46 protein-coding genes and 1 tRNA gene (2 of these 47 running past the window's edge) are annotated in these 57671 nt (G+C 59.4%); 18 read left to right on the plus strand and 29 right to left on the minus strand.

The window, feature by feature from the left end:
* A protein-coding gene (locus tag AC19YQ_RS01910) for a putative nucleotidyltransferase substrate binding domain-containing protein (RefSeq protein ID WP_500594462.1) crosses the window boundary here: on the minus strand, nucleotides 1-1894 show its 5' portion. The gene continues 41 nt to the left of window position 1, outside the view; only the first 1894 of its 1935 coding nucleotides appear in the window; its start codon is at nucleotides 1892-1894; its stop codon lies beyond the left edge, outside the window.
* Nucleotides 1895-2188: 294 nt separating this feature from the next.
* Between AC19YQ_RS01910 and AC19YQ_RS01915 the strand changes: the two genes are divergently transcribed.
* Nucleotides 2189-2629 carry a response regulator gene (locus tag AC19YQ_RS01915; RefSeq protein WP_133075267.1) on the plus strand — a complete coding sequence of 147 codons (441 nt, stop codon included), beginning with the start codon at nucleotides 2189-2191 and terminating at the stop codon, nucleotides 2627-2629.
* A 73-nt stretch (nucleotides 2630-2702) separates the two neighbouring features.
* Here AC19YQ_RS01915 and AC19YQ_RS01920 read toward each other — a convergent pair whose 3' ends face one another.
* Nucleotides 2703-4880, minus strand: a complete 2178-nt coding sequence (locus AC19YQ_RS01920; RefSeq protein ID WP_500594463.1) for a malate synthase G — start codon at nucleotides 4878-4880, stop codon at nucleotides 2703-2705.
* Between the two features lie 351 nt (nucleotides 4881-5231).
* Between AC19YQ_RS01920 and AC19YQ_RS01925 the strand changes: the two genes are divergently transcribed.
* A complete protein-coding gene (locus AC19YQ_RS01925; RefSeq protein WP_019823006.1) occupies nucleotides 5232-5750 on the plus strand; it encodes a glycine cleavage system transcriptional repressor in 519 nt (172 codons plus the stop codon).
* Nucleotides 5751-5760: 10 nt separating this feature from the next.
* Here AC19YQ_RS01925 and rarD read toward each other — a convergent pair whose 3' ends face one another.
* From rarD to AC19YQ_RS01950, 5 genes are all read right to left on the minus strand, one after another.
* Nucleotides 5761-6648, minus strand: coding sequence for an EamA family transporter RarD (rarD, locus tag AC19YQ_RS01930; protein ID WP_133075269.1), 888 nt, complete (start codon nucleotides 6646-6648; stop codon nucleotides 5761-5763).
* 203 nt (nucleotides 6649-6851) lie between these two features.
* Nucleotides 6852-7826 (minus strand): serine/threonine protein kinase, encoded by a 975-nt coding sequence (locus AC19YQ_RS01935; RefSeq protein WP_048352320.1) that lies wholly within the window; start codon nucleotides 7824-7826, stop codon nucleotides 6852-6854.
* A 192-nt stretch (nucleotides 7827-8018) separates the two neighbouring features.
* Nucleotides 8019-9920, minus strand: a complete 1902-nt coding sequence (locus tag AC19YQ_RS01940) for a PhoX family protein (protein WP_500594464.1) — start codon at nucleotides 9918-9920, stop codon at nucleotides 8019-8021.
* A gap of 95 nt (nucleotides 9921-10015) precedes the next feature.
* A complete protein-coding gene (locus AC19YQ_RS01945) occupies nucleotides 10016-10780 on the minus strand; it encodes a TOBE domain-containing protein (protein WP_500594465.1) in 765 nt (254 codons plus the stop codon).
* A gap of 57 nt (nucleotides 10781-10837) precedes the next feature.
* Nucleotides 10838-11578 carry a ComFC family protein gene (locus tag AC19YQ_RS01950; protein WP_500594466.1) on the minus strand — a complete coding sequence of 247 codons (741 nt, stop codon included), beginning with the start codon at nucleotides 11576-11578 and terminating at the stop codon, nucleotides 10838-10840.
* A gap of 88 nt (nucleotides 11579-11666) precedes the next feature.
* Here AC19YQ_RS01950 and bioB point away from each other — a divergent pair, with 88 nt between their 5' ends.
* From bioB to AC19YQ_RS01985, 7 genes are all read left to right on the plus strand, one after another.
* Entirely contained in the window at nucleotides 11667-12722 is a 1056-nt protein-coding gene (bioB, locus tag AC19YQ_RS01955; RefSeq protein WP_500594467.1) for a biotin synthase BioB, read from the plus strand.
* A gap of 113 nt (nucleotides 12723-12835) precedes the next feature.
* On the plus strand, nucleotides 12836-14008 hold the full coding sequence (gene bioF, locus AC19YQ_RS01960; protein WP_500594468.1) for an 8-amino-7-oxononanoate synthase: 1173 nt from the start codon (nucleotides 12836-12838) through the stop codon (nucleotides 14006-14008).
* On the plus strand, nucleotides 14001-14732 hold the full coding sequence (locus tag AC19YQ_RS01965) for an alpha/beta fold hydrolase (protein WP_339477943.1): 732 nt from the start codon (nucleotides 14001-14003) through the stop codon (nucleotides 14730-14732). Before bioF ends, AC19YQ_RS01965 begins: the two co-directional genes overlap by 8 nt.
* Nucleotides 14725-15537, plus strand: coding sequence for a malonyl-ACP O-methyltransferase BioC (gene bioC / locus AC19YQ_RS01970; protein WP_500594469.1), 813 nt, complete (start codon nucleotides 14725-14727; stop codon nucleotides 15535-15537). Before AC19YQ_RS01965 ends, bioC begins: the two co-directional genes overlap by 8 nt.
* The gene (gene bioD / locus AC19YQ_RS01975; protein ID WP_500594470.1) at nucleotides 15534-16214 is read left to right on the plus strand and encodes a dethiobiotin synthase; all 681 of its coding nucleotides are present in this window, start codon (nucleotides 15534-15536) and stop codon (nucleotides 16212-16214) included. The genes bioC and bioD overlap by 4 nt, the downstream gene beginning before the upstream one ends.
* A 175-nt stretch (nucleotides 16215-16389) precedes the next feature.
* Entirely contained in the window at nucleotides 16390-18195 is a 1806-nt protein-coding gene (locus tag AC19YQ_RS01980; RefSeq protein WP_500594471.1) for a phenylacyl-CoA dehydrogenase, read from the plus strand.
* Between the two features lie 273 nt (nucleotides 18196-18468).
* Nucleotides 18469-20247, plus strand: coding sequence for an acyl-CoA dehydrogenase C-terminal domain-containing protein (locus tag AC19YQ_RS01985; protein WP_133075280.1), 1779 nt, complete (start codon nucleotides 18469-18471; stop codon nucleotides 20245-20247).
* 269 nt (nucleotides 20248-20516) lie between these two features.
* Here the strand turns inward: AC19YQ_RS01985 and AC19YQ_RS01990 are convergent, their stop codons facing one another.
* Complete coding sequence (locus AC19YQ_RS01990) at nucleotides 20517-21416, minus strand: LysR family transcriptional regulator (protein ID WP_133075281.1); 900 nt, start codon at nucleotides 21414-21416, stop codon at nucleotides 20517-20519.
* A 217-nt stretch (nucleotides 21417-21633) separates the two neighbouring features.
* Here AC19YQ_RS01990 and AC19YQ_RS01995 point away from each other — a divergent pair, with 217 nt between their 5' ends.
* Together AC19YQ_RS01995 and AC19YQ_RS02000 are read left to right on the plus strand one after the other, a co-directional pair.
* The gene (locus AC19YQ_RS01995) at nucleotides 21634-22917 is read left to right on the plus strand and encodes an aspartate aminotransferase family protein (RefSeq protein ID WP_339477951.1); all 1284 of its coding nucleotides are present in this window, start codon (nucleotides 21634-21636) and stop codon (nucleotides 22915-22917) included.
* 184 nt (nucleotides 22918-23101) lie between these two features.
* The gene (locus AC19YQ_RS02000) at nucleotides 23102-23260 is read left to right on the plus strand and encodes a YqaE/Pmp3 family membrane protein (RefSeq protein WP_004419451.1); all 159 of its coding nucleotides are present in this window, start codon (nucleotides 23102-23104) and stop codon (nucleotides 23258-23260) included.
* 106 nt (nucleotides 23261-23366) lie between these two features.
* Here the strand turns inward: AC19YQ_RS02000 and AC19YQ_RS02005 are convergent, their stop codons facing one another.
* From AC19YQ_RS02005 to AC19YQ_RS02050, 10 genes are all read right to left on the minus strand, one after another.
* The gene (locus AC19YQ_RS02005) at nucleotides 23367-25193 is read right to left on the minus strand and encodes a S9 family peptidase (protein ID WP_500594472.1); all 1827 of its coding nucleotides are present in this window, start codon (nucleotides 25191-25193) and stop codon (nucleotides 23367-23369) included.
* The gene (gene pqqE, locus AC19YQ_RS02010; protein ID WP_019823034.1) at nucleotides 25159-26295 is read right to left on the minus strand and encodes a pyrroloquinoline quinone biosynthesis protein PqqE; all 1137 of its coding nucleotides are present in this window, start codon (nucleotides 26293-26295) and stop codon (nucleotides 25159-25161) included. Before pqqE ends, AC19YQ_RS02005 begins: the two co-directional genes overlap by 35 nt.
* Before the next feature lie 7 nt (nucleotides 26296-26302).
* Nucleotides 26303-26578 carry a pyrroloquinoline quinone biosynthesis peptide chaperone PqqD gene (gene pqqD / locus AC19YQ_RS02015; RefSeq protein WP_133075285.1) on the minus strand — a complete coding sequence of 92 codons (276 nt, stop codon included), beginning with the start codon at nucleotides 26576-26578 and terminating at the stop codon, nucleotides 26303-26305.
* Entirely contained in the window at nucleotides 26575-27327 is a 753-nt protein-coding gene (gene pqqC / locus AC19YQ_RS02020) for a pyrroloquinoline-quinone synthase PqqC (protein WP_133075286.1), read from the minus strand. Before pqqC ends, pqqD begins: the two co-directional genes overlap by 4 nt.
* 119 nt (nucleotides 27328-27446) lie before the next feature.
* Nucleotides 27447-28358, minus strand: coding sequence for a pyrroloquinoline quinone biosynthesis protein PqqB (gene pqqB / locus AC19YQ_RS02025; protein WP_133075287.1), 912 nt, complete (start codon nucleotides 28356-28358; stop codon nucleotides 27447-27449).
* A gap of 96 nt (nucleotides 28359-28454) precedes the next feature.
* The gene (gene pqqA, locus AC19YQ_RS02030; RefSeq protein WP_003444522.1) at nucleotides 28455-28529 is read right to left on the minus strand and encodes a pyrroloquinoline quinone precursor peptide PqqA; all 75 of its coding nucleotides are present in this window, start codon (nucleotides 28527-28529) and stop codon (nucleotides 28455-28457) included.
* Between the two features lie 153 nt (nucleotides 28530-28682).
* Nucleotides 28683-31130: a pyrroloquinoline quinone biosynthesis protein PqqF gene (gene pqqF / locus AC19YQ_RS02035; RefSeq protein WP_500594473.1), complete on the minus strand. Its 2448-nt coding sequence runs from the start codon at nucleotides 31128-31130 to the stop codon at nucleotides 28683-28685.
* A gap of 39 nt (nucleotides 31131-31169) precedes the next feature.
* Complete coding sequence (locus AC19YQ_RS02040) at nucleotides 31170-31964, minus strand: nitrilase-related carbon-nitrogen hydrolase (RefSeq protein ID WP_133075289.1); 795 nt, start codon at nucleotides 31962-31964, stop codon at nucleotides 31170-31172.
* 211 nt (nucleotides 31965-32175) lie between these two features.
* Nucleotides 32176-33858, minus strand: a complete 1683-nt coding sequence (locus AC19YQ_RS02045; protein ID WP_133075290.1) for a flavin monoamine oxidase family protein — start codon at nucleotides 33856-33858, stop codon at nucleotides 32176-32178.
* 150 nt (nucleotides 33859-34008) lie between these two features.
* Entirely contained in the window at nucleotides 34009-34461 is a 453-nt protein-coding gene (locus AC19YQ_RS02050) for an Lrp/AsnC family transcriptional regulator (RefSeq protein WP_019823049.1), read from the minus strand.
* 171 nt (nucleotides 34462-34632) lie between these two features.
* On the opposite strand from AC19YQ_RS02050, the gene AC19YQ_RS02055 reads away from it, so the two are divergent.
* A complete protein-coding gene (locus AC19YQ_RS02055) occupies nucleotides 34633-36600 on the plus strand; it encodes a TonB-dependent receptor domain-containing protein (protein WP_500594474.1) in 1968 nt (655 codons plus the stop codon).
* Here AC19YQ_RS02055 and AC19YQ_RS02060 read toward each other — a convergent pair.
* A complete protein-coding gene (locus AC19YQ_RS02060; protein WP_500594475.1) occupies nucleotides 36584-37963 on the minus strand; it encodes an ATP-binding protein in 1380 nt (459 codons plus the stop codon). The two genes, AC19YQ_RS02055 and AC19YQ_RS02060, sit on opposite strands and share 17 nt — an antisense overlap.
* Complete coding sequence (locus AC19YQ_RS02065) at nucleotides 37960-38715, minus strand: response regulator transcription factor (RefSeq protein ID WP_338649063.1); 756 nt, start codon at nucleotides 38713-38715, stop codon at nucleotides 37960-37962. The genes AC19YQ_RS02060 and AC19YQ_RS02065 overlap by 4 nt, the downstream gene beginning before the upstream one ends.
* Nucleotides 38716-38936: 221 nt before the next feature.
* On the opposite strand from AC19YQ_RS02065, the gene AC19YQ_RS02070 reads away from it, so the two are divergent.
* The 3 genes from AC19YQ_RS02070 to AC19YQ_RS02080 all read left to right on the plus strand — a co-directional run bounded on the left by AC19YQ_RS02070 (nucleotide 38937) and on the right by AC19YQ_RS02080 (nucleotide 42946).
* Nucleotides 38937-39443, plus strand: coding sequence for a sigma-70 family RNA polymerase sigma factor (locus AC19YQ_RS02070; protein WP_219262869.1), 507 nt, complete (start codon nucleotides 38937-38939; stop codon nucleotides 39441-39443).
* A complete protein-coding gene (locus AC19YQ_RS02075) occupies nucleotides 39440-40408 on the plus strand; it encodes a FecR domain-containing protein (protein ID WP_500594476.1) in 969 nt (322 codons plus the stop codon). The genes AC19YQ_RS02070 and AC19YQ_RS02075 overlap by 4 nt, the downstream gene beginning before the upstream one ends.
* A 102-nt stretch (nucleotides 40409-40510) precedes the next feature.
* A complete protein-coding gene (locus AC19YQ_RS02080; protein WP_500594477.1) occupies nucleotides 40511-42946 on the plus strand; it encodes a TonB-dependent siderophore receptor in 2436 nt (811 codons plus the stop codon).
* A gap of 117 nt (nucleotides 42947-43063) precedes the next feature.
* On the opposite strand, the gene AC19YQ_RS02085 is transcribed toward AC19YQ_RS02080, so the two are convergent.
* From AC19YQ_RS02085 to rpsU, 5 genes are all read right to left on the minus strand, one after another.
* Nucleotides 43064-43140: transfer RNA gene (locus tag AC19YQ_RS02085), tRNA-Ile, on the minus strand.
* A 15-nt stretch (nucleotides 43141-43155) separates the two neighbouring features.
* The gene (locus AC19YQ_RS02090) at nucleotides 43156-46527 is read right to left on the minus strand and encodes a bifunctional diguanylate cyclase/phosphodiesterase (RefSeq protein WP_500594478.1); all 3372 of its coding nucleotides are present in this window, start codon (nucleotides 46525-46527) and stop codon (nucleotides 43156-43158) included.
* A gap of 117 nt (nucleotides 46528-46644) precedes the next feature.
* Nucleotides 46645-48492: an RNA polymerase sigma factor RpoD gene (rpoD, locus tag AC19YQ_RS02095; protein WP_048361132.1), complete on the minus strand. Its 1848-nt coding sequence runs from the start codon at nucleotides 48490-48492 to the stop codon at nucleotides 46645-46647.
* 67 nt (nucleotides 48493-48559) lie between these two features.
* A complete protein-coding gene (gene dnaG / locus AC19YQ_RS02100) occupies nucleotides 48560-50515 on the minus strand; it encodes a DNA primase (protein ID WP_500594479.1) in 1956 nt (651 codons plus the stop codon).
* Between the two features lie 471 nt (nucleotides 50516-50986).
* Nucleotides 50987-51202 carry a 30S ribosomal protein S21 gene (rpsU, locus tag AC19YQ_RS02105; RefSeq protein ID WP_002551877.1) on the minus strand — a complete coding sequence of 72 codons (216 nt, stop codon included), beginning with the start codon at nucleotides 51200-51202 and terminating at the stop codon, nucleotides 50987-50989.
* A gap of 199 nt (nucleotides 51203-51401) precedes the next feature.
* Here rpsU and tsaD point away from each other — a divergent pair, with 199 nt between their 5' ends.
* Entirely contained in the window at nucleotides 51402-52427 is a 1026-nt protein-coding gene (gene tsaD, locus AC19YQ_RS02110; RefSeq protein WP_500594480.1) for a tRNA (adenosine(37)-N6)-threonylcarbamoyltransferase complex transferase subunit TsaD, read from the plus strand.
* Nucleotides 52428-52471: 44 nt separating this feature from the next.
* On the opposite strand, the gene plsY is transcribed toward tsaD, so the two are convergent.
* Nucleotides 52472-53041, minus strand: a complete 570-nt coding sequence (gene plsY / locus AC19YQ_RS02115; RefSeq protein ID WP_133075300.1) for a glycerol-3-phosphate 1-O-acyltransferase PlsY — start codon at nucleotides 53039-53041, stop codon at nucleotides 52472-52474.
* A 74-nt stretch (nucleotides 53042-53115) separates the two neighbouring features.
* Here plsY and folB point away from each other — a divergent pair, with 74 nt between their 5' ends.
* Both folB and folK read left to right on the plus strand, forming a co-directional pair.
* Nucleotides 53116-53469, plus strand: a complete 354-nt coding sequence (folB, locus tag AC19YQ_RS02120) for a dihydroneopterin aldolase (protein ID WP_133075301.1) — start codon at nucleotides 53116-53118, stop codon at nucleotides 53467-53469.
* Nucleotides 53460-53984 carry a 2-amino-4-hydroxy-6-hydroxymethyldihydropteridine diphosphokinase gene (gene folK / locus AC19YQ_RS02125; RefSeq protein ID WP_500594481.1) on the plus strand — a complete coding sequence of 175 codons (525 nt, stop codon included), beginning with the start codon at nucleotides 53460-53462 and terminating at the stop codon, nucleotides 53982-53984. Before folB ends, folK begins: the two co-directional genes overlap by 10 nt.
* Nucleotides 53985-54115: 131 nt before the next feature.
* Here the strand turns inward: folK and AC19YQ_RS02130 are convergent, their stop codons facing one another.
* The 3 genes from AC19YQ_RS02130 to AC19YQ_RS02140 form a co-directional block, all read right to left on the minus strand.
* Nucleotides 54116-55339 (minus strand): multifunctional CCA addition/repair protein, encoded by a 1224-nt coding sequence (locus AC19YQ_RS02130; protein WP_500594482.1) that lies wholly within the window; start codon nucleotides 55337-55339, stop codon nucleotides 54116-54118.
* Between the two features lie 62 nt (nucleotides 55340-55401).
* Nucleotides 55402-56964, minus strand: coding sequence for a SpoVR family protein (locus AC19YQ_RS02135; protein WP_219262874.1), 1563 nt, complete (start codon nucleotides 56962-56964; stop codon nucleotides 55402-55404).
* On the minus strand, nucleotides 56961-57671 hold the 3' portion of the coding sequence (locus AC19YQ_RS02140; RefSeq protein ID WP_133075305.1) for a YeaH/YhbH family protein. 564 nt of this gene lie beyond the right edge of the window; 711 of the gene's 1275 nt are visible here — the last part of the coding sequence; its start codon lies beyond the right edge, outside the window; it ends in the stop codon at nucleotides 56961-56963. The genes AC19YQ_RS02135 and AC19YQ_RS02140 overlap by 4 nt, the downstream gene beginning before the upstream one ends.

Below are 57671 nucleotides of genomic sequence, written 5' to 3' on the forward strand. Positions count from 1 at the left end.
GGGCCTGGCGCAGGGCTTCACGCAGGATGCGTCGGTCCAGCTGGTTGAGGCTGTCAGGGTCGACGCGGTTGGAGTACGCACGGTTTTCCCGGGTTTGCAGCTGGTGCTGCTGCATGCGGGTTTGCTGGATGAAGTGATAGGCCTCTTCATAGGCGGCCCCGTCCAGTGGCTCGATCACGTGCAGGGCGACCAGCTGGCGCAGACGTTCCAGGGTGTTGCTGGCTTCGACCCCGTTGGCCAGCGCCAGCAAGCGCGCGCCGTCAACGAAAGGCGTGAGGCCCTGAATCTTGAGGTCGAGGGTGGCCTTGTCGCCGCCTTTGCGTTCCAGCACAAACTCACGAAAGCGCCCCACGGGCGGGCGATGACGCAGTGCGTTGTCGGCCATCATGCGCTGGAACAGACGGTTGTCGGCGACCTGTCCAAGCATGCCGCGGCGCAGTTGCTCACAGCCCTGCTCATCGCCCCAGACCACCCGCAGGTCGAAATAAATGGTGGAGGCCAGCAGGTTTTCAGGGGTGGCTTCGCGGATAAAGGCGGCAAATCGGCGGGCCCACTCGGCGCGTGACAGGCACAGGTCGGGGTTGCCGGCCATGATGTTGCCTTTGCACAGGGTGAAGCCGCAGGCGGCCAGGTGCTGGTTGATCTGCTGGGCGATGGGTAGCAGGCGCTGGCGAATCTCGGCGGCCTGGGTGTCATCCCTGGCCTCGAACAGAATGCCGTTGTCCTGGTCGGTGTGCAGGGTTTGCTCGCGTCGGCCTTCACTGCCAAAACACAGCCAGGTAAACGGTACGCCGGGGTCGCCCTTGTCAGCCAGCACCAGTTCGATTACCCGGCATACGGTGTGGTCGTTGAGCTGGGTGATGATGTGGGTGATCTGCGTGGAGGACGCACCGTGGGCCAGCATGCGCTCCACCAGTTGGCCGATTTCACCGCGCAGGTTGATCAGGGTGTCCAGCCGTGGTGCGTGGCGGATGGTGCGCGCCAGATGGACCAGATCGACCCGTTGCAGAGAGAACAGATCGCGTTCGGACACCACGCCACACAGGCGCTGGTCCTTGACCAGGCACACGTGGGCAATGTGCCGTTCGGTCATGGCGATGGCGGCGTCGAAGGCGCTGTTATCCGGGCTCAGGTAGAACGGGTCGGGTGTCATGTGCAGTTCGATGGCTTGCGCAAAATCCTCAATGCCATTGGCCACCACCTGACGCAGGTCGCGCAGGGTGAAAATCCCCAGGGGCGATTTGTGTTCGTCGACGATCACAATGCTGCCCACTTGCTGTTCGTGCATCAGCCGTACGGCTTCGCGCAGCGCGACGGTGGGCGCACAGGTCACAGGGTGGCGCATGGCCAGTTCGCCCAGGCGGGTATTGAGCGAGTATTGGGTGCCCAGGGTTTCAGCCGCTTTTTGCTGAACCTGCTGATTGACCTTGTCGAGCAGGCTGCTGACGCCACGTAGGGCAAAGTCGCGGAACTCGTCGGACAGGCCAAACAGTTTGATAAATGCGAGTTTGTTCAGTTGCAGGCAAAACGTGTCTTCGGCGGCGCGGTGTTCAGTGCGGGTGGCGCGCTCGCCCAGCAAGGCGGCAAGCGGGAAGCACTCGCCAGCGGTGATCTCGAAGGTGGTCTGGGCTTCTTCGCGGCCCACGTGGGTGCGTTCGCCCACCACACGGCCCTGCTTGACGATATAGAAGTGTTCCACCGGGCCGTCGGTCGGTCGGATGATGCTTTCGCCGGGGGCATAGAAGCGCAGTTGGCACTGCTCGACCAGATACGCCAGGTGAGTGTTTTCCATTTGGTTAAAGGGCGGGAATCGCTGCAAAAACTGCATGGTGCCGTGAATGTTCTGTAGCACCGCGGTTTTCCCTGCCTGGAGAAACGCATCCGATTTGCTCATTACTGATACCGCGTTGTTGGTGGTTAACCGTTGTTGTTATGACCGGACAGGGCTTCGCCCCATGGCGTACTTCTATCCCTCATGCTCGGCGGTCTGCACGCGGGTGCCCATTGGACGTAAGTCTATGGGGCCAGGGTTCTGAGACGGCTTTCAAAAAGGCGAACAGGTTTTTGTACGTTATTTGTACTGCAAGGCTTGGAAATGCGAATGGCTAAGTGCACATTGGCAAATGGTCAGGGATAACCGACTACGCTGTTAGGATATTTCGCCTGTAAGTTTGCTTTAGAGAAGCGTATGACTGAGCACGACATTTTGACTGACGCCGAACGTGAGGCCTTGAAAGAGGTCATGCTGACCCCTGCTTCGGCTTCGTCATGTGTGTTGATTGTTGAGGACGATCCAGTGGCGCGGGAGTTGTTGGCGGAGCTTCTGGAACTCAATGCAATCGAAAGCCTCACGGCCAGCAATGAAGAGCAGGCGCTGGCGCTGTTGGCATCGGACAAGCCGATTAATCTGATGATCACCGATTTACGCATGCTGCCCCACGATGGCTTGCACTTGATTCGCAAAGTCCGCGAGTCGGATCAGGCCACCTTGCCGATTATCATCATGTCGGGGGATGCGAGTGTGCGCGATGCCATCGATGCCATGCATCTGCATGTGGTGGACTTTCTGCTCAAGCCGATTGATACCGCCAAGTTGCTCAAGCTGATCCGCCAGGAGCTGGGGATCTAGGGGTTGCTGCGGGAAGGTGGGTCAAGGCCATAAAAAAAGCCCCGAATGTTCGGGGCTTTTTTATCGTGACGGGTTACAGGCCGTTTTTGGCCTTGAACTCGCGACGACGACGGTGCAGTACCGGCTCGGTGTAGCCGTTTGGCTGCTTGGTGCCTTCGATCACCAGTTCGATGGCCGCCTGGAAGGCGATGTTGCTGTCGAAGTTCGGTGCCAGCGGACGGTACAGCGCGTCGTTGGCGTTTTGACGATCGACCACAGGCGCCATGCGCTTGAGGCTTTCCAGGACCTGGGTTTCGCTGACGATGCCATGACGCAGCCAGTTGGCGATGTGCTGGCTGGAAATACGCAGCGTGGCACGGTCTTCCATCAGGCCGATGTCGTTGATATCCGGCACCTTCGAACAACCTACGCCCTGGTCGATCCAGCGCACCACGTAGCCCAGGATGCCCTGGGAGTTGTTGTCCAGTTCGTTCTGGATCTGTTCCGGCGTCCACTGGGGGTTCACTGCCAGCGGGATGGTTAGGATATCGTCCACCGACGCAGGGGCGCGCTTGGCCAGTTCGGCCTGACGGGCGAACACGTCAACCTTGTGGTAGTGCAGCGCGTGCAAGGCGGCGGCGGTCGGCGATGGCACCCAGGCGGTGTTGGCACCGGCCAGCGGGTGAGCGATTTTCTGCTCCAGCATCGCGGCCATCAGGTCGGGCATGGCCCACATGCCTTTGCCAATTTGCGCACGGCCTTGCAGGCCAGTGCTCAAGCCGACATCGACGTTGTTGTTTTCGTAGGCCGAAATCCACTTCTCGGCTTTCATGTCGGCCTTGCGCACCATCGGCCCGGCTTCCATCGAGGTATGAATCTCATCGCCAGTGCGGTCCAGGAAACCGGTGTTGATGAACACCACGCGCTCGCTGGCAGCCTTGATGCACGCCTTGAGGTTGATCGTGGTGCGCCGCTCTTCGTCCATGATCCCGACTTTGAGCGTGTTGCGTGGCAACTTGAGTACGTCTTCGATACGGCCGAACAGCTCGTTGGTGAACGCGGCTTCTTCAGCGCCGTGCATCTTCGGTTTGACGATGTAGACCGAACCGGTGCGGCTGTTGCTGCGCGTGGCCTTGCCGTTGAGGCTGTGGATCGCGGCCAGGCTGGTCAGCAGGCCGTCGAGGATGCCTTCGGGTACTTCGTTGCCGTCCTTGTCGAGGATCGCATCGATGGTCATCAGGTGACCCACGTTGCGTACGAACAACAGCGAGCGGCCGTGCAGGCTGACGGTGCCGCCATTTGGCGCGGTGTACTCGCGGTCCGGGTTCATGGTGCGGGTGAAGGTTTCGCCGCCCTTGGACACCTGTTCGCTGAGGTCGCCTTTCATCAGGCCCAGCCAGTTGCGGTAGATCACCACCTTGTCATCGGCATCAACGGCGGCAACCGAGTCTTCGCAGTCCATGATGGTGGTCAGGGCCGCTTCCATCAGCACGTCTTTGACGCCTGCGGCATCGGTCTGGCCGACAGGGCTTGCGGCATCGATCTGGATTTCGAAGTGCAGGCCGTTGTGCTTGAGCAGCACGGCGGTCGGCGCCGCGGCTGAGCCGTGGTAGCCGATCAGTTGCGCGGTGTCGCGCAGGCCGGTGCTGGCGCCGCCCTTGAGGGTGACCTTCAAGGCGCCGTCAACGATGGCGTAGCCGGTGGAGTCAACGTGAGTGCCGCTGGCCAGAGGCGCGGCTTCGTCGAGAAAGGCGCGGGCGAAGGCGATGACCTTGTCGCCGCGAACCTTGTTGTAGCCGCGACCCTTGGTGGCGCCATCTGCTTCGCTGATGGCATCGGTGCCGTACAGCGCGTCGTACAGCGAGCCCCAGCGGGCGTTCGAAGCATTGAGGGCAAAGCGCGCATTCATGACCGGCACGACTAATTGCGGGCCTGCCATGCGGGCGATTTCGTCATCGACGTTTTGCGTTGTTGCCTGGAAATCTGCGGCTTCTGGCTGCAGATACCCAATATCCTGGAGGAAGGCTTTATAAGCCACGGCGTCATGGGCCTTGCCGGCCTGAGCCTGGTGCCAGGCGTCGATCCGCGCCTGCAAATCATCGCGTTTGGCGAGCAGTGCTTTGTTCTTGGGTGCCAGGTCATTGATGACCTTGTCGGCACCGGCCCAGAACTGATCGGCGGTGAGGCCGGTACCGGGGATAGCTTCGTTGTTTACGAAGTCGAACAGGACTTTGGCGACCTGCAGGCCACCGACGTGAACGTGTTCAGTCATTGCTTGCCTCACTCATTTTTATTTAAAGCCTGGAGCGCTTCTTAAAACACCGCGTGGCTCATGCTGGCGGGGTTGGACGGGGTACAGCAGACACCTTGGCGGACCATGTTGCAAGTTATGTAGTGGTCGCCGAGGCATACTACATGATCAATTGCAGATGTGAAAATCAGACCAATCACGTCGTTCTGCGACCGTTTTTACGCTATCGGTCACACAGAAGAACAGGATGTTCTCAAGAAACATGCAGGTTGTTCCAGATAATTATAAAAACAGTACACAATTTGTGATTTTGAATCCCTTTTGCGGGAGTGCCTATACTCACTCGACCCCCTAATAAGAGAGACCCCCGCCATGAACCATCTTGTGATTACGGTGTTTGCCCAGGACAAGGCCGGGCAGGTCGAGCGCATTGCTCAATGCATCGCCGAGCATGGCGGTAACTGGCTGGAGAGTCGAATGTCGCGCATGGCCGGGCAATTTGCCGGAATCCTGCGCGTGGGTGTGCCCGCCGAAGCTCACGATGAGCTGGTCGATGCGTTGCAGCATCTGGGCAAGGAAGGGATTCGGGTGTTGATTGCCGAAAGCGGCATCGAGCAGTCCTGCACCTGGAAGCCCATCGCCATGGAACTGGTGGGCAACGACCGCCCCGGCATTGTGCGCGACATCACCCGGGTGCTGACGGAGCAGGGCGTGAGCCTGGAGCGGCTGGTGACAGACGTGCGGCCCGCGCCAATGAGCAACGAGCCGCTGTTTCATGCCGAGGCCATTTTGGCGGTGCCCCTGACCTTGTCCCTGGATGTGCTGCAAAAACGTCTGGAAACCCTGGCGGATGAACTGCTGGTGGATTTGAAGTTCAGCACCGAGGAGTAATGTCGTCGGTTCAGCTGCGCTTGCGCAGGCTGAACCAGGCATCGAGGCTGTACACCACCAGGCCGGCCCAGATAAATGCAAAGGCGATCAAGGTGCTTTCGGACAAGTGTTCGCCGTAAACCGATACCGCCAGAATCAAGACCAGCGTCGGCGCGATGTACTGCATAAAGCCCAGGGTTGTGTAGGGCAGATGCCGTGCGGCGGCGTTGAAACACACCAGGGGTATCAGCGTGGCCGGGCCTGCGGCGACCAGCAACCAGGCCTCTGAGGTGCTCCAGAAGTCGGCATGGGCGCTGTTGGCCTCGGGGTGCAGCAGCAACCAGACGATGGCCACCGGGACCAGAATCCATGTTTCGACCACGAGCCCCGGCAATGCCTTGACCGGGGCCTGTTTGCGGATCAGCCCGTAAAAGCCAAAGCTCAGTGCCAGCGCCAGGGACACCCAGGGCAGGCTGCCCACTTGCCATACCTGTTGTGCCACACCGACAACGGCCAGGCCCACTGCAATCCACTGCAGGCGGCGCAGGCGTTCCCCCAGCAACAACATACCGAGCAATACGTTGACCAGTGGGTTGATGTAGTACCCCAGGCTGGCTTCGAGCATACGGTCGTTGTTCACGGCCCACACATACGTCAGCCAGTTGGCGGCAATCAGCAGGCCGCTGAAGGTCAAAACGCCAATGCGCTTGGGGTTGTCGCGTAGTTCCTGCCACCAGCCGGGGTGTTTCCACACCAGTAGCAACAGTGAACCGAACAACGCGGACCAGAGCACCCGGTTCACGATGATTTCGGCAGCCGGAACGCTGGCCAGCAGTTTGAAGTAGAGCGGGAAAAGGCCCCAGATGACATAGGCCGTGAGGCCTAAAATATACCCGCGACGCGGGTTTGCGGCTTGCATGCAGAATCCTTGCTTAGGCAACTAACAGACACGGAAGAAGCTGTGAGTGTAAGCAGGTTTTGCAGGCGTGTCCTGTGTGAGGCGGGACGTTTTCTGTAGTCGCTGCCGAAGGCTGCGAGGGGTGGCCGGCGCTCCCGGGAAAACGGGTTGCTTCGCAACCCTTCGCAGCCTTCGGCAGCGACTACAGTGTTCACCCGGCTTTCTTAAAACAGCTTCAGCGGCTCTTCATTCAATGCCGAAAGCTGCTCGCGCAATGCCAGGATCTGGTCGCCCCAATAACGCTCGCTGCCAAACCACGGGAAGCTGTGGGGGAAGGCCGGGTCGTCCCAGCGCCGAGCCAGCCAGGCGCTGTAGTGCATCAGGCGCAAGGCGCGCAGCGGCTCGATCAGCGCCAGTTCGCGGGGGTTGAAGTCATGGAACTCGCTGTAGCCGTCCATCAGCTCTGACAGCTGGCCCAGGCATTCCTGGCGATCCCCGGCCAGCATCATCCACAGGTCCTGCACAGCAGGGCCCATGCGGCAATCGTCGAGGTCGACGATATGGAACACTTCGTCGCGGCACATCATGTTGCCGGGGTGGCAATCGCCGTGCATGCGGATGTTGGTGTGTGGGGTGGCGGCGTAGACGTCTTCGACCCGCTTGAGCAGGTCACGGGCGACAGACTCGTAGGCCGGGAGCAGGCTGCGTGGAATGAAGTTGCCTTCAAGCAGGGTGGTCAGCGAGTCGTGACCGAAGTTTTTCACCCCCAGTGCTTCGCGGTGCTCGAACGGCTTGGTCGCGCCTACGGCATGCAGGCGACCGAGCAGTTGCCCGAGGCGATACAGCTGGTCGAGATTGCCCGGTTCTGGCGCGCGGCCACCTCGGCGTGGAAACAGGGTGAAGCGGAAACCTGCGTGTTCGAACAGGCTTTCACCGTTGTGAATCATCGGTGCGACCACCGGGACATCAAGCTCGGCCAGTTCGAAGGTGAAGCGATGTTCTTCGAGGATGGCTTCGTTGGTCCAGCGCTGCGGGCGATAGAATTTGGCGATCAGCGGTTCCGAGTCTTCGATACCTACCTGGTACACGCGATTTTCGTAGCTGTTGAGCGCGAGCACGCGGGCGTCGCTCAGGAAACCGATGCTCTCGACGGCGTCGAGCACCAGATCAGGGGTAAGTGTTGCAAACGGATGAGACATGCTGACTCCTGCGCGCAGCAGGCTGCCGCGTCCGGCCATGCATGTTAGCGCAGACCGGGGTATGGAAGGGCAGGTTAATGCACCGGCCTGTGGGAGCGGGCTTGCTCGCGATGCAGTCCCTGCGGTGTATCAGGCAAACCGCGTCGACACTGTCGCGGGCAAGCCCGCTCCCACAAAAGCGGGTTCAAGCTTTTACGCGCCGACGATACCGCCGTCTTCCCGGCTGATGGCCATGACCGATGAGCGCGGTTTGCCGTTGGGCAGGTGCTCGGGGAAGGTGGAACCGCCGTTCTCGCCAGGGTGCTGAATGCCCACGAACAAGGTTTTGTGGTCGGGCGAGAAGCTGATGCCGGTGACTTCGCAGCCCACCGGGCCAACCATGAAACGGCGGATTTCACCGCTGACCGGGTCGGCGCACAGCATCTGGTTGTTGCCCATGCCTGCAAAGTCGCCGCTGTTGCTGGCATCACCGTCGGTCAGGATCCACAGGCGACCTGCGTCATCAAATCCCAGGCCGTCGGGGCTGTTGAACATGTTCTGCGGGTTGATATTGGCGGAGCCGCCCTTGGGTTGTTTGCCGTGAACGGCCGGGTTGCCCGCCACGACGAACAGGTCCCAGTCGAAGGTGTCTGCGCCGTGATCGGCATTGCGCGCTTTCCAGCGCAGGATCTGCCCGTAGACGTTTTTCTCCCGGGGATTGGGGCCGCCGACCGGTTGCCCGTCTTCGCCGCGCTTGACGTTGTTGGTCAGGGTGCAATAGACCTGGCCGTCCTTGGGGCTGACCACGATCCATTCCGGGCGGTCCATGCGGGTGGCGCCGACGGCGCTGGCGGCCATGCGTGCATGGATCAACACGTCGGCCTGGCTGGCAAACCCGTTCGCGGCATCAACGCCGTTTTTGCCGTGGGTCAGCTCAATCCACTGGCCGTGACCCTTGGGGCGATCAGGGTTGCTGTCGCCACCGTCAAAGCGCGCCACATACAGCGTGCCGTGGTCCAGCAGGTCGCGATTGGCCTTGGGGTTCTGGTGGTCGATCTTGTCGCGGCTGATGAATTTGTAGATGAACTCGCCGCGCTCGTCGTCGCCCATGTACACCACGGCACGGCCGTCGCCGGTTTCGGCCAGGGCGGCGTTTTCGTGTTTGAAACGGCCCAGTGCGGTGCGTTTGACCGGTGTTGAAAGCGGGTCGAACGGATCGATTTCAACGACCCAGCCGTGGCGATTGAGTTCGTTGGGGTTGAGGGCCATATCGAAGCGCGGGTCGTGCTGGTGCCAGTTGATGTCTTTGCTGGCCGCGACCACGCCATAGCGCTTTTGCGCGGCATCGAACGCTTGCTTCGGCTCGGAGCTGCCGAAGCAATCGGTGAAGTTTTCTTCGCAGGTCAGGTAGGTGCCCCACGGGGTTTTGCCATTGGCGCAGTTCTGGAAGGTGCCCAGTGCGCGGGTGCCGGTCGCGTCGGCCTGGGTGCGCAGCAACTCATGACCGGCAGCGGGGCCGCTCAGGCGAATGGGTGTGTTGGCGTGAATGCGTCGGTTGAAGGGAGAGCCCTGGACAAACTGCCAGCCGTCGCCCTTGCGCTGGATCTCTATCACCGACACGCCTTCAGTGGCCTGGGCCTTGTGCACTTCTTCTGCAGAAACAGGTGAACCGCCATGGGGGAAGAGGTAGCGGTAGTTGGTGTATTCGTTGTTGATCGCCATCAGGGCGCGGTTCGGATCATCCGCGAAGGCGAACAGGCTCATGCCGTCGTTGTTGTCGCCAAACTGTACTTCCTGGGCGCTGGCAGTGCCGTTGCCGGAAGGATCAAACACCGGGCCGTCGGCTTGCAGCGGCTGCCCCCAACTGATGAGCACCGAGGAGCGATAGCCGGGTGGCAGGCTGATGGTGTCAGTGGTGGCCGCATTGATGCTGTCGAAGCCCAGCAGGTTGCTGTTGGCGGCGCTGACACCGGCTGCCAGGGCACTGCGACTGAGCAGGCCACCGCCTAGAAACATCGCTGCGCCGCACAGGGCGCCGGCACTGATAAAGCCGCGACGACTCAGGCCAATGATCTGCTCCAGGTCGGTGGATTGGTTTTCTTCTAATAGGCTCATGGCTGGCTTGGCTCTTGACGGTTTTGGCAAACACCATAAGCAGCGGGTATGACAGAGATGTTTCAGTCAGGAGCGGATGCGGGAGCTGGCGGCACTTACAGCGCGGTGCCCAGCAATACCAGCGATGGCGCAAAGTGCACCTGGGCCTCGCTACCCTCGGTCAGCCCAAGTGTTTCGAGGTGTTGCGGTTCGGTCAGGGCACACAGGGTCTGGCCGCTGGGCAGGGTGATACGGACTTCGCTGGGGCCGTTGTCGGTGTGCAGGATCTGCTCGATGCGTCCGTGCAGGTGATTGTGCTCGGCGTTGGAAGGGGATGCGGGATCGAGCAGTTGCAGCCAGCCTGCCTTGATCAACGCCACTGCCTGGCTGCCGATTGCCAGTTCCAGGCGCAGGGTGCTGTCGCGGGTGATTTGTGCGTGAAGGGTCAGGCCACCGGGCAGTTCCAGCTGAACCAGATCGTTATGGCCGTGGCGGTGGATGGCAGTGACGGTGCCGTGCAACTGGTTGCGGGCGCTGGTGCGCAGCATCAGGCGTCCCAGCAGGTCGAGGTCCTGAATGTCTTCGGCGGCGTCCAGCACCTGGGTTTGCAGCGCCTGCAAACGCTGATAAAGCCGCAACACCCGCTCACCGGCCACGGACAGTCGAGCGCCGCCGCCCCCTTTGCCACCAATGCTGCGCTCAACCAGAGGGGTTTGCGCCAGGTTATTCAGTTCATCAATGGCATCCCACGCGGCTTTGTAGCTGATACCGGCGCTTTTGGCGGCGGCCGTGATCGAGCCTTGGTCAACAATGTGCTGCAGCAGCGCGATGCGTTGCGGGCGACGGACCATGTGTTGGGCGAGGAGGGCGGGCAGGTGCATGACGGAGAATTCACAAGGCAGGACGTGCCCGGAAAGTGCCTGCTCAACCGGGTGGCGTCAAGGAGGCCCGTCGGGTTTTGGCGTGCGGGCCAGGCAATACACATCGACTCGCCTGGCCCCGGCCTTGACCAGCAGCCGGGCCAGGCTCTGCGCCGTGGCGCCGGTGGTCAGCACGTCATCCACCAGCGCCAGATGCAACCCGGTGACCTGCACGCCCGGTGCCAGCCTGAAGGCTTGTAACACGTTGCGCTTGCGGTTTTTGGCGTCCAGGACTTGTTGCGCGTCCGTGTCCTGGGTACGCAGCAGCCAGTGCTCGTGTCGAGGGATGTTCAGCGCAGCACTTAGCCACTGGGCGAGCAGCGCGGCCTGGTTATAGCCGCGCTGGCGCAGACGTTTGCTGGACAAGGGCACCGGTAGCAGGAAGTCGGGTCGCGGGCTGCCTGAGTTGAAGCTATCGAGCAGCGATTGGCCGAGAAGTTCGGCTAAAAGTCGTCCATAAGGCCACTTGCTGTGATGTTTGAAGCGGATGATCAGACTGTCGATCGGAAAGCCGTACACCCAGGGTGCATGCACTTGCTCAAAGGCTGGCGGCTGCTTGATGCATTGGGCGCATACCAGCCCGGCCATCGGTAATGGCAATGCGCAGCGCTTGCAGCGATCAACCAGCCAGGGCAATTCCAGTTCGCAGGCGACACACAGGACATGGGGTGTGCAGCAGCGCTCATCACACAACAAACAGAATTGGTTATTTAATAACCAGATGTAAACCATCTTTATCCATTGTGGTTGACAGTTCATGTCACATCCTTAAACATGCCGAGATCCGTGCCGTGCCCGTGGGTTTTCCCCCCGGGTTCTAGTCAAAGCATAAACAAGAGAAACGCCGATGAGCGCCAGCAGCCTTGCCAACGTGCGACATGATTGGTCTTTAGCCGAAGTCCGGGCGATGTTCACCCAGCCCTTCAATGACCTGCTTTTCGAAGCGCAGACCGTTCACCGCAAGCACTTCAATGCCAACCGGGTACAGGTTTCGACGCTGCTGTCGATCAAGACCGGCGCCTGCCCGGAAGATTGCAAATATTGTCCGCAGTCGGGCCACTACAACACTGGCCTGGCTAAAGAGAAGTTGATGCAGGTGCAGAAGGTGCTGGAAGAAGCACAGCGGGCCAAGTCCATCGGCGCCACCCGTTTCTGCATGGGCGCCGCGTGGAAGCACCCGTCGGCCAAAGACATGCCCTACGTACTGGAAATGGTCAAAGGGGTGAAGGCCATGGGGCTGGAAACCTGCATGACCCTGGGCAAGCTCGATCAGGAGCAAACCGCAGCGTTGGCCCACGCAGGTCTGGATTACTACAACCACAACCTCGACACCTCGCCCGAGTTCTACACCAGCATCATCACCACCCGTACTTACAGCGAACGCCTGCAAACCTTGAGTTACGTGCGTGATAGCGGGATGAAAATCTGCTCCGGCGGGATTCTGGGCATGGGCGAGTCGCTGGACGACCGCGCCAACCTGCTGATCCAGTTGGCCAATCTGCCTGAGCACCCCGAGTCGGTGCCGATCAACATGCTGGTGAAAGTGGCCGGCACGCCGATGGAAAACGCAGAAGACATCGACCCGTTTGACTTCATCCGCATGCTGGCGGTGGCGCGGATCATGATGCCGCACAGCCATGTACGCCTGTCGGCGGGCCGTGAGGCAATGAACGAGCAAATGCAGGCACTGGCGTTCTTTGCCGGGGCCAACTCGATTTTCTACGGCGACAAATTGCTGACCACGGCCAACCCTCAGGCGGACAAGGACATGCAGCTGTTCAGCCGTCTGGGCATCTTGCCCGAGGCGGGTGAAGACCATGCGGACGATGTGCATCAGGCCGTGATCGAGCATGCGCTCAGGGATCAGAAATCCAGCGAGCAGTTTTATAACGCTGTGGTTTAACCCACACACTCCCGTAGCCGCTGCCGCAGGACCTTCGCTTTCAATACCGAAGCCGGGGCCGCTTCGCTGCCCATCGCAGCCTGCGGCAGCGGCTACAAGGGATTACAGCCAGCATGTCATTTGATCTAAACGCCCGCCTGGCCGTTCGCCGTGCCGATAATCTGTACCGCCAACGCCCGCTGCTTGAAAGCCCTCAAGGGCCGCAAGTGGTGGTCGACGGGCAGCCTTTGCTCGCCTTCTGCAACAACGACTATCTGGGGCTGGCCAATCATCCGCAGGTCATCGAAGCCTGGCAGGCCGGTGCTTCACGCTGGGGGGTGGGGGGAGGGGCGTCCCATCTGGTCATCGGCCACAGCACCCCGCATCACGCACTGGAAGAAGCCCTTGCCGAGTTCACCGGCCGTGAGCGGGCACTGCTGTTCAGCAACGGCTATATGGCCAATATGGGCGCCGTCACGGCGTTGGTGGGGCAGGGCGATACGGTGCTGGAAGACCGGCTGAACCATGCCTCGTTGCTGGATGCCGGTTTGCTGAGCGGCGCGCGCTTCAATCGCTATTTGCATAACGACGCGGTCAGCCTGGCCAAGCGCCTTGAGAAAGCCTGCGGCAATACGCTGGTGGTGACGGATGGCGTATTCAGCATGGACGGCGATCTGGCCGACTTGCCTGCGCTGGCCCGTGAAGCCAGGGCCAAAGGCGCCTGGTTGATGGTGGACGATGCCCACGGCTTTGGCCCCTTGGGTGCCAATGGCGGCGGGATTGTCGAGCACTTCGGCTTGAGTGCGGACGATGTGCCGGTGCTGGTCGGGACGCTCGGCAAGGCATTTGGCACCAGCGGTGCATTTGTCGCGGGCAGCGAAGAGCTGATCGAAAGCCTGATCCAGTTCGCCCGGCCTTACATCTACACCACCAGCCAGCCCCCTGCCCTGGCCTGCGCAACATTGAAAAGCCTTGAACTGCTGCGTACCGAGTATTGGCGACGTGAGCACCTGAACACCTTGATAGGCCAGTTTCGTCGTGGCGCCGAGCAAATCGGCTTGCAGTTGATGGACAGCTTTACCCCGATCCAGCCGATCATGGTGGGCGACAGTGGCCGGGCCATTCGCCTGTCGCAGAGGTTGCGCGAGCGCGGTTTGCTGGTGACGGCCATTCGTCCGCCAACCGTGCCTGCAGGCAGCGCACGCTTGCGCGTGACCTTGTCGGCCGCTCACACAGAGGCACAGGTGCAGCTATTGTTAAGTGCACTCGAAGACTGTTGGCAGACGTTGGAGCCAGATCATGCGTGATCGTTTGGTTTTATTGCCGGGCTGGGGCCTGGGGGTGTCACCCCTGGAACCTCTGGCCCAGGCATTGCGCGCTCTGGACGAGCACTTGCGGGTCGAGATCGAACCGCTGCCGGTGCTGCTGTCTGCCGATCTTGAAGACTGGCTCGACGAGCTCGATTCGACCCTGCCCGACAACGTATGGCTGGGCGGCTGGTCACTGGGCGGGATGCTCGCCAGTGAGTTGGCGGCACGCCGGGGCGACCGTTGCTGTGGTCTGGTGACATTGGCCAGCAACCCGAGTTTTGTCAGTCGCGAGGACTGGCCGAGCGCCATGCCCGTGTCGACGTTCGAACCGTTCCTCAGCGGTTTTCGCGATGCACCCAACACCACCCTCAAACGCTTTTGCCTGTTGTGCAGCCAGGGCTCGCCTGAGTCTCGGGCACTGGCCGGGCTGCTGTTGGGCGCAGCGCCCCATGCTCAACCCGACACCCTGCTGGCCGGTCTTGAACTGTTGGGCAAGCTGGATGCCCGTGATGCCTTGCAACGTTTTAGCGGGCCGCAACTGCACCTGTTTGCCGGGCTTGATGCGCTGGTGCCGGTGCAGGCAGCGACCGATGTGCTGGCGTTATTACCCGATGTCGAAGTGGGTCTGATTGAACAGGCCTGTCATGCTTTTTTACTGGAAGCTCCCCACGAATTGGCGGCGGCAATCCAGGCGTTTTTACACGAGTCGGGCGATGAATGATTTAAGTATTGCGATGCTTCCGGCCAGTTTGCCGGACAAGCGTCAGGTAGCGGTCTCGTTTTCCCGTGCGGCTGCCAGTTACGACAGTGTTGCCGAGCTGCAACGGGCCGTTGGCCATGAATTGATCGCCCGGCTGCCGGCCGGTCTTAGCCCGCAACGCTGGCTGGACCTGGGCAGTGGCACGGGCTATTTCAGTCGCGTGCTGGGTCAGCGTTTTGTCGATAGCCAGGGGCTGGCGGTAGACATTGCCCAGGGCATGCTGGCGTACGCCCGCCCACTGGGTGGTGCGCAACACTTCATTGCTGGCGATGCCGAAAGCCTGCCGCTGCAATCCAATAGCTGCGATGTGATTTTCTCCAGCCTCGCGCTGCAATGGTGTGCGGACTTCAAGGCGGTACTGAACGAGGCCCATCGTGTACTCAAGCCTGGCGGGGTGCTGGCGTTTGCCAGTTTGTGTGCGGGCACCTTGAGTGAGTTGCGCGACAGTTGGCGAGCGGTCGATGGTCAGGTTCACGTCAATCGTTTCCGTGAGTTCCAGACCTATGAGCAGTTGTGTGCCAACAGTGGAATGCAGGTACTCGGCTTGCACAAACAGCCCCATGTGCTGCACTACGCTCAGGTTCGCCAGTTGACCCATGAGCTTAAAGCGCTGGGTGCGCACAATCTGAACCCCGGTCGTCCTGAAGGATTGAGCGGCCGGGCGCGGCTTCAGGGGATGGTTGGCGCCTATGAGCAATTTCGTCAGCCGCTCGGGTTGCCGGCGACGTATCAAGTGGTCTACGGCATTTTGGAGAAAGCGCGATGAGCCCTGCGTACTTCATTACCGGTACTGATACCGATGTGGGTAAAACCACGGTGGCGGCAGGTCTTCTGTATGCCGCCCGCATCTCTGGGTTGAGCACGGCAGCGGGCAAGCCGGTGGCGTCCGGGTGTGAAATCACGCCACAGGGCCTGCGCAATGCAGACGCGCTGGCGCTGATGGCCGAAAGCTCGATCAAGCTCAATTATGACGAGGTCAATCCGATAGCCTTCGAACCGGCTATCGCTCCGCATATCGCTGCGCGCGAAGCCGGGGTGGTGTTGACGGTTCGTTCGCTGCTGGAACCCATGCAGCACATTTTGGCCAGGCAGGCAGATTTCACCCTGATCGAAGGCGCGGGTGGCTGGCGCGTGCCGCTTTCAGGGCAAGACAGCTTGTCGGATTTGGCTCAAGCGCTGGATCTGCCGGTGATTCTGGTGGTGGGCGTGCGTTTGGGGTGTATCAGCCATGCGTTACTGACCGCCGAAGCGATTGCACGGGATGGCCTGCAACTGGCTGGCTGGGTGGCCAATATCATTGGTCCCAAAACTTCACGCCTGGAAGAGAACCTCGCCACGTTGGCCGAGCGTTTGCCCGCACCCTGCCTGGGTCGTGTGCCAAAGCTGAAATCGGCATCGGCGCAGTCCGTGGCTGAATATCTGCAACTGGATCTGCTGGACTAACAGCAGTTCCCACAAATCAATCCTCCTTTGCCTACGAGCCGACCTAAGACGAACGGCGGCTTCGCGCTGCTTGACAATAAATAGGCGTAAACGTATGTTTCAAACACCTGTTTGACCGCCATAACAAATCCACGCGGTCGTTCATCCCCGGATTCATCAGCAGAGGTTTATCGCTATGCCTGACTACAAGGCCCCCTTGCGTGATATTCGCTTCGTTCGTGACGAACTGCTCGGTTACGAAGCGCATTATCAGAGCCTGCCGGCTTGCCAGGACGCTACTCCAGATATGGTTGACGCCATTCTTGAAGAAGGCGCCAAGTTTTGTGAGCAGGTGCTGGCACCTCTGAACCGCGTGGGTGACATCGAAGGCTGCACCTGGAGTGAATCCGGGGTTAAAACCCCTACCGGTTTTAAAGAAGCCTACAAACAATTCGTTGAAGGCGGCTGGCCGAGCCTGGCCCATGACGTCGAACACGGCGGCCAGGGCCTGCCGGAGTCGCTGGGTCTGGCAGTCAGTGAAATGGTTGGCGCTGCCAACTGGTCGTGGGGCATGTACCCGGGCCTGTCCCACGGTGCGATGAACACCATCTCCGAGCACGGTACTCCCGAGCAGCAAGCCACTTACCTGAGCAAGCTGGTGACTGGCGAGTGGACCGGCACCATGTGCCTGACCGAATCCCATTGCGGTACTGACCTGGGCCTGTTGCGCACCAAGGCGGAACCTCAGGCTGACGGTTCATACAAGATTTCGGGCACCAAGATCTTCATCTCGGCTGGCGAGCACGACATGGCCGACAACATCGTCCATATCGTTCTGGCCCGCCTGCCGGATGCACCGGCTGGCACCAAAGGCATTTCGCTGTTCATCGTTCCCAAGTTCAACGCCAACGCCGATGGCAGCCTGGGTGAGCGCAACGCCGTGTCCTGTGGCTCGCTTGAGCACAAAATGGGCATCCACGGTAACGCGACCTGCGTGATGAACTTCGACGGCGCGACAGGTTTCCTGATCGGCCCGCCGAACAAAGGCCTGAACTGCATGTTCACCTTTATGAACACCGCACGTCTGGGCACCGCTTTGCAGGGCTTGTCCCACGCCGAAATCGGTTTCCAGGGCGGCCTGAAATACGCCCGTGACCGTCTGCAAATGCGTTCGCTGACCGGACCAAAAGCTCCTGAAAAAGCGGCTGACCCGATCATCGTTCACCCGGACGTACGTCGCATGCTGTTGACCATGAAGGCATTCGCCGAAGGCAACCGTGCGATGGTTTACTTCACCGCCAAGCAAGTCGACATCGTGAAATACGGCGTTGATGAAGCAGAGAAAAAGAAAGCCGACGCACTGCTGGCCTTCATGACTCCGATCGCCAAAGCGTTCATGACTGAAGTCGGTTTTGAGTCCGCCAACCACGGCGTTCAAATCTACGGCGGCCACGGCTTTATCGCTGAGTGGGGCATGGAGCAGAACGTTCGCGACAGCCGCATTTCGATGCTGTACGAAGGCACCACCGGTATCCAGGCACTCGACCTGCTGGGCCGTAAAGTGTTGATGACCCAAGGCGAAGCCCTCAAGGGTTTCACCAAAATCGTCCACAAGTTCTGCCAGAGCAACGAAGGCAATGAAGCGCTGAATGAATTCGTCACGCCACTGGCTGCACTGAACAAGGAATGGGGCGAGCTGACCATGAAGGTCGGTATGGCAGCCATGAAGGACCGTGAAGAAGTGGGTGCGGCTTCGGTCGATTACCTGATGTATTCCGGTTATGCATGCCTGGCGTACTTCTGGGCTGACATGGCCCGTCTGGCGGCTGAAAAGCTGGCGGCCGGCACGTCCGAAGAAGCGTTCTACAAAGCCAAGTTGCAAACTGCGCGCTTCTACTTCCAGCGCATCCTGCCGCGCACACGCGCACACGTTGCCACCATGCTGTCGGGCGCTGCCAACCTGATGGACATGAAAGAAGAAGACTTCGACCTGGGCTACTAAGTCCTGGCGGGTCATCTTCCAAAAGCCGCTTCTCCTTCGGGGGGAGCGGTTTTTTTTTGGTTGGCCTCATGTGGGAGCGGGCTTGCTCGCGATGGCATCACCACGGTCTTCCTGAAACACCGCGTCGCCTGAATCGCGAGCAAGCCCGCTCCCACAAAAAAATACATGACCATATATGCCTATATGGTCACAGCATGACCCTATGTATCGCCATTGTCGTTAAGCTAGACTGGGTCCTACATTAATCGCCGTTTACAGATTACGAGGTTTGCCATGGCTGACTACAAAGCGCCCCTGCGCGATATGCGCTTCGTCCTCAATGAAGTGTTCGAGGTCGCTACACTTTGGGCGCAATTGCCTGCGTTGGCAGACACCGTAGATGCTGAAACGGTAGAAGCCATTCTTGAAGAGGCGGGCAAGGTCACCGCTAAAAGCATCGCGCCGCTGAGCCGAAGCGGTGATGAAGAAGGGTGTCACTGGGACAACGGTGCGGTGACCACCCCCGCAGGTTTCGTCGATGCCTATCGCACCTACGCCGAAGGCGGCTGGGTCGGCGTTGGCGGTGATCCACAGTTCGGCGGCATGGGGATGCCCAAGGCGGTGTCGGCCCAGGTCGAAGAAATGATTAACTCCTCCGGCCTGTCCTTCGGCCTGTATCCGATGTTGACCGCCGGCGCCTGTGTGTCGATCAACGCCCACGCCAGCGAAGAACTGAAAACCACCTATTTGCCCAATATGTATTCGGGCGTGTGGGCCGGTTCCATGTGCTTGACCGAACCCCATGCCGGGACGGATCTGGGGATCATTCGCACCAAAGCCGAACCTCAAGTGGATGGCTCTTATAAAGTCAGTGGTACCAAAATCTTCATCACTGGCGGCGAACACGACCTGACGGAAAATATCATCCACCTGGTGCTGGCCAAATTGCCGGATGCGCCTGCCGGGCCCAAAGGCATTTCGCTGTTCCTGGTGCCGAAGTTCATGGTCAATGCCGATGGCAGCCTGGGTGATCGCAACCCGGTTACCTGCGGCTCGATTGAGCACAAAATGGGCATTCAGGCGTCTGCCACCTGCGTGATGAACTTCGATGAAGCTGTCGGCTACCTGGTGGGCGAGCCCAACCGTGGCCTGGCTGCGATGTTCACCATGATGAATTATGAACGCCTGGGGGTTGGCATTCAGGGTCTTGCCTGTGGCGAGCGCTCATACCAGAACGCGGTTGAATATGCCCGCGACCGCCTTCAAGGGCGTGCTGCAACCGGCGCTCAAGCCCCGGGCAAAGTGGCGGATCCGATCATCGTGCACGCGGACGTGCGCCGCATGCTGCTGACCATGAAGGCTTCGAACGAAGGGGGGCGAGCCTTTTCGACGTATGTTGCCAATCAGTTGGACATTGCCAAGTTCAGCGAAGACCCATCGGCGCGTGAGCGGGCTGATGGTCTGGTTGCCTTGCTGACGCCTGTGGCCAAAGCCTTCCTAACGGATCTTGGGCTTGAAACCACGGTGCACGGTCAGCAAGTGTTCGGCGGTCACGGCTACATTCGTGAGTGGGGCCAGGAGCAACTGGTGCGTGATGTGCGTATTACCCAGATCTACGAAGGCACCAACGGTATCCAGGCGCTGGATCTGGTGGGGCGCAAGATCGTGGGTAACCAGGGTGTTTACTATCGCCAGTTCGCTGACGAGATTCGTCAGTTCATCGCCTCGGCCAACAGCGATCTGAATGAGTTCACCCAGCCATTGGCGTCGGCTTTGGACACACTTGATCAGTTGACAGCCTGGGTGCTGGACCGCTCGCAAAACAACCCGAACGAGATCGGAGCCGCATCGGTCGAGTACCTTCAAGTTTTTGGTTACACGACGTATGCGTACATGTGGGCGTTGATGGCCAGGGCCGCGTTGGGCAAAGAGGCCGATGAAGCCTTTTATGCCAGCAAACTGGGCACTGCACGCTTCTACTTCGCACGTTTGCTGCCGCGGATCCATTCATTGAGCGCGTCGGTGAAGGCGGGCAGCGATTCCCTTTATCTGCTGGACGAGGCACATTTTTAAAGGGTTTATTAATTTGTAAGCATTTGCTTACATTGCATGCTGACAATCTCCCATATCGCCAGATTGGATCCAGAGGTAATCTACTTTCCATGGACGTAGAGCAGGAAGCTCAAAGCAACAACAGGGACACGTAGGATTCTGCCAGGATGGCGGAGTGAAAAGGATGTCAGGGAAACAGTCTGTAAAACCCCGCCTCGGCGGGGTTTTCTTTTTTGTGCGTCAGAATTTTTACTTTGACGTTAGATCCCTCCGTAGCAGCTGCTAGGCGGCTACAACGTTTGTTCATTGCTCTGCATCACATCCTCAAGCAGCGTGCGTAATAGCCCCAATGTGGCTTGCTGACGCTGCACATCACGGCACACCAGCCCGACCTTCAGCGGTACGCGAGGCTCACTCAGGGGTTTCCACAGCAATGTCTGGTCGTCATGTTGATGGCGCGAGCGCCCCGGCAATACGGTGGCCAGTTTGCTGTGGGGCAGGCTGTCGAGGATCCCGGCCATGGTATTCAACTCGGCCTGGACCTGCGGTCGACGGCCGAGGTTGGCGAGCTGGGTTTGCCAGATCTGGCGCACCTGGAACTCTTCCCCCAGCAACAGCATCGGCAGCTCTGCGGCCTGGCTCAGTGAAACCTTCTTGAACTCACGCAGCGGATGATCAGCCGGGATGACCAGTTGAAGCTCGTCTTCGTACAGCATCATGCCGTGCAGGCCTGGCTGGCGTGGCGGCAGGTAGCTGATACCAATATCGAGTGAACCATTGAGCAGGCGCCTTTCGATCTCGATGCCGGTCAACTCGTAAATCTGTACCACCAAATGGGGTTGGGCCTGGCGCACACGCTCCAGCATGTGCGGGACGAGGCTGGTGTGCACGGTTTGCAACACGCCGATGGCAATCGTGCGCAGGGCCTGGCCCTGGAAATGGTGCAAGGCCTCCTTGGCCCGCTGCAAACCATCGAGCAGTGGCAAGGCGTGGTTGTACAGCGTGTGCGCTGCAAGCGTGGGCAGCAGGCGTTTGCTGCTGCGCTCAAAAAGGCTGACATCGAGGTTGTGTTCGAGCTGGCGGATCTGCTGCGAAAGGGCTGGCTGCGAGATAGAAAGACGCTCGGCAGCACGGCCCACATGGCCTTCTTCATAGACCGCGACGAAATAACGCAGTTGCTTGAAATCCATAAGTAATACTTATCGAAAATGCTTAAAAAACGAAATGGCCCATTGGCCTTGAGGCGCCTAGTCTACGCCCATTCCACAAGGCTCATCGAGCCAGAGAGGCTGATGTGCAGCGGCGTTTTACATAGGCAGGGCAATAAACCCATCGAGAGGTTTACCTTCTATATGAAAAGCCGCAGGTTGCAAATCGAATCTGTTTATGGTCACAAGGTCCGCGTGCATGAACCTGTTTAACCTGCGTCGCCATTCCCCCAGTCTTGAAGAGATGGCTGCGCATTCGGCACCCTCGATATCTGGCAACCACCCTTCCCGTGAGTACCTTATGCCTTGCGTTGAGCGCGAAGCCCATGTGTTTGTGCGCGGACAAGGTTCGTGGATGTGGGACAGCGACAGCCGTGCGTACCTGGATTTCACCCAGGGCGGGGCGGCCAACAGCCTGGGCCACAGCCCGGCGGTGCTGGTCAAGGCGATGGCCGACCAAGCGCAATCCTTGATGAACCCAGGTGCGGGTTTTTTAAACCGGGGGATGCTGGATTTGGCGCATCGCTTGTGTGAAAGCACTGGCAGCGATCAAGTGCATTTGCTCAATACCGGCGCTGAGGCCAACGAGGGCGCAATCAAGCTGGCGCGCAAATGGGGGCAACTGCATCGCGGGGGCGCACACCGGATTATCACGGCCAGCCGCAGTTGTCATGGCCGCAGTTTTGGTGCGATGTCGGCCTCGGGCAGCGCGACGCTGGATAACCGTTTCGAGCCGCAACTGCCGGGCTTTATCAATGTGCCGTTCAACGACTTGCCCGCGTTGCATGCGGCCGTCGATGCACAGACCGTGGCCATCATGCTGGAACCGGTGCAAAGCGAAGCCGGCGTGATCCCGGCAACCGAGCATTACCTCAAGGGTGTGGAGCGTTTGTGCCGCGAGTTGGGGATTTTGCTGATTCTGGATGAAGTCCAGACCGGCATGGGCCGTTGCGGCACGCTGCTGGCGGAGCAGAATTACGGCATTCGCGCCGACATCATCACCCTGGGCAAGGGCCTGGGCGGGGGAGTGCCACTGGCTGCGCTGCTGGCTCGCGGCAAGGCGTGCTGCCTGGCGCCAGGCGAACTGGGCGGCACCCATCATGGCAATGCCTTGATGACCGCAGCAGGCTTGGCAGTGCTCGACACGATGCTGGAGAAGGGCTTTTTGCAGCAGGTCCGTGACGCGGGGCAGCACTTGCGCGAAGGCCTGGGCCGTTTGGCCAATAGTTATGCACAGGGTGAATTGCGTGGGCAGGGTCTGCTGTGGGGGCTGACCTTATCGGACGACTCGGCCCAGGCGGTGGTCAAGGCGGCGCTGTACGAGGGGTTGCTGATCAGCGCGCCGCAACCTGATTGCCTCCGGTTTACCCCGGCACTGTGCGTCAGCAAGGGCAACATAGATGAAATGCTGCTGCGTCTGGCCCGGGCCTTTGCCCGTGTTCGCACGGCCCAGTTGCAGTGCCGTCGCGGTGTTGCGGTCTGACTGCATCGGCCACACAGAATTTAAAGAACCGTCTCGCGGTATAACGCGTCGCCCTGTGCCTGATTTCTTCGGCACGGGGCGTTTTTTTGTCTGTGGATAAGTGCTGACTGAACCTTTGGCCTGAGCTCGCAGTCGATTGTCGGTAGGGCTTGATTGAGCCCGCCAATCATTGGGAGCTGTGAATATGGACCTTATCAAAATCATCTTCGCCATCCTGCTTCCGCCGTTGGGCGTATTTATGCAAGTGGGTTTTGCAGGGGCATTTTGGCTGAATATTCTGCTGACGTTGTGCGGTTACATTCCGGGGATCGTGCACGCGGTGTGGATTATCGCCAAGCGCTAGTGCGGCAACTGATTCGCGTGGGAGCGGGCTTGCTCGCGATTCAGGCAACTCGGTCCATCAGGCCGGTTGAGTTGATGCTATCGCGAGCAAGCCCGCTCCCACGGGATCAGTGCGTCAATAATTGGCTGTAAAACAACCATTCCTGTTCCAGTGCGTGGGCCTGGTTGCTGGCCTTGCGAAAACCGTGGCGCTCGTCGGGGTAGTAATGGGCCTTGGCCGGGATGCCGTTGGCTTGCAAGGCCAGAAGCATGTCCCGGGTTTGTTGCGGCACCACGACAGCGTCCAGTTCACCCTGGAAGAAAATCACCGGCACCCTGATCTGGCTGGCGTGTAACAGTGGGGTGCGAGCCGCGTAGCGCTGGGCATCGCGCTCCGGATCGCCGATCAGCCAGTCCAGGTAATCACCTTCAAACTTGTGGGTGGCACGGGCCAGGGCAATCGGGTCGCTGACGCCATACAGGCTGGCACCTGCCCGAAATACGTTGTTGAACGCCAACGCGCACAGCGTGGTGTAGCCACCTGCACTGCCACCGCGAATAAATGCCTTGCCGGGGTCAATCAGTCCTTGTTCGGCGAGATAGCTGACCACCGCGCAGGCGTCTTCCACATCCACGTCTCCCCATTTCAGATGCAGGGCTTGCCTATAGGCACGGCCATAGCCGCTGCTGCCGCGATAGTTGAGGTCGGCCACGGCAAAGCCGCGCTGGGTCCAGTATTGGATACGCGGGTCGAGCATCGGGTAGCAGGCAGACGTCGGGCCGCCGTGGATAAACACCACCACGGGCGGTTTGATTTCGCCCTGCATCGAGGGGTAGAAAAAACCGTGTGCCTGGCCCCCGCCTGAGGGATAGCACAGGGTCTGCGGACGGCTGATGTGCTCGGGAGGCAGCGGCGCAACGCCACCGGCCAGCACGTCGACGCAGTGGTCGGTGCGACTGATGCGCACCACTGCCGATGGATAGACAGGCGACGCGGCAATGCAATAGATGAACTCATCATCCAGTGCCAGGCTGCGAAAGCGACTGTATTCGCCGGTGAAGTCGTCAATGGTGCCGTCAGCCGTGCGGATACCCAAATGCCCGAAACCAGCCTCGGTCCAACTGGCGAGGTAGGCCTGCTCGCCCATCGGCAGCCAGGTGCTGGCGCCCAATTGCCAAGGTGCAGGGGCATGGTCGGCGTGGGCGCTGGGTGCAGGCATCAGGCCCTCACCCGACTCGGCCCACGGCTGCCAGAACCCCGCGCGGTCGGTCAGGCAATGCAGGCGATTGTGTTCGTCGAAGCGCGGTTGTTGCAGCGATTCTTCTGCGAGATCGCCCGCCAGGCAATGCGCGGGGTTCCAGCGCCCAGCGGTTTGGCCTTCAGCCAGCATCAAGCGGGTCGAGGTCCACGGCTGATGGGGACGGCTCCATTCGATCCAGGCCAGGCGCTGGCCGTCGGGGCTCGGTGTGGGCGCTGCGTAGAAGTCGGCACCTTCGGCCAGAACCTGGCGCTCCAGGGTGCTCAGGTCGATGCTGACCAGTCGATGTTGATCGAGGTGTTCTTCGACAGCCAGCACCTGGCCCGCAGCAAACTGCACGTCGCCATAACGGCAGGCGCCCTGGGTCAGGGGCTGCGGGGCAGTGCCGTCCAGGGGTTGCCGGTACAGCTGCTGGTCGGCCTCGTTGACGAACACCACGGCGTCATCACTCAGGCAAAACGCGCCGCCGCCGTACTCGTAGACCCGGCTGCGTACGCTGAAACCGTCGGGCGTCAGGCAACAAGCCTGGCCGTCGCGCCAATGCCAGATGCGACAGGCAGCGTCCTGTGGTCGGTATTCGTTCCAGAACAGGCCCTGTGGGCCGACGCGCAATTCTGCGAAATCGACCCCGGCGGCCACAGCGAGCGCGGCGCTGAACGGTTCAGCCTTTAGCGATGAGACGTGAGTTTCGTTCATTTCGGAAGGCCAATTGTTCAATGGTCTGGGTGGCGTGCTCTGCTTCTTCGCGCGCCTTGAGAATCAGGTCGTGTTGGGGCGATTTACTGCAGACCGGGTCGGCGTTGCTGGCGTCCCCGGTGAGCATAAAGGCCTGGCAACGGCAGCCGCCGAAGTCCTTTTCTTTCTCGTCGCACGAGCGGCAAGGCTCGGGCATCCAGTCATAACCGCGAAAACGGTTGAAGCCAAACGAGTCGTACCAGATGTGCTGCATGGTGTGGTCGCGCACATTGGGAAACTCGACCGGCATTTGCCGTGCACCATGACACGGCAGGGCCGTGCCGTCAGGCGTCACGGTCAAAAAGATGCTGCCCCAGCCGTTCATGCAGGCTTTTGGGCGTTCTTCGTAATAATCCGGGGTGACGAAAATCAGCTTGCAGGGGTGGCCCTGGGCTTCAAGTTTGGCGCGGTATTCATTGGTGATGCGCTCAGCACGGACAAGCTGCTCTTTGGTCGGCAGCAAGCCGACGCGGTTGAGCTGGGCCCAGCCGTAAAACTGACAGGTGGCAAGCTCAACAAAGTCGGCCTCAAGGGCGATGCACAGCTCGATGATGCGGTCGATTTTGTCGATATTGTGCCGATGGGTGACGAAGTTCAGCACCATCGGATAGCCGTGTGCCTTCACGGCGCGGGCCATTTCGAGCTTTTGCGCGAAGGCTTTTTTCGAGCCGGCCAGCAGGTTGTTCACTTGCTCGTCACTGGCCTGGAAACTGATCTGGATGTGGTCCAGCCCGGCTTTTTTGAAGTCGCTGATCTTTTGCTCGGTCAAGCCAATGCCCGAGGTGATCAGGTTTGTGTAGAAACCCAGCTTGCGGGCTTCGCCGATCAGCTCGGCCAGGTCCTGACGTACCAGTGGCTCGCCCCCGGAGAAGCCCAGTTGGGCAGCCCCCATCTCCCGTGCCTCACGAAAAACCTTGATCCACTGCTCGGTGCTCAGCTCTTTGCCTTGCTGGGCAAAGTCCAGCGGGTTGGAGCAGTACGGGCATTGCAGCGGGCAGCGATAGGTCAGTTCGGCCAGCAACCACAGCGGCAAGCCCACTTCGGGCTTGGGTGGCAACGCCATCGGGCTGTCAGGCGAGTTCGATCCAGTGCTCTGCACGAGCGACCTCCATAAATTGCTCGATGTCTGCACCGAGCTCGGGTACGCCGGGGAACTGTTTGTCCAGTTCGCCAATGATGGCCGCGACATCGCGCTGGCCGTCGATCAGGCCGCCAATCAGTGCGGCACTGTCATTGAGTTTGATCATGCCTTCGGGGTACAGCAGTACGTGGCCTTTTTGCGCCGGTTCGTATTGAAAACGGTAGCCGGTGCGCCAGGTCGGGACTTTGCTGCGATCAAAGCTCATAGGGTGATTCCTTTATGCCAGACACGTTCGCGGGTCACGCTGTGGTACGGCGGGCGGTCAAGCTCGTAGGCCATGGTCATGGCATCGAGCATGCTCCAAAGAATGTCGAGTTTGAACTGCAGAATTTCCAGCATGCGCTGCTGGCCTTCGTAGGTGGTGTAGTGCTGCAGGGTAATCGCCAGCCCGTGCTCCACGTCGCGCCGAGCCTGGCCCAGGCGGGTGCGGAAGTACTCGTAGCCGGCCGGGTCGATCCACGGATAGTGCTGGGGCCAACTGTCCAGGCGCGACTGATGGATCTGCGGCGCGAACATCTCGGTCAGCGAGCTGCTGGCGGCTTCCTCCCAACTGGCGCGGCGGGCGAAGTTGACATAGGCGTCCACCGCGAAGCGCACGCCGGGCAGTACCAGTTCCTGGGACCGCAGTTGGTCCGGGTCCAGGCCGACGGCCTGGCCCAAACGCAGCCAGGCCTCGATGCCGCCGTCTTCGCCGGGGGCTCCGTCGTGGTCGAGCAGGCGCTGAATCCACTCGCGGCGCACTTCGCGGTCCGGGCAGTTGGCCAGGATGGCGGCGTCCTTGAGCGGAATGTTGACCTGATAGTAGAAGCGGTTGGCGACCCAGCCCTGAATCTGCTCGCGGGTCGCGCGGCCTTCGTACATCGCCACCTGATAGGGGTGGTAGATGTGGTAATAAGCGCCTTTGGCACGCAGCGCGGCCTCGAATTCGGCGGTGGAGAGTGGGGCTTGGGTCACGTGTGTTCTCCAGTCATGTGGGAGCGGGTTTACTCGCGATGGCATCACTGCGGTTTGTCAGTCACACCGCGTCGTTTGTATCGCGAGCAAGCCCGCTCCCACAGGGGATGGGTGAATTATTACAACTCGATACTCATGCCATCAAAGGCGACTTCAACGCCCCGGCGGGCCAGTTCGGCACGCTCGGCGGAGTCTTCGTCGAGGATCGGATTGGTGTTGTTGATGTGGATAAGGACTTTGCGTTGGCCGGGCAGTTGCTCCAGCACTTCGAGCATGCCGCCGGGGCCATTTTGCGCCAGGTGGCCCATCTCGCGGCCGGTGCGGGTACCGACGCCACGACGCTGCATCTCGTCGTCGTCCCACATCGTGCCGTCCACCAGCAGGCAATCGCTGCCCGCCATGATGTCCAGCAACGGTGCATCAACCTTGCCCAGCCCCGGGGCGTAGAACAGTTTGCCGCCAGTGCGCAGGTCTTCGACGATCAGGCCAATGTTGTCGCCCGGGTGCGGGTCGAAACGGTGCGGCGAATACGGCGGCGCCGCACTGCGCAACGGCAGCGGGCTGAAACGCAGGTTGGGGCAGGCCGGTATGGTGAACGAGCCTTCAAGCTCGATACGGTTCCAGTTCAGGCCACCGTTCCAGTGCTTGAGCATGGTGAACAGCGGGAAGCCTGTGCTCAGGTCCTCGTGGACCATGTCGGTGCACCACACATCATGGGGGCAACCTTCGCGCAGGCTGAGCAGGCCGGTGGTGTGATCGATCTGGCTGTCCATCAGGATGATCGCGCTGATCCCGGTATCACGCAGGGCGCGGCCCGGCTGCATCGGGGCGAAGCTTTGCAGTTGCGCACGAATATCGGGCGAGGTATTGCACAGTACCCAGTTCACACCGTCATCGGAAATCGCAATGGAGGACTGAGTGCGGGCGGTGGCACGCAGGGTGCCATCACGAAAACCCGCGCAGTTGACGCAGTTGCAGTTCCACTGCGGGAATCCACCGCCAGCGGCGGAGCCTAGAATCTGGACGAACATGGCGTGTTCTCTTGCGATGCTGAAAATAAAAACGCCCCGGCGAACCGAGGCGTTGGGCTGCTCTGCTGGGCTCTTTTACTCAAGAGGCCGGGCAGATCAACGGCTTGCGAAGTACATGGTGACTTCAAAGCCAATGCGCAGATCGGTGTAAGCAGGTTTAGTCCAAGCCATGAGGTGACTCCTTCAGTGAGTGGGTGAATGGGTGTCTCTTGATTAGTCCAGCTCCCGAGGGAGTTGTTCAAACGCTTAGGTGACTATGTTACTAAATTTGACGGTTTTTGAACGCTCAATGTCGAAGAAAGCCCGTTACGTGGTTGGTAACGATCAGCTTCTCCCTTGATAAAACGTTTCAGTCTCCGGGCTTGTAGCCAAGCATAACCAACGGCTTTGCGGCGAGTTAATGTGCTCGGCCGCCTTCAGTGTAGTGCCTTGATCCAGCGTCATAAGTGCTGTGTAGAGGGCTGTCAGGTAATCCGACGGGTGGCCCGCCAGTTTGGCTTGCCATAACAACTCACCGGCCTGGAGCACGCCCAGGGCCTCGGTCGAGAATTGTTGTGCCAAGGCAGTACGGGCTTGGGTGAAAGATATTTCATCCAGCGTCGAGATCAATTTCGGCAACTCCACGAGGAAATTCTGGATGTGCTCAAAGATCTGCGTCGTTGAGGCGTGAGGCGATTGCACCCCGAACAGCAGCCCGGTTTGACCATTGATTTGGCGCAGGCCGCTGAACACGGCATAACCCAATTGCAACTCGACCCGCAGACGTTGATAAAACGGGGTTTGCATCACATGGGCGAGCATGCGCCAGGGGGCTTCGTCAGCCAGCGTTGCCTCGGGGGTCGGGCAAAACAGGATGAGCGCGTGTTCGCTGGAATCACAGGCTTCGGTGTGCCAATGGCGATGGGCTGGCTGCTCGCGATGCTGCGCCAGATGCGCATCCGGGGTGCCGGGAACCTTGTGCAGTACAGGTGTGATCAAGGCCTGCGTGGTGGCGGGCAGGCCGACAGCCAAGCCGTCCCAGTGCGCCTTGGACCAGTCGTGTTGCTGATCGTTGAGTGCAGACTCGCTGGCTGGCTGGCACAGCTCGGGCAGGCGTTTGATCAGTTGGCGAATCGGCATCAAGGTGGCGCCAGGGGACAGGTTGCCCGGCGGCTTGGCCGATGGTGCGCTGAGCACGCGCAGCGCGTGCTCGAGAATGGCGGGCATTGGCTCGTGGAAACCGGACATTTTCAGCAGCCAGTCATTGCCTGACCCATTGAGCGACACTTCAACCCCAGCCTGTCTGGCATCGAGTATCAGCGAGCGCAGGCTGTTTTCCAGTGACGCCAGCAGATCGTCAGCTGGCTTTGCGGGCAGACGCCAGCGCAGATAAATCGCCGCTTCGCCGCTGTGACTGGGCACTGCGGTGCTGAAACTCATGGCAGACACGTCGCGGCGAGTGCGCAAGCGGTCCTGGGCAAAGGTGCGCAAGCCACGGTGAGCGCTGGTTTGCCCACGAATCAGGCCGGCGCTGACCGGCTCTTTCGCCGCGTGAAGATACGGATTGGGTGCAGGCAAATGCCAGGCCTGTTGCGATGACGGCATGGGCGCAGGCTGCATCTGTTCGAGCACAGCCTTGAGGGTTATTACGCCCTGATCCGACAGGCCGGGGGTACGTTGCTCGCAATCACGGCGGGCCAGTTCCAGCGCGCCACTGACGTCTTGCTGACGCTGCTGCAGAAGGCGGAACTCCTCACGCAGCGTGGGCCAGTCCTGCTGTGCGCTGAAAAACGCCAGCCAGTCATGGAACGTGTCGCGAATCTGCATGGCCTGCGGGGCAATATCGATGGTGGCTTTGAACTCGATCTGCAGCAGTGCCTGGCTCTTGAAGTGATAGAGCGGTGTGGCTTTCAGGGTGTCGATCAATCCCTGTTCGCGTAATTGTGCGAGCAGGCCGTCGGGCTTGTCTGCGTTGATCCAGTGGCACAGAAAATCCAGGGCCTGGGCGGACTCTGGCGGCAACTGTTCCAAGGCGAACATCAGGCTCAGGGACGGGCCGTCCATGTGTTGATACTGGGGTTCAACGCCGGTCAGCAGCGCTGGCGGGCAAGCCTGCAGCAGGGTGTCGCCTGGGCGCAACACGGCGCTGCAACGTTCAGCCAGGACGATCAAGTCATGGGTTGATTGCGGACCGCTCAGACTCAAGGTCATTTGCCCGGTCTGATAGAACCCTTGGTAAAAGTCTTCCAGGGCTTGCTGAAAGCTTGCGCGCGGCACGGGCAGGCTGTAACGGTTGCCTGCATGGAATGCCCGCAGCGGATGAGCAGGGTTCAGTGGCTGAAAAAACTTCATCTCCCGCTGGGCAGACGTTTCGCGGGCCCAGGCGATAAATTCGGCGTGCAGTACTTCACGTTCGCGAAGCTGGTCATCCAGAGCCATGCGCGGATGGGCGAGCATGTCGCACAAGCGCTCAAGCCCGCCGTCAAAGGCGGCCGGTGGCAGCTCGAAAAAGAAGTCGGTATGTCGCTCGCAGGTTTTGGCATTGACCTGGCCGCCGTGGCGCTGCACGTAAGCCATCAGGTTGTCTGCCGCCGGGAAGCGCGCGGTGCCCAGAAACAGCAAGTGCTCCAGGAAATGCGCGAGGCCGGGCCACGCGGCGGGCACATCGTGGCTGCCTGCGGCAACCCGTACAACGGCCGCACAGCGCTTGAGGCGCAGCTCATGGCGCACGCAGAGGGTCAGACCGTTTTCAAGTGTCAGACGTTGGGGGTGAGGGTGATTCAGCGCAGGCATGGGCACTTCCGGAACAGAGATGCGCTCATGCTAGCGGATTTAGCGCTTGCTCAGCTCGCGATAAAGTTCGGGGCGACGGTCCGCCAGGTAAAAATTCCCGGTTTTGGCATCCGCCAGTTGCTGACGTTGCAGGGTCGCAATCAGCAGGCTTTGCTCATGCCCGGCCAGCGCTATTTGCTTGCCGTCGGGCGCGGCGATACTGCTTTGGCCGCAGTAATGGATCTCGCCTTCATGCCCGCAATAGTTGGCGTAGGCCACATAGCACTGGTTCTCGAAGGCGCGGCACCGCACCGTGACATCGGCGATGAAGTCGTAGGGCGCCATATTGGCGGTGGGCACCACAATCAACTCGGCACCGGCCAGCGCCAGGCGGCGGGTGTTCTCCGGGAATTCAAGGTCGTAGCAAATCAGCAGGCCAAGCTTCCAGCCATTGAGTTCGATGACCGGGAATGAATCAGGGCCTTTGCTGAACATCGAGTGATCGAGTTCGCCGAACAGGTGGGTTTTACGGTAGTTGCACAGGCTTTTGCCGTGGGCGTCGATCAACTGCACGCTGTTGTAGATCTGCCCGTCTGCACCGCGTTCGGGGTAGCCGTAGGCAATGGCCATGCCAGTGGCTTTTGCCAGTTCGCCAATCTGTCTCGCGGCGTCGCCGTCGTGGGTTTGCGCGAGTCTGGCCACGGCCTGGGCGCCGATGTTGTAGCCCGTGAGGAACATTTCGGGCAGGACCAGCAGGTCGATGTTTTCGGCTTGCCGTGCAATGTCATTCAAGCGCTGCAGATTGCCCGCCACATCCAGGGGCAGAGGCGTGCATTGGTAAAGGGCGACGCGCATGGGGTTCTCCTGGTGGTCAAATTTCCCGTTGAAACTGGCGCTGACAAATTTCGTAGCAGCTGCCGAAGGCTGCGTCCGGTGACGCAGTCGTCGTAAATCCAGGTACTGCGGTGTGACAGATGGATTTGGGACTTGGATTTTACGATTGCTACGCAATCGGACGTAGCCTTTGGCAACTGCTACGAAAGCGGTTTGAGGTCTCCCACAGGGATCAATCCGGCAATGCAATCGGGCCGATTTCGTGGAACACATCGCCCGGTCCGGGGTTGGCCGCGTGGGTGCTGCCGCCAAAGTGGGTCATGATGCCCCACACCGCGTTCAATGAAGTCTGTACCGCACCTTCCACCCAGGCCGGGGTCCACGACACGTCGTCGCCAGCGATAAAGATCCCCCGCTGTTCGCCGGGCATGTCCTGCTGCATGAAGTGTGCGTACATGCGCTGGTTGTAACGGTAATGCCCCGGCAGTGCGCCCTTGAAGGCGCCCAGAAAGTGCGGGTCGGCTTCCCACGACACCGTGATCGGATCGCCGATGATGCGGCTGGCGATGTCCACTTTGGGGTAAATCTTTTTCAACGAATCGAGGGCCAGCTTCACGCGCTTTTCCACTGGGTGCGGGAGCATTTTCAGCGCATCGCTCATCCACGAGTACGACAGGCAAATCACCCCCGGCTTGTCGTCACCGTTGTCGAACAGGTAAGTGCCGCGGGTCAGGCGATCAGTGAGGGTCATGCTCATCAGGTCACGGCCAGTCTCGGGGTCTTTGTCTTTCCAGAACGGGCGGTCGACCATGACAAAGGTTTTGGAGGATTGCATGTAGCGTGTACGGTCCAGTGCCATCCACACTTTTTGGGAGAACAGCGACTCTTCACATTCGATCTGGGTGGTCAGCAGCCAGCTTTGACAGGTCACCAGCACCGCTTCATATGGACGAGTCACCCCGAGTATGTCGGTGACGGAAAACATCCCGTCCTCTGAACGAGAGATGGCCTTGACCCCGGTACGTGGTGCGCCGTGGTGGAGCGAACTCAGACTGGTGCCAGCAGGCCAATGGGCGCAGCGCTCGGGCGCGTGACGCCAGATCCCCAGGGGTACTTGCTCAACACCGCCAACCACCAGGTGTTGGTGATCGTCGCAGTTGGTCATCACCACACGGAAAATCTCGAGCATCGAGTTGGGGAAGTCGGAGTCCCAGCCACCGGTGCCGAACCCCACCTGGCCAAACACTTCGCGGTGCTGGAACGACAGCTTGGCGAAGGCCTTGGACGTGGCGACGAAGTCGTAGAACGTGCGGTCGTCCCACAGGGGAACCAGGGTGTTCCACAGCTCTTTCAGGCGAGGCACGTCTCGGTCGCGGATGGCCTGCTGAATATCGCCAAAGCGTGAGCCCGCTTCCAGCGCGTCCGCCCAGGCATCGGCCACTTCCTGAAACAGCGCAGGCAGGTCCGCCAGTTTTTGTGCGTAGAAAGTCTGGCCTTCAAGGTCAATCACGGTGCTGCCCGACGCGGGCGTCAGCGGGTTGGGGAAGGGTTTGGTCTCCAGGCCCAGCTTGTCGACGTAGTGATAAAACGCCGTGGAAGACACCGGGAAACGCATGCCGCCGAGTTCGGCGATAACCCCTTCGCTGCCCTCAAAGGCTTGCGAGCGCAGACGTCCGCCCATCTTCGACGCTTCATATACCACGGGTTTGAGGCCCAGTTTCATCAGCTCATAAGCCGCCACCATCCCGGCCATCCCGGCGCCGACAATCGCCACCTCAGCCCCCAGCTTGTGTGCCGGGATGCTGCCCAGGCCCGCCGGGTGTTCGATCCAGTCATCAAAGGCAAACGGAAAGTCCGGGCCGAAGATGGTGATGGGTTTTTTGCCGTCGTTAGGGTGGCGATTATTCTTGTTCATGGCTGACCTTGCTGGCGACTCACGCATAACGTTGAGTATAGGAAAAGACAGGCACCATGATAGGGAGCGTGGAACACGGTAATAAGACGCAAACTGTCGTCGTTATGGCTTTTGTTTAGTCAATGTGACGAAGCTGGAAGTCGAAGTGACTTATCCGCGATCAACTTTGCTGCTGAGGATGATGGAGGTGGTGGTTTTCTCGACGCCCTCGACGCTGCCGATCTGGTCGAGCAATTGGTCCAGTTGCTCGGGAGAATCACTGCGCAGCCAGGCCACGTAATCGAACTCGCCACTGACCGCGCACAGTTGCTGCACCTGGGCCATTGCGCTCAAGCGCCGGACCACCTCTTTGCCTGAGCGTGGCTGTACGGTAATCCCGACATAAGCCTGCAAGCCGCCATCAATCAAGCGCTGCCCCAGGCGAACCCCGTAACCGGTGATCACCGACGTTTTCTCCAGTCGTGCCAGCCGAGATGTCACGGTGGTGCGCGCAATTCCCAACTGGCGAGCCAGCATCGCAACGCTTTCCCGTGCATTGAGCTGCAAGGCCGCAATCAATTGGCGGTCGATTTCATCCAGCGCGGGAGGGCGGGTATCAGGCACGTGAAGCTCCAAAGGCATGGGCGTGGTGGGCGGTCATGGTACAGGGCTGCGGCACCACTTTGCTGGTGGGCGGATTTTAAGAGTGAGCGCCCGGGGTTGTCACACTTTGTCCAATCTACAGGGGTGTAGATGATTACGATTCTCTTTTAAGTTGAATCATAAGGACGCTTCATGCATTCGTCTCTTCGCTTTCACCCATTGCCCCTGTGGGTTCGTCTGGCCTTGGCTGCAGGCGCATCCGGCACGCTGGGGACTTCTGTCCAGGCGGCAGATCCGCAAGCACTGACCCTTGATGAAATGGTCGTTACGGCTTCCGGTTACGAGCAGAGCATCGAGGATGCGCCCGCCTCGATCACGGTGATTGATGGGGAGACGCTTCGCCGCAAATCCTATCGGGACCTGGGCGACGCCGTGCGTGACGTTGAAGGTGTAGTGGTCAACGGCGGGGCCAATGAGACGGATATCTCCATTCGTGGCATGCCAGCCGATTACACCCTGATTCTGGTCGATGGCAAACGCCAGAGCGCCCGTGAGTCGCGGGTCAACGGCAACAGCGGTTATGAGCAGAGCTTCGTGCCGCCAGCCGCGGCCATTGAGCGCATCGAGGTGGTTCGAGGGCCGATGTCATCGCTGTATGGCTCGGATGCCATTGGCGGGGTGATTAACGTGATCACCCGCAAAGTGTCGCCCCAGTGGGGCGGCTCTGTGGGCTACGACTACTCGGCGCGCCAGCACAGCGACCAGGGGAATGCCCGCCAGACCCAGTTCTACCTCAGTGGTCCGCTGCGCGAGGATTTTCTCGGTTTGCAGGTCTGGGGCCGTTATCTGGACCGTCAGGCGGACGACGACATCGAGCAAACCAATGGTTTCAGCAATGCCGATCATCGTGACCTGACCGCGCGGCTGGCATTCACCCCGACAGTCGACCACGACATCCTGCTGGAAGCGGGCGCCACGCGCCTCAAGAACGGCGATGGCGTGAGCGCAAACTGGGCCACCCGCGAACAAGAGAACAATCGCGATCACTGGTCGCTGTCACACCAGGGGCGCTGGGGCTGGGCGACGTCGGACATGGCGTTGTTCCAGGAAACGTCCAGCCGTGAGGGCAAGGCGACACCTGCGCAAACGGATATCTACGGCCGCAAGCCCGAGATCAAGAGCACGGTGTTTGACGCCAAACTGGTGGTGCCGACCGCGCACAATGTCAGCACCGTCGGTGTGCAGTGGAATGAAAGCCAGCTGACCGACTGGAACCAGGGCCTGGGTGATCGCGTCGATTACGAGTTCTCAGTGGTACAGAAGGCCGTGTTTGCCGAAAACGAATGGGCGATGACCGATACCTTTGCCCTGACCACCGGATTGCGCCTGGACCACCACGAACAGTACGGCACCCACGCCAATCCGCGAATCTACGGGGTGTGGCGCGCAACCGACAACTGGACCCTCAAGGGCGGCATCGCCCGTGGCTTCAAGGCGCCGGAGCTGCGTGCCGTGGTCAAGGACTACGCCTACCTGCGCCGCAATCGCTTCGTGATGTTTGGCAACCCGGACCTCAAGCCCGAGTCGAGCACCAACTACGAAATGTCCGCGCTGTGGTCCAATCGCGACAATTTGTCGGCAGGCGCGACGGTGTTCTATAACGACTTCAAAGACAAACTCTCTACCGTCACCACTGATGAGCGATGGAATGGCTACATCGTCATGGATCGCGTCAATGTCGACAAGGCCGTGATCCAGGGCGTTGAGCTGACCGGTCAATGGGATGTCAGCGACAGCGTCTTGCTCAAGGCCAACTACACCTACACCGACTCTGAACAGAAAAGCGGCGCCAACGCCGGTGCCCCGCTGGCGTTGACCCCCAAACAGAAAGCCAACGTGCGCGGCGAGTGGGTGGTGACGGACCGTGCCCAGGCCTGGGCGTCCGTCAGCTATTACGGTGAAGAAACCGGCAACACCCTGGCTGACGTGCCGGCACCGGGTTACACCACGGCCGATATCGGCGGCTCTTACGAACTCACAGACTCGATCACGTTGAACAGCTCACTGAACAACCTGACGGACAAGCGTCTGGACGACGAAACCTACGGCACGGTGAACTACGGTCGCACCTTGTGGATGGGGGCTACGCTGAACTTCTGACCAGGGCCATCGGCAGTCTGACCACGGCGCACAACCCGGCGGGCGGTCGATTTTCCAGCAGCAGTTCACCGCCGTGGGCTTGCACGCAGGCGCGGGCGATGGCCAGGCCCAGGCCGATGCCGCCATTGTGAGAGCCGTCGGCGGCGCCAAACTGTACGAAGGGCTCGAACACTTTGCTGAGCCATTCTTGCGGCAGGCCCTGGCCGTGATCGAGAATTTCCAGTCGCAGGGTGCCGGGGTCCTCCTGGTACAGCGTCAACGTGGCATCTGCGGCGTGACGCAGTGCGTTGTCGATCAGGTTGGTCAAGGCCCGCTTCAACGCCAGGGGACGGCAGGTGAGCATGATCGGCGCCGCGCCTGACCAGGTGACCGGCTGCTTCATGAGTCGGTAGCGCTTGGCCAGATCCTCCAGCATGTCATTCAGCACGATTGTCAGCGTGGGCTCCTGCACGGCATCGTCACGAACGAAGTTGAGGGTTGCACCCACCATCGCACTCAACTCATCCAGGCTTTCGAGCATGTCCTCGCGGGCCGGGCTCTCTTCCAGCAGTTCCAGCAGCAGCCGCAGTTCAGTGATGGGCGTGTTCAGGTCGTGGCTGAGCGCCGCGAGCATTCGGGTACGGCCTTCTACATGGCGGGCGATATTGGCTTGCATGGTGTTAAAGGCCGCCGTCAGGTCACGTGCTTCTTGTGGGCCGGTCAGAGGCAGTGGCGCAATCCATTCCCCGCGGCTGACGCGTTCGGTGGCCTGGGCCAGGGTCTTGACCGGACGCACTACGCGGCTGATGCAGAACATCACGATCAACAGCACCGGAACGGTCGTCACCGGCAGACTGTACGCCAGCATATTTCCCCATTCGTAGGCGCCTGCCGGATGTTGCAGGGCGTTGAGGTAGCGGCCGTCGGGCAATTCGATACTGCTGCGCAGCCGCAGGGGGGCCCAGCCGTCGGGGCTGAACACGCGCCCCCGGGCATGGTCGCCACTGACCCGTTCCAGTTGCATGGCCACGCGCACGTCCTGGGGCAGTTGCAGTTGCTCGCGCAGGGCGCTGGCCATTCGCTGTTCTTCGGCACGCATGGCAAAGGGTTCGACGTCGGCCTGGGTGGAGATCCAGAAACGTGCATCTGCGCTGGTGATCGCCCCCAGCAGCCGGTCGAAGACCTCGTCCTGGGCTTCCATGGCCACATGATGGGCGGTCACCAATCGCTCAAGGCTCATGGTGCGCGACAGGGGATGGATCAACGCGCCGGTGTGTTGCACAAACACAATGGCGATGACATTGGAGGCGAGCAGCGCGAGCAACAACAAGGCACTGAGTTGATGCAGCATCTTGCGGGGCCACAGGGCGCGCAGACGATTCATGGCGCTTGCAACGTGACATCGGCCGCAAACAGATAACCGCCGCCCCAGACCGTGCGCAGTAACTCGGGCTCCCCGGCGCTGTACGCCAGCTTGCGGCGCAGGCGACTGACCTGGCGGTCGATGGCGCGGTCGCTGACATCGCTGTCGGTGGCGGTCGTGAGATCAATCAGGCGTTCGCGAGGCAGCAGCGTATTGGGTTGGTCGAGAAACACCTGCAGCAGTTTGCTCTCCACCGTGCTGAGCACAATCTGCGCCCCTTGATCACGGGTCAGCGTGGCGTGACTGGGGTTATACAGCCAGCCAGCGAACCGATAACAGGGGCTCATCTTCAGGGCGCTTGCCGATGCAACCTGCTTCGCGGCGCCAGGACGGTGGCGACGCAACACACTGTTGATCCGCGCAACCAGCTCCCTCGGTTCAAAGGGTTTGGTCACATAGTCGTCTGCTCCCAGGTCGAGGCCACGTACCCGATCTGCCGAAGTGTCCCGGGCGGTCAGCAGAATCACCGGCGTGTCGGCGCGCCGATGCAGCCTGCTGCACAAGTCAAAGCCATCGCCATCGGGTAACGACACATCGAGAATGATCACGTCAAAGGCGTGTTGCTTGAGCAATTGCCACATGCCCGCGGCGTCCGCTGCCGTGCGCACATCAAACGTGTGGCGGCGCAGGTACGCAGCCAGCGGTTCGCGAATTTTGCGGCTGTCGTCGACGATGAGTACGCAGGGCGCCGTGTTCGGGGGAAGGGGGGTCATGGCGGGTAGAAACACCGGGAGAAACAGATGGCAATGATACTACTAGCATTTCTCAGTTGTATCTCTGTGCGCAGAGGCTACGGGCCGCTGATCCCCTGCCTCAACGAGCCTGCCAAAGCTCGTATCTAAGGGGGCAGGGAGTTGTAACCAAGTATTGAAGTGGCGAACGTCCTGCGGGTAAGATTGAGAATAATTCGCACTTACATCTGGTGGGCCGCTCGGTGCAACCTCCTTCGACCAGCAAGTTGGGCTTTTTTTTCAGCGATCATCATCGTTGGCTGCTGTCCCATATCCAGCGGCATTTGCGCAATCACGCCGATGCCGAGGACACGGTTGCCGATACGTTTTGCCAGTTACTGGTGGCACGGGTAGACCCGGACGCCATCGAGCAGCCCCGTGCCTACCTGTCGACCATTGCCCGACGCCTGATCTTCGATCGTCATCGTCGGCGCAAGCTGGAGTTGGCCTACCTCGAACGCCTGTCCATGTTGCCCGAAGCGCTGGCGCCGTCCCCGGAAGAACAATTGCTGTTGATCGAAGCCCTGGTGGCCATCGATCGGGCGATTGACGGCCTGCCGATGCTGGTCAAGGCGGCCTTCCTCTACAGCCAGCTGGATGGCCTGAGCTACGTGGAGATTGCCCGAAAGCTGGAGCTGTCCGAGCGCACGGTGAGCCGCTACATGAAGCAGGCTTTGCGTCAGTGCTATCTGAGCGAAGGTGCATCATGAGCAAGCGGCGTCTTGACCCCGTCAGCGAGCAGGCGATCGACTGGATGGTGCGCCTGCGTGCGGGCGAACCGGATGTGTCGCTGCAGAAGCGTTTCAATGCCTGGCTGGTACTCGATCCCGCCCACGCCCAGGCCTGGGCCACTTTGCAGGAGCGACTGGGTGCTTCCTTCGGTGCCGTTCGCACACTGGATCGACGGGTGCCCGGCCAGGCCGCAGAAGCGCGCCAACTATTGCTCCAACCCAAGGCTTCGCGCCGCGATGCGCTCAGGGTAATTGCAGGGCTTGGCTTGCTCGGCGGGGCTACATGGGTCGGTGCGCGCAGCCCGTGGGGTGACTCGCTGCTGGCTGACCTGCACACCGGGCGCGGCCAGCGTCAGGACTTCACTCTGGCCGACGGCAGTCGCCTGAGCCTGAATGCCGAGAGTTCGGTAGACCTGCGCTTCGATACCCAGCGCCGCCTGGTGATTTTGCGACACGGCGAGCTGGTAATTCAGGTCGCTGCCGATCCTCTTCGTCCGCTGAGCGTGCGCACCGCAGAAGGTGAAATTCGCGCTCTGGGGACTCGATTCCTCGTGGCCCAGGAACACGGCGCCACGCGGGTAGTGGTGTTGCAGCACTCGGTCAACGTCCGGCTGTTCGACGGCACCAGCATTGATTTGCAGGAAGGCCAGTCAGCCGTCATGCAAGCCGGCAACATTGCTCCGCTCGCCGGTGATCAACATCATCGGGCTGACTGGATGATCGGGCGCTTGAACGTGCTGGACGACCCGCTGGAGGCGGTCGTCAACGCACTGCGCCCTTACAGTCGCGGCTTTGTGCGGGTGGCTCCCGAAGTTCGCAACCTTCGTGTCCAGGGGGTATTCCCGCTAGACAATCCGGATCGGGTGTTTGCGGCACTGGCAGAAACCCTGCCGATTCGTGTTGATCGCTACAGCCCCTGGTTGACATTGATTCGTGGGAAATAGCACGGCTGAAGCGTTATTTTTGAAAATCGCTCTCATTCGTGTCTGGTTTTCATTTCTCGCCCCACCTATCTCCTGACACTTTCAAATTTTCAGGAGAACGCTGTGTTCAACCCGTGGCCCCATCCCCTTTGCGTTGCCGTCACCCTGGCTGCGCTGGCCAGTTCCACTCTGGCGCAAGCGCAGGATCTGACCTTCAATCTGCCGTCCGGCCCGCTCGCCAGCACCCTGAATGCCATTGCCAGCCAGAGTGGACACATCGTTTCGCTGGAGCCGTCGCTGGTAAAGGGCAAGCAGGCGCCTGCGGTGGTCGGCAAGATGCCCGCCGAGCAGGCGATGCAACAGGCATTGTCGGGCAGCGGCTTGCAATTGCGAGTGACGGGCCAGGGCAACTTCAGCGTCGAGCCGGTCATGGACAGCACTGCCGCGCTGCAACTGGGGGCTACCAACATCGTTGAACTCAGCACCGACGCCACCACTGAAGGTTCTGGCTCCTACACCTCGCGGGCGGTGACCATCGGCAAGGGCACCCACACCCTCAAGGAAATCCCGCAGTCGATCACGGTAGTGACCCGCAAGCAGCTGGACGATCAAGGTCTGACAGACCTCAAGGACGCGGCCAACAAGACCACCGGACTGGTCGGCGCACAGGGCGTGGGCAAAGGCATGATCCTCAGTTCGCGCGGGTTCCAGATCGACGACTGGCAATACGACGGTGTACCGATCCCGCGCAACACCTATGCACTGGGCAACTGGGCAACCCAGGACCTGATCTTCTTCGATCGCATGGAAGTGTTGCGTGGCGCATCCGGTCTGCTGCAAGGCACTGGCAGCCCTGGTGGCGCGGTGAATCTGGTGCGCAAACGCGGGCAGATCGCACCCACTGTGACCCTCACCGGCAAGGCGGGCTCCTGGGATCATTACGGCTTGCAACTGGACGCCGGCGGACCGCTGAACCAGACCGGCACGGTCCGTGGACGCTTCGTGGCCGACCAGGACGACAGTCACTCGTTCGTCGATTCCGCCTGGAGTAAAACCACCTCGCTGTACGGTGCCCTGGACTTCGATTTGCGTGACGACACCACCCTGGGCCTGGCGGTCAGCCACTCCAGCGGCGAATCACGGCCGATGGTTCGCGGCTTCCCGCGTTACGCTGACAGCAAGGCAATCGATCTGCCGCGCAGCACCTACACCGGCGCGAAGTGGAACCACTCTCAGATCGATGTGACCACCCTTTATGCCGATCTGGAGCACAGATTCAACGACGACTGGGCTTTCAAGGTCGGCGCCGTGCGCCAGACCGAGAGCAATATAGCCAAGAACCAGCGGGTGCAATCCACCCTCAAGGGCTTGGCCGCGGATGGCAGCGGCGTGCAGTACGCCGATTTTTACTCGGACTTCGACTCCACCAAAGTCGGCCTGGACATGAACCTCACCGGCAAATTCGAAGCCTGGTCCATGCAGCAGGAAATCATGGTCGGCGGCAATTACTCGAAGCTGACCACGGACGACCAATACGCCCGTACCTTCAATGACAGCACTGACACTATTTTCGGTATCGACCATGACCGTCCTGACATCAGCTACGAAGGCCTGATTAATTCCCCAGGGGGGCAGGGCACTCCGAGCAACTATGACATTCGCCAAAAAGGGCTCTATGGCAGTTGGCGAGTCAAGCCGGTCGACTCCCTGACCCTGGTGCTGGGTTCCCGGGTCAGTTGGTACGACTACAGCTACAAGTACTGGACCCAGAAAGCGTCCGGCATTACCGCCAACCCGGACAGCACCACCAACGAAACCGGGCAAGTCACCCCTTACGCAGGCATCGTCTATGACCTGAGCCGCGAGTGGGCCGTCTACGCCAGCTACACCGACGTTTTCGAACCACAGACTGCCCGCACCGTAACGGGCCCTGTGCTCAAGCCGGTGATCGGCAGCAACTACGAAGTCGGCATCAAGGGTGAGTTAATGGACGGCCGGGTCAACACCTCCCTGGCGGTGTTCCGTTATGACCAGGAAAACCGTGCCGTCCCTGACATGCAATCGCCCCAGCTCTGCGACGGTTGGTACTGCTCAATCGCGTCAGGGAAAGTGCGCAGCCAGGGGATCGAGGCTGAAATCAGCGGTGAAGTGACCGACAGCCTGCAACTGTTTGCGGGCTACACCTACAACACCACCAAATACCTCAAAGACCCGGAAAGCGAAGGCAAAATCTTCAGTTGGTGGACGCCCAAACACATGCTGCGGGTGTGGAGCAACTACCAGTTCAGCGGTGACTGGAGCCGCGTGAGCACGGGCCTTGGCTTCACCGCTCAAACCCATACGATTGGCTATGACAGCTCCGTGAACGTGCCGGGTTACGCCGTGTGGAATGCCCGTGTCGGCTACCAGATGACGCCGGAGATCGAACTGGCGATGAACGCCAACAACCTGTTCGACAAAACCTACTTCACTGCGGGCTATAACCAGCTCAATGGCAACAACAACTACGGTGATCCGCGTAACGTAATGTTCAGCGTGAAATACACGCCAACGTTCTGATGCCGCGAATCAAGGGTGTGGACGGTTTGTGGACGGAAAGCGGTTTTTAGGGTGTTTTGAAAAGCAAAATCTCAAACCCCGGAAACACAAAAGCCGCGCAGTGCGCGGCTTTGAGTTTGGTGGGCCCAGTAGGACTCGAACCTACGACCAAGGGATTATGAGTCCCCTGCTCTAACCAACTGAGCTATAGGCCCTCAGTAGGCCGCGGATTATAACGACGGTTTCTCGGTAGTGCTATCCGAAAAATCTGAAATAGGCATACGAAGGAAGGTTGCTGCGAATTTTTCAGCAGACAGAGGGGGGCTGACGATGGCGCCCTGGATTTGTTCGCAACCGGCTTGGGCCAGGAATGCACGCTGAGCCCCGGTTTCTACGCCGTCCGCGATGATGGTCAATTGCAGGCTGTGCCCCAGTGTAATGATGGCGCGAACAATAGCGGCATCATGTGCGTCATCGGGCAGGCCCTTGATAAAAGACGAGTCGATTTTCAGCGTGTCCAGCGGCAAGCGCTTGAGGTAGCTGAGGGACGAGTTGCCGGTGCCGAAATCGTCTATGGACAGTCTTACCCCCAGTTGTTTGAGTCGATGCAGGGCTTCACAGGCTTCTTCGGCCTGGCACGTAATAAAGCTTTCAGTGATTTTAAGTTGCAGGTAGCCGGGCTTGAGCATGCAAGTCTTGAGCAGGTGCTGTACGTGCTCCAGCAACCCGGGTTGGTGCAGTTGAGCGCTTGCGAGGTTGACTGAGATCGCTCCAAAGGGGACGTACACCTGGTTCCATGAGTGCAGTTGCTGGCAGGCGCGTTCAAGCATCCAATCCCCTATTTGTATGATCATGCCGTTTTCTTCGGCCAGATGAATCAAGCGCTCGTGGGGGATTTCTCCGAGTATGGGGTGGATCCAGTGCAGCAGAGCTTCGGCCCCGACCACGCTGCAGTCATCCAGGCTGATTTTGGGTAGGTACAACAGTGATACCTGGCCGCGTTCCAGGGCTCGGCGCAGCTCATGGCTCAGGACGACCCGCGCACTGGCTTGTGAACCAAGGTCGTGGCTGTAGCGTTCGACGCGGTTGCGCCCTTTGAGTTTGGAGTGGTACATCGCCAGGTCGGCATTTTTGACGAGTGTGGCGACGTCGTCGCCATCGTCCGGGAATACGCTGGTGCCGATGCTGGCACTGATGAAAAGCTCGTGCTCGCCTGCCAGGAAGGGCGCGTTGAAACACGCCAGCAACTTGTTGGCAATCATTTGCGCATCGTTGGCTTGTTTGAGCCCGGGCAGCAAAATGATGAACTCATCCCCGCCCAGGCGGGCCACTGTGTCGATGTCGCGCAGCTGTTCCTTGAGGCGGGTTGCGATGCCTTTCAGCAGAAGGTCGCCCACTGGATGCCCGAGGCTGTCGTTGATGTTTTTGAATCGATCAAGGTCCAGAAACAGCACGGCACTGCGCTGGCCGTTTCGCCTCTGATCGGCCAGTACCTCGCACAACCGGTTTTCAAACAGTAAACGGTTGGGAAGGTTGGTCAGCGGGTCGTGGTGGGCCTGGTGGTCAAGGCGTGCCTGAGCATGTTTGAGGCTGGAAATATCAGAAAATACGGCCACAAAGTGGGTGATCAGGTTGTCGCTGTTGCGCACGGCGCTAATGGTCAACCAGTTGGGGTAGATTTCGCCATTTTTGCGTTTGTTGCTGATTTCGCCCTGCCAGTTGTCGGCGTTCGACAGTTGATGCCACATGGCTGCAAAAAATACCCGGTCGTGTTGGCCTGACGCCAGGATTCTCGGGGTCTGACCCAGTGCTTCACTCTCGCTGTAGCCGGTGATTTCGGTGAAGGCCCGGTTCACTGCAGTGATTTTTTGCTGGGGGTCCGTAAAGATGATGCCTTCGGCCGTGCTTTCAAAGACGGTGGCCGTTTGCAGGAGTTTTTCCTGCATCTGGTGACGTTCGGTGATGTCGTGAATGATGGTCAGAATGCAGTGTTCAGCTCCGATCATCAGTGGGTAGCTGGAGATCTCACAGAGGCGAATGTGCCCGTCTTTATGACGGAAGTTACAGCTGAAGTCCCGTACAAAGCCGTCCTGTTCCAGTAGTCGCAGCACTTCGCGCCGCTGCTGGAAATCTACCCATAGATGCAGGTCAAACGTTGAGTGGTGCAAGGCGCTGGTACTGTCATAACCACTGAGACGGCTGAAGCCTTCGTTTATCTCTATCAGCAGGCCGTCACTTTTTCGGCTCACTAACAGGCCATTGGGTGAGGCATGGAATACTTTGGCGAACTTCTCTTCGGATAAGCGCAAGGCCTCTTCGGTCTGCTTGGTTTCGCTGATATTGATCATCAGGCCGCGCAGTACGACCTGCAGGTTATGGGTTGTGATGCTGGCGATGTCGCGCAGCCACAGCGTGTTGCCGTCAGCGGTGATCACGCGATAGTCCAGGCTGTGGTCGCAGTTGGCGTTGACTTCCTTTTCGCGGAAGTCCCGGGCTCGGGCCAGGTCGTCGGGATGCAGGATTCGATTCCAGAAGCCCATACTTAGCCAGTCTGCAATCGGGTAGCCCAGCAACGCTTCGGCCTGGGGCGAGACATAGGTATAGGTGCCGCCGTTCAGTGGTGCCTCCCAGGCGATAGCTGAAAGGCTTTCAATCATTCCCCTGTAGTGATGCTCGCTGCTGCGCAGTTCTTGTTCCAGGGCCGTTCGCCGGGAAATTTCAGAGCTCAGGCGCCGATTGATGCGCACGACGATGAGCAGCACGGTGATCAATAGCAGCGCGCCGGGAAGGACATACACCAGCAAGGTGCGCCACAAGGCCCGGTAGTCACTGATGTTGCCGACCCAGTGCTGCTGAATGCTTTCGGTTTCACTGGGGCTTATGTCAGCCAGCACTTTGTCCAGCAGTTCGAGCAGCACGGTCTGACTTTTGGGAACGGCCATTGCCAGTTGAAAGCGAAAAGGCGTTTCGCCACTGACGTAAAGACCATCGAGTTTGAGCTGGCGCAGGCTCCATACGCTGGAAGCCAGGTCACCGACCATCGCATCGACCTGGTCCGTGGCCAGCGCCTGCAGGGCCGAACTGACGTTGGGCAGTGCGGCGATGTTCAGGTCCGGGTATTGCGCGCGCAGAAGCTCATGGGGGGCGTAGTTTTCAATGACGCCGACCCTGAGGCCGTAGAGGTCTTCGATGTTTTTCGGAGACGCGCCACCCTTATGGGCGAGGATGACGATGGGGAAGTCCAGATAGGGCCGGGTAAATGCCAGGTACTTTTGACGTTCAGGAGTCGACATGATGCCGGGCAGCAAGTCGATCTTGCCTTCTTTGGTCTGCTCCAGCACTTCGCTCCAGCTTGGGGCTGCCACCGGTTTGAAGGTTATACCCAGCCGGTCGCTGATCAGCTGTATGTAATCGGCGGCAAGGCCCTTGTAGTTGCCTTCCTGATCGCGGAACTCAAAGGGCGGCCACGTGGTGTCGATACCAAGGAGCAGCTCAGGATGGTCTTTGAGCCACTGTTGTTCATCATCGGTGAACGTCAGGGCATGGGAACCCGTAGTCCAAACGACAAGCGACAGTAGCAGGATGGCCAGCAATCGTGACATGCGCGTCTCTTCAAAACGCCTGGATGCATCCAGTGTAGTCGGGCTGTGGCAGGGGGAGGGAGCAGGAAGGGTGTTAGCTATAAAGCAAAACCCCCGGCAGGGCCGGGGGTTTTGTTATCACTCGTCGAGGAAGGAGCGCAAATGCTCGCTTCTCGTCGGGTGGCGCAGCTTGCGCAACGCTTTGGCTTCGATCTGACGAATCCGTTCACGGGTAACGTCGAACTGTTTACCAACCTCCTCGAGGGTGTGGTCGGTATTCATGTCGATACCGAAACGCATGCGCAGTACCTTGGCTTCACGGGCTGTGAGGCCGCCGAGTACATCGCGTGTCGCTTCTTTAAGGCTCTCAACAGTGGCTACATCGATTGGCGACTGCATGGTCGAGTCTTCGATGAAGTCACCCAGATGGGAGTCTTCGTCATCACCGATCGGGGTTTCCATGGAGATCGGCTCTTTAGCGATCTTCAATACCTTACGGATTTTATCCTCAGGCATTTCCATGCGTTCGCCCAGCTCTTCCGGGGTCGGTTCGCGACCCATTTCCTGCAACATCTGGCGGGAAATACGGTTGAGCTTGTTGATCGTCTCGATCATGTGCACCGGAATACGGATGGTGCGGGCCTGGTCGGCGATCGAGCGAGTGATCGCCTGACGGATCCACCAGGTGGCATAAGTCGAGAATTTGTAGCCGCGGCGGTATTCAAACTTGTCTACCGCTTTCATCAAGCCGATGTTGCCTTCCTGGATCAGGTCGAGGAACTGCAAGCCACGGTTGGTGTACTTCTTGGCGATGGAGATAACCAGACGCAAGTTGGCTTCAACCATTTCTTTCTTCGCGCGGCGGGCCTTGGCCTCACCGATCGACATACGACGGTTGATGTCCTTGATCTCGGCAATCTTCAGGCCGGTTTCTGCTTCCAGGGCAGACAGCTTTTGCTGGCAACGGATGATGTCCGGTTGCAGGCGACCAATGGCTTCAGCATATTTGCTTTTGCCTTTGGCCAGCGCGTCGCTCCAGCTTTCGTCGACTTCGTTGCCCGGGAACAGGCGCAGGAAATCGGTACGCGGCATGCGTGCATCACGTACACACAGCTGCATGATGGCGCGCTCTTGTGCACGCAGACGCTCCAGGGCGCTGCGAACACGCTCAACCAGGCCTTCGAATTGCTTCGGGACCAGTTTGATCGGCATGAACAGCTCTGCCAGTGCAACCAGCTCGGCAATTGCCTGCTTGCTGCCACGACCGTGCTTTTTCAGTGCCTTGCGAGCGAGTTCCATCTGATCGGAAACGGCGCCAAAGCGCTGAGCCGCGATGATCGGATCGGGGCCGCTTTCGACCTCTTCCTCTTCCTCGGTGGACTCTTCCTTATCGTCCTCTTCGTCATCACCTTCGGCTTTCACCTTTGGGTCGACAGGAGGCGGCACTTCGGCTGCAGGCGGCGCAATACCATCGTCCGGGTCGATATAACCGCTCAGAACGTCGGACAGGCGACCACCTTCGGTGGTGACGCGAGTGTACTCGGAGAGAATATGGTCAACCGTGCCAGGGAAGTGCGCAATTGCGCCCATCACTTCACGGATGCCTTCTTCGATACGCTTGGCGATTTCGATTTCGCCTTCACGTGTCAGCAGTTCTACCGTGCCCATTTCACGCATATACATGCGCACAGGGTCGGTAGTACGACCAATGTCGGTCTCTACTGCCGCCAACGCGGCAGCTGCTTCTTCAGCAGCTGCTTCGTCGGTGTCGGCATCGGCCAACATAAGGGCGTCCGCATCCGGAGCACTCTCGTGTACGGGGATCCCCATGTCATTAATCATGCGGATGATGTCTTCCACTTGCTCCGGATCTGAAATATCTTCGGGCAGGTGGTCGTTGACCTCTGCGTAAGTCAGATACTTCTGCTCACGGCCGAGGGTGATCAACTCTTTGATACGAGACTGCTGTTGCGCTTTTCCGGACATAACACCCTATCCACTGAAGGTCTTGGCGGGCAAAAAACAAGCCGAGGATTATACCTTAGCTATGACCTCACGCGCCAGTTGAGGTCGGGTTTGATGCGGGATTATTGCGACTTAGAAGGTCGCGTAACTGATTTTTTTCCTCGCTACTTAGCTCGCCTTGACGTGCTTTTCGAAGAAGTTGCTCTAGATTTCGCTCGCGTTGACGAGCTGACAAGCTAGTTATGGTGTCGAAAAACTGTTGTTCAAGGTTATCGGCATCAATTAGCCATTCCTTTTCCAGCAGTCTTTGCAGCAAGCGGCCCTGTTCAGTGCCGTGCCAGCGGGACAGTAGCTGTATAGAGCTTAGCTTAGGATTTTTCTGTACGGCCTCTACCAGCGCAATCAGTAACTGATTGTTAGTCTGGTCTTCTGCAGCAAAGTGCCCGGCATCCTCAACTTTTTTGGCCAGTTGCGGATGGTGCAGCAGGGTGCGCAAGGCTGTCAGTGTAGGCGGTTCAACGCCTACGGGGATCCAGGCCTGCTCGCGTTCGCCGCCACGCTTGCCTTTTTTGTCCCAGGGTTTGTTTTCCCACTTTTTACCGCCAGCGCCAGGCTTTTTCGGCGTCCATTCCTGTTGCGGGATGTACATGTCCGGTTGCTGGAAGTCGCTGTAGTCGGGCATTGCATCGTAATCAATGCCGGGGTCGTAGGTCGGTTGAGCCTGGGGCTTCGCAGGTGCGTTTTGCGCCAGCTGACTGACGGTCTCGCTGGTCAGGCCGGTAATTTCGCTCAGGCGCTGGCGCATCAAGGTCCGCAGGTTGGCGCCCGGGACTTTGTCGATCAGCGGTGCTGCCAGCGTGGCCATATGGGCTTTGCCTTCAAGCGAGCGCGGGTCTGCTTCTTCGGTTAACTGCTGGAAGAAGTAATCGGCCAGTGGTTGTGCGTGCTGGTTGATGCGTGCCTTGAAGGCGTCGGTACCTTCGGAGCGCACCAGTGTGTCCGGGTCCTCGCCTTCAGGCAGAAACAAAAAGCGCGCGCGCCGTCCATCCTGCAGGCAAGGGAGTGTGGCCTCCAGTGCGCGCCAGGCAGCATTGCGGCCTGCCTGGTCGCCGTCAAAGCAGAACAAAACACTGGGTACCACGCGGAACAAGCGCTTCATGTGTTCTTCGCTGGTGGCGGTGCCCAGTGTTGCGACGGCATTGCGCAGGCCTTGCTGGGCCAGGGCAATGACGTCCATGTAGCCTTCAACCACGATGATTTCGTCGAGGCTGCGATTGAATTTGCGTGCTTCGAACAGCCCGTACAGTTCCTGGCCTTTATGAAAGACCGGCGTTTCCGGGGAGTTCAGGTATTTGGGTTTGTCATCGCCCAGCACCCGGCCACCAAAGGCGATGATGCGGCCACGACTGTCGCGGATCGGAAACATGACGCGATCACGAAAGCGGTCATAGCGCTTGCCGGTCTCGGCGTTTTCCACCAGCAAGCCCGCATCGATCATGGCTTTTTGCTGCAGTGTGTCGCTGCTTAGGTGTTTGTACAGATTGTCCCAGCCTGGCGGTGCGAATCCGAGACCGAAGTCGCGGGCGATTTCGCCGGTCAGGCCGCGGCCCTTCAGGTAGTCCACGGCAGCTTTGCGTGCAGGATGGGTTTTTAATGCCTGGCGATAAAAATCGGCAGCCGCGGTCAGAAGTGGATAGAGCGGAGAGTCAGTCGCCTGCCGCGGCTTGTGTGGGCGGCCACTTTCTTCTCGCGGGATCTCCATGCCGGCGGCTTTGGCCAGTTCTTCGACGGCCTGGGGGAAATCCAGGTTGTCGTGGTCCATGATGAAGCCGAGGGCGTTGCCGCCCGCGCCGCAGCCAAAGCAGTAATAGAACTGTTTGTCGGGGCTGACGCTGAAAGACGGCGTTTTTTCTTTGTGGAAGGGGCAGCAGGCCGTGTAATTTTTGCCGGCTTTCTTCATTTGCACGCGAGAGCTGACGACATCGACGATATCGGTACGGTTCAGAAGGTCGTCAATAAAGCTCTGGGGGATTAACCCGGCCATGGCGTTCTCGTCATCACTGCGCAGAAATGGGTCCGTATAAAGGGCTTGGACATCGCGCGTGCAGGCGAATGCTCTGCTCGATCGTGGGGCGTCAGCTCAATTATTTCGGGGAAGTGTATCTGTCGAAACCCGGTCTGCTCATTTTAATCAGAGTGAATGGGATCGGTAATTTTCACGCTCTGAGTCCGGCACTGACCAATGGCTGGTCTCGGATAGCTCATAAGCAGGCACTGGAGAGGTGCCTTGGGCTGATCGTCTTTAGGGAAAATCAGAGAGGTGTGCTCGTCGGTAGCCTTGGAAGGCTCGTCAGTAAAGACGTGCACCGCTGGCTATTAGACCAGGTCTGACGTGATGTAACGCTTGTCGCGGTCGCATCTGCGGCCTTGACGATAAAGCATGTAACCTTCAACAACTGCCTACGGCCCGGCTTTAGGCCGGGCTTGGCAGAAGCGTGCTACGAACGTCTGTGTATTAGTACAGACGTACGGCGCGGCGCTGCTCGCGCTGAACTTTCTTCGCGTGACGCTTAACAGCAGCTGCTGCTTTGCGTTTACGCTCGGAAGTCGGCTTCTCGTAAAATTCGCGGCTGCGAACTTCAGCCAGAACACCGGCTTTTTCGCAGGAGCGCTTGAAACGACGCAGAGCTACGTCGAAGGGTTCGTTCTCTTTTACTTTGACGGCTGGCATCCAGAGCTACCTTCATTCATTACCGGGGTCAACGTCTCAAGGCAAAAATCGCGTTGAAAGACGTCGGTTTTTAAGGGTTGCGGATGTTAACCCCTCATCGCCCGGAATGCAAAGCCTCTGATCGAAAACCGCTGGCCGGGGGCGGGAGTGGCGACTATTATGCGCGCCTTCGAATTTAGCCTCTACAAGGCGTAAACCCATGCTAGTACTGGGATTAGAAACCTCCTGCGACGAAACCGGCGTCGCGCTATACGACAGTGAACGCGGGCTTTTGGCCGATGCACTGTTCAGTCAGATCGACCTTCACCGCGCCTATGGCGGTGTGGTGCCGGAGCTGGCTTCAAGGGATCACGTCAAGCGCATGCTGCCCTTGATTCGTCAGGTGCTGGCCGAGGCCGATTGTGTGCCGACCGAGATCGACGCCATAGCCTACACGGCGGGTCCAGGATTGGTCGGAGCCCTTCTGGTTGGGGCTTCTTGCGCTCAGTCGCTGGCTTTTGCCTGGGGTATTCCGGCTCTCGGTGTCCATCACATGGAAGGCCATTTATTGGCTCCGATGCTGGAAGAACAGCCTCCGGAATTTCCGTTCGTCGCTTTGTTGGTATCGGGCGGTCACACGCAGCTGGTTCGCGTTGATGGTATCGGCCAGTACGAGTTGCTGGGCGAGACGCTGGACGATGCTGCGGGTGAGGCGTTCGACAAGACCGCGAAGATGATGGGGCTCAACTATCCAGGTGGTCCTGAGATCGCGCGACTGGCCGCTCAGGGCGTTGCGGGGCGTTTTGTATTCCCCCGCCCCATGACTGATCGTCCTGGGCTGCAGTTCAGCTTCAGCGGCCTTAAAACCTTCGCCCTGAACACGTGGCAGCGCTGTGTGGCCGCGGGCGACGATACCGAGCAAACCCGTTGCGATATTTCTCTGGCGTTCCAGCAGGCTGTGGTCGAGACGCTGACGATCAAGTGCAAGCGCGCCTTGAAGCACGCGGGCATGAAGCGCCTGGTGATTGCTGGTGGTGTGAGCGCCAACAAGGCGTTGCGTGTATCCCTGGAAAAAATGCTCGGCGAGATGAAGGGTAACGTTTACTACGCTCGCCCGGAATTTTGCACGGATAATGGCGCGATGATTGCGTTTGCGGGTTGTCAGCGTTTGCAGGCTGGCCAGCACGAAACATTGGCAATCAGCGTGCAGGCACGCTGGCCGATGGAGCAGTTGAAGCCCCTGTGAGAGCCGGGGTTGGATCGAGCGTGAGGTTTTTTCACGGGCAAGATTCAGAAATGGCGTTCGCGCCCAGCCATCAGGTCGCGTAAATTGCCGCGGTGGCGCCAGACAATCAGTGCCGTCAGGACGCTCATGGGCAGCAGGGCGGCAGGCTCTTGCCAGGCCAGCAATGGCAGGGTCAGGGGTGTGGCGATCAACGCCGCCAGTGAGCTGGTACGGGTCAGCTGAAAGGTTAGCAGCCATGCTGCGACAGCCAGCAATGCCGCGGGAGGGTATAGCCCCAGCAGCATGCCGGCAGCCGTGGCGACACCTTTGCCGCCGCGAAAGCGGAAGTACGCAGGGTACATGTGTCCTACGACGGCGCAGCTACCGATCCAGGCTTGGTCCTGGAGCGAGAAATCCAGTTGGCAGGCCAGAAGGACGGGTAAAAGCCCCTTGCACAGGTCGCCGAGCAAGGTCAGGACGGCAAGTTTTTTGCCAGCCAGACGCAACATGTTGGTTGCGCCGGCATTGCCGGAGCCACTCATTCGCGGATCGGGAGTTCCCGTCAGGCGGCTGAGCAAAATGGCAAAGGACAGAGAGCCAAGCAGGTAGGCGAGGATCGCCAGTAACCAAAACATGCTAACTATTCCGGGCGAGGACGCCCTGATTCTAACGGCGCATTGCGCCCTTGTCGTGCTGCGGAGAAGAGTGCTTGGACAGAGTGTTTATCGAAGGCCTGGAAGTCGACACCGTAATTGGTGCTTATGACTGGGAGCGCGGCATCCGTCAGTGCCTGCGTCTTGACCTGAGTTTTGCGTGGGATAACCGTCCGGCTGCCGCTGGCGATGACCTGACGCTGGCTCTCGATTATGCGAGCGTTTCCACGCGTATTCAGGCATTTGCCGAGCACGCTCAATTTCAACTGGTGGAAACCTTTGCGGAGCGTCTGGCAGAGGTGTTGATGAGTGAGTTCAACATTCCCTGGCTGCACCTCAAGCTGACCAAGCCCGGCGCCGTTGCGGCGGCCACAGGGGTTGGCGTGGAGATTGAGCGCGGATGTCGCTAACTCAGGTTTATCTCGGGCTGGGCAGTAATGTCGAGCGCGAAAAGCATTTGCTGGCGGGGCTTGATGCACTGACCGGTTTTTTGCGCGATATGTGTTGCTCTGCGGTTTTCGAAAGTCAGCCTGTGGGTATCAAAAGCGGGCCTTTTTTCAATCTGGTGGTGGCGGCGAAAACCGATTTGCCACTGATTGAGTTGAGTCGACGATTGAAGCTGATCGAAGCTGATAACGGACGTTATGCTCAAGATCGTAAAGGATTGCCACTGGATATCGACGTGCTGTTTTACGGTGATCTGGTGGGGAGTTTTGACGGATTGACCTTGCCCCGTGCCGAGATTCTCAAGAATGCTTTTGTGTTGTGGCCGCTATCGTTGATAGCGCCAGACAAAGTGCATCCAGGTGTGGGCAAGACCCTTGCTCAGCTGTGGGCAGAGGCACAGATCGATCAAGTGCTCGCACCTGCGGCGTTTGAATGGCGGGATGAGCAGTTGACGCCGCTGGAGATGCTGGCAGGCTGAAGGTCGTTTGAATGTGCAGCAGGGTGCTGCTTTTTTGTGGGAGCGGGCTTGCTCGCGATACTGGCGCTGCGGTCTTTGCGTCAGACCGCATCGATACCATCGCGAGCAAGCCCGCTCCCACAAGATTTGCGCTACGCGGCATCCTTGTAGGCTTGCAGTGCCTTGAGCCGCTCGTGCTTCAGGGCCTCACCCAGCTCTGGGCCTTTGAAGCCCTGCTCCAGCAGTGGTTGCACGGCCACGGCCAGTGCGGCCCGTGCAGCGCCGCGCAGGTAGTCAGCTTGCGGATACGGCCGGTTTTCCAGGCCAAGACGCCCTTTGGCGTCCATCTCGCATGCCACGATAAACTCCTCGAATCGCTGCGGGCGGCGGTACACGTCAAAGCGCTGCAGTAACTCGAGTAGCGTCGAAGCCTTGAGCTCAAGAGCACGATGGCCGTGGGTGTGATACTCGCCCACCAGCAATGCCAATTCCTGGCAATCCCTTGGCACTTTGTAGCGATCATTTACGGCTTTGATCAGGCGTAGTCCTTTGTGCTCGTGGGCAATGTGTCTGGGCCAGTCTTTCTCCGGCGTAAGCCCCTTGCCAAGGTCGTGCAGAAGGCACGCCCAGCGAACGGTCAGCGGTTGCTTGTGCCGCGCCGATTGCTCCAGCACGCTCAGGGTATGCACGCCGCTGTCGATTTCCGGGTGGTGGGCAGGGGGCTGTGGCACACCAAACAGTGCATTCACCTCTGGCAGCAGCACCTCCAGTGCGTCACAGCTGCGCAGCACTTCAATAAATACCTGAGGTTGGTCTTCCATCAGGGCGCGGGAAATTTCTTTCCAGCAGCGCTCGGGGGTCAAGGCTTGCAGCTCGCCGGATCTGGACAGCTGGCGCATCAATTCCAGCGTTTCTGGTGCGATGTTGAAACCAAGGCTCGCGTAGCGTGCTGCGAAGCGGGCCACGCGCAGGACTCTGAGAGGATCTTCGGCGAATGCGGGGGAAACGTGGCGTAAAACACGGTCTTCAAGATCGCGCTGACCATCGTAAGGGTCAGTTATATTGCCAGCATCGTCCTCAGCCATTGCGTTGATGGTCAGGTCGCGGCGTATCAGGTCTTCTTCCAGGGTGACGTCGGGGCTGGCATGAAAAATAAAGCCGCCATAACCATGACCGCTTTTGCGCTCCGTACGTGCCAGAGCGTATTCGTCGCCGGTTTTGGGGTGAAGAAATACCGGGAAGTCTGAACCTACAGGGCGATACCCCAAGGCTTGCATTTGTTCGGCTGTTGCGCCAACGACTACCCAGTCAATATCGGTGACAGGCTTGCCCAGCAGGCGATCACGTACAGCGCCGCCAACTTTATAGATCTGCATAAAAAACCTCCGTTAGCACGACAGGATAGCGCGTGTGCCGTGTTAACGGAGGCTTGTGTGCATTACAGGTGAATGGCGCCCATATCCAGTCGGCCGCGATCATTGTCGCCGTGATCGCCTTTTGGTGGGACATGATGGACTTTCACGACCTGGTCGCCTTGCAGTGTTTCAAGATGGATATCGAAGCCCCACAAGCGGTGCAGGTGTTTCAAGACCTCGTCGGTTGATTCGCCCAAGGGTTTGCGGTCATGTTGCTGGTGGCGCAGGGTCAGGGAGCGGTCGCCACGGCGGTCGATACTCCAGATTTGTATGTTGGGTTCACGATTGCCCAGGTTGTACTGGGCAGCCAGGGTTTCACGAATGATGCGGTAACCGTTCTCGTCGTGAATGGCGGGTACCAGCAAGTCGTCTTTTTGATCGTCGTCCATGATGCTGAACAATTTCAGATCGCGGATTACTTTGGGTGACAGGTATTGCAGGATAAAACTCTCGTCCTTGAAGCTGCTCATGGCGAACTTGATGCTTGATAGCCAGTCGCTGCCTGCCAGGTCAGGGAACCAGTAACGGTCCTCGTCGGTTGGGTGTTCGCAAATGCGCCGGATGTCGCAATACATTGCAAACCCCAGTGCGTAGGGGTTGATGCCGCTGTAGTAAGGGCTGTCAAAGCCGGGTTGGAACACCACGCTGGTGTGGGAAATGAGGAACTCCATCATGAAGCCTTCAGTCACCAGGCCTTCGTCGTAGAGGTCGTTCATCAAGGTGTAGTGCCAGAAAGTGGCCCAGCCCTCGTTCATCACTTGCGTTTGCCGTTGTGGGTAAAAGTACTGTGCAATCTTGCGCACGATACGCACAACTTCGCGTTGCCAGGGCTCCAGCAGCGGCGCGTGTTTTTCTATGAAATAAAGGATGTTTTCCTGAGGTTCGTCGGGGAAGCGGGCGTTATCTTTCTCGCTTAGTTTGTCTGCGCTTTTAGGGATGGTGCGCCACAAATCGTTAATCTGCTTTTGCAGATGCTCTTCGCGCTCTTTTTGGCGACGGCGTTCCTCTTCAGCTGAAATCGGATCGGGTCGTTTGTAGCGGTCTACACCGTAGTTCATCAAGGCATGGCAGGAGTCGAGCAGGTCTTCAACCGCATCGATGCCGTGGCGCTCCTCACATTGCATGATGTACTGCTTGGCGAACACCAGGTAGTCGATGATCGAACTGGCGTCCGTCCAGGTGCGAAACAGATAGTTACCCTTGAAGAAGCTGTTATGCCCATAGCACGCATGGGCCACCACCAGTGCTTGCATGCAGATGGTGTTTTCTTCCATCAGGTAAGCAATGCACGGGTCAGAGTTGATGACGATTTCGTAGGCCAGCCCCATCTGCCCACGGGTGTATGACTTTTCGGTGCTCAAAAAGTGTTTGCCATAGGACCAGTGGTGATACCCCAGCGGCATGCCCACTGAAGCGTAGGCATCCATCATCTGTTCGGCAGTAATCACTTCGATCTGGTTGGGATAGGTATCCAGCGCATAGCGTTCGGCCAGGCGACCAATTTCACGGTCGTAAGCCTGGATCAGGTCAAAGGTCCACTCTGAGCCAGTGGAGATGGGTTGGCGTTTATTCTCTTTGGCGGTCATGTCACTAACCTGCGCTGGAAGAGTTCACGGAAGACCGGATATATATCGCCGGCCGAGACCAGTTGTTGCTGCGCGAAGGTGTCGGAAAACGCCTCGCTGATGCGTTCGTATTCGTACCAGAGGGCCTGATGTTCGCGCGGTGTAATCTCTACATAAGTGTAGTACTGCACGAATGGCATGATCTGGTTGATCAGAATGTCGCGGCAAATGGGTGAGTCATCGTTCCAGTTATCCCCATCAGAGGCTTGCGCTGCGTAGATATTCCACTCGTTGGTGGGGTAGCGCTCGGCCATGATCTCCTGCATCAGTTTGAGTGCGCTTGAGACGATGGTGCCGCCGGTTTCTCTTGAATAGAAAAACTCCTCTTCATCCACTTCGCGTGCACTGGTGTGGTGGCGAATAAACACGACGTCGATCTTGTCGTAGTTCCGCTTCAGGAACAGGTACAGCAAGATGAAAAATCGTTTGGCAATGTCTTTCGTGGCTTGGGTCATGGAGCCAGAAACGTCCATCAGGCAGAACATGACGGCCTTGGAGCTGGGGTTGGGTTGCTTGACCAGCAGGTTGTACTTGAGGTCAAAGGTATCGAGGAAAGGTACGCGGTGAATTCGTGCGCTAAGTTTCTCGATTTCGGCCTCTACGGCTTTGATATCGCCGAAGTTATCGGGCTCTTCGCGCTTTAATCGTTCCAGCTCAGCCTTGGCCTC

It is taken from the genome of Pseudomonas sp. MF06569, from assembly GCF_059862735.1.

Coding starts and splice junctions, on each gene's coding strand:
- AC19YQ_RS01985 (WP_133075280.1), top strand. CDS start 18,469: ATGGCTGACTACAAAGCGCCCCTGCGCGATATGCGCTTCGTCCTCAAT.
- AC19YQ_RS01990 (WP_133075281.1), bottom strand. CDS start 21,416: ATGGATTTCAAGCAACTGCGTTATTTCGTCGCGGTCTATGAAGAAGGC.
- AC19YQ_RS02065 (WP_338649063.1), bottom strand. CDS start 38,715: ATGACCCCCCTTCCCCCGAACACGGCGCCCTGCGTACTCATCGTCGAC.
- AC19YQ_RS02135 (WP_219262874.1), bottom strand. CDS start 56,964: ATGACCGCCAAAGAGAATAAACGCCAACCCATCTCCACTGGCTCAGAG.
- AC19YQ_RS01965 (WP_339477943.1), top strand. CDS start 14,001: ATGCGTGATCGTTTGGTTTTATTGCCGGGCTGGGGCCTGGGGGTGTCA.
- AC19YQ_RS02075 (WP_500594476.1), top strand. CDS start 39,440: ATGAGCAAGCGGCGTCTTGACCCCGTCAGCGAGCAGGCGATCGACTGG.
- plsY (WP_133075300.1), bottom strand. CDS start 53,041: ATGTTTTGGTTACTGGCGATCCTCGCCTACCTGCTTGGCTCTCTGTCC.
- pqqD (WP_133075285.1), bottom strand. CDS start 26,578: ATGAGCTTTGATCGCAGCAAAGTCCCGACCTGGCGCACCGGCTACCGT.
- AC19YQ_RS01945 (WP_500594465.1), bottom strand. CDS start 10,780: ATGCACCTGCCCGCCCTCCTCGCCCAACACATGGTCCGTCGCCCGCAA.
- dnaG (WP_500594479.1), bottom strand. CDS start 50,515: ATGGCCGGGTTAATCCCCCAGAGCTTTATTGACGACCTTCTGAACCGT.
- AC19YQ_RS01995 (WP_339477951.1), top strand. CDS start 21,634: ATGAACCTGTTTAACCTGCGTCGCCATTCCCCCAGTCTTGAAGAGATG.
- AC19YQ_RS02040 (WP_133075289.1), bottom strand. CDS start 31,964: ATGCGCGTCGCCCTTTACCAATGCACGCCTCTGCCCCTGGATGTGGCG.
- tsaD (WP_500594480.1), top strand. CDS start 51,402: ATGCTAGTACTGGGATTAGAAACCTCCTGCGACGAAACCGGCGTCGCG.
- AC19YQ_RS02005 (WP_500594472.1), bottom strand. CDS start 25,193: ATGAACGAAACTCACGTCTCATCGCTAAAGGCTGAACCGTTCAGCGCC.
- AC19YQ_RS02130 (WP_500594482.1), bottom strand. CDS start 55,339: ATGCAGATCTATAAAGTTGGCGGCGCTGTACGTGATCGCCTGCTGGGC.
- AC19YQ_RS01925 (WP_019823006.1), top strand. CDS start 5,232: ATGAACCATCTTGTGATTACGGTGTTTGCCCAGGACAAGGCCGGGCAG.
- bioF (WP_500594468.1), top strand. CDS start 12,836: ATGTCATTTGATCTAAACGCCCGCCTGGCCGTTCGCCGTGCCGATAAT.
- bioB (WP_500594467.1), top strand. CDS start 11,667: ATGAGCGCCAGCAGCCTTGCCAACGTGCGACATGATTGGTCTTTAGCC.
- folK (WP_500594481.1), top strand. CDS start 53,460: ATGTCGCTAACTCAGGTTTATCTCGGGCTGGGCAGTAATGTCGAGCGC.
- AC19YQ_RS02055 (WP_500594474.1), top strand. CDS start 34,633: ATGCATTCGTCTCTTCGCTTTCACCCATTGCCCCTGTGGGTTCGTCTG.
- AC19YQ_RS01980 (WP_500594471.1), top strand. CDS start 16,390: ATGCCTGACTACAAGGCCCCCTTGCGTGATATTCGCTTCGTTCGTGAC.
- AC19YQ_RS02090 (WP_500594478.1), bottom strand. CDS start 46,527: ATGTCACGATTGCTGGCCATCCTGCTACTGTCGCTTGTCGTTTGGACT.
- AC19YQ_RS02045 (WP_133075290.1), bottom strand. CDS start 33,858: ATGAACAAGAATAATCGCCACCCTAACGACGGCAAAAAACCCATCACC.
- rpsU (WP_002551877.1), bottom strand. CDS start 51,202: ATGCCAGCCGTCAAAGTAAAAGAGAACGAACCCTTCGACGTAGCTCTG.
- AC19YQ_RS01940 (WP_500594464.1), bottom strand. CDS start 9,920: ATGAGCCTATTAGAAGAAAACCAATCCACCGACCTGGAGCAGATCATT.
- rpoD (WP_048361132.1), bottom strand. CDS start 48,492: ATGTCCGGAAAAGCGCAACAGCAGTCTCGTATCAAAGAGTTGATCACC.
- AC19YQ_RS01935 (WP_048352320.1), bottom strand. CDS start 7,826: ATGTCTCATCCGTTTGCAACACTTACCCCTGATCTGGTGCTCGACGCC.
- AC19YQ_RS01915 (WP_133075267.1), top strand. CDS start 2,189: ATGACTGAGCACGACATTTTGACTGACGCCGAACGTGAGGCCTTGAAA.
- pqqF (WP_500594473.1), bottom strand. CDS start 31,130: ATGCCTGCGCTGAATCACCCTCACCCCCAACGTCTGACACTTGAAAAC.
- rarD (WP_133075269.1), bottom strand. CDS start 6,648: ATGCAAGCCGCAAACCCGCGTCGCGGGTATATTTTAGGCCTCACGGCC.
- AC19YQ_RS01920 (WP_500594463.1), bottom strand. CDS start 4,880: ATGACTGAACACGTTCACGTCGGTGGCCTGCAGGTCGCCAAAGTCCTG.
- bioD (WP_500594470.1), top strand. CDS start 15,534: ATGAGCCCTGCGTACTTCATTACCGGTACTGATACCGATGTGGGTAAA.
- AC19YQ_RS01950 (WP_500594466.1), bottom strand. CDS start 11,578: ATGAACTGTCAACCACAATGGATAAAGATGGTTTACATCTGGTTATTA.
- AC19YQ_RS02060 (WP_500594475.1), bottom strand. CDS start 37,963: ATGAATCGTCTGCGCGCCCTGTGGCCCCGCAAGATGCTGCATCAACTC.
- pqqB (WP_133075287.1), bottom strand. CDS start 28,358: ATGTTCGTCCAGATTCTAGGCTCCGCCGCTGGCGGTGGATTCCCGCAG.
- AC19YQ_RS02000 (WP_004419451.1), top strand. CDS start 23,102: ATGGACCTTATCAAAATCATCTTCGCCATCCTGCTTCCGCCGTTGGGC.
- pqqE (WP_019823034.1), bottom strand. CDS start 26,295: ATGGCGTTGCCACCCAAGCCCGAAGTGGGCTTGCCGCTGTGGTTGCTG.
- bioC (WP_500594469.1), top strand. CDS start 14,725: ATGAATGATTTAAGTATTGCGATGCTTCCGGCCAGTTTGCCGGACAAG.